This window comes from Streptomyces sp. NPDC017520, from assembly GCF_044329855.1.
GTDB lineage: Bacteria > Actinomycetota > Actinomycetes > Streptomycetales > Streptomycetaceae > Streptomyces.
On record NZ_JBIRKB010000001.1, the window covers coordinates 322389 to 377369 of the forward strand.

The window sequence follows — 54981 nt, forward strand, 5'->3', positions numbered from 1 at the left end:
GCGCTCCAGGCGATTCCCGAGGAGTTCCGCATCGCCGTGTATCTCGCCGATGTCGAGGGCTTTGCCTACAAGGAGATCGCGGACATCATGGGGACTCCCATCGGTACGGTGATGTCCCGGCTGCACCGTGGCCGCCGCCAGCTGCGCGGCATGCTGGAGGACTACGCCCGTGAGCGCGGGCTCGTCGCGGCCGGCGCCGGTGGCTCGGACGATCGGAAGGGCTCGGCCTCATGAGCTGCGGAGAGCCGCACGAGACGGATTGCTCGGAGGTACTCGACCATCTCTACGAGTTCCTCGACCGGGAGATGCCCGAGGGCGACTGCACCAAGTTCGAGGTGCACTTCGAGGAGTGCTCCCCGTGCCTGGAGAAGTACGGCCTCGAACAGGCCGTGAAGAAGCTGGTCAAGCGCTGCTGCGGCCAGGACGACGTCCCGACCGACCTGCGCTCCAAGGTGATGGGCCGGATCGACCTGATCCGGGCCGGCGAGGCCGTGCCCGAGCAGGATGTGACCGTGCGGGACCCCGACCGGTCGGCGTCCGCCGCCGAGTAGTCCACCCGCAGATGCACCGGCGGATCCCTGAGGTCCGGTGGGACGGCCGCTGTGCCCCGATCGCCCGGGCACAGCGGCCCACGCATGTCCGGGGCGGCGCTGGAGCGGCTCGGCCCCGGCGTCGGGCGGGGCCACCGGCAACCGGTGGCCGTGACTCCGGGACGCGCCCTCGCGCGGGCGGTCTGGCTCCGGCCGGAGCTGGGTAACCCATGGGTAATGAGCGGGCGTCCGGCCGGGCATGGTTGGATGCGAAAGCAGAGCGAATGACGAGGGTGTCCAGTCGGGACAGGCGGGAATCGTGAGGATCTTCGGGAAGGTACGGCATCGGCCGTCCGCCTCTTGGCGGCAGGCCACGGACCGCGCGTTCACGCTGATCGGCGACGGCCGGTACGAGGACGCGGGGGCGCTGCTGACGCGCGCGGCGGATCTGGAACCCTGGCTCTCGGAGTCCTGGTTCAATCTGGCGCTGCTGCACAAGTTCCGGCACGACTGGGAGCAGGCGAGGGCGGCGGGCCTGCGGGCCGTCGCGCTGCTCGACCGGGAGTCGGGCGCGCCGGACTGGTGGAACGTGGGGATCGCGGCCACCGCCCTCCAGGACTGGCCGTTGGCGCGGCGGGCCTGGCAGGCGTACGGCCTGAAGGTCCCCGGCGGCGGTCAGCACAGCGCGGCCACCACCGAGCCGACCGGTATGGAGCTCGGCAGTGCCGCCGTTCGGCTCTCGCCGGAGGGCGAGGCCGAGGTGGTCTGGGGCCGCCGGCTCGACCCGGCCCGGATCGAGGTGCTCTCGATCCCGCTGCCGTCCTCCGGGCGGCGCTGGGGCGAGGTCGTCCTGCACGACGGGGTGCCCAACGGCGAGCGGGTCACCGCGGCCGGGCCCTCGTATCCGGTGTTCGACGAGATCGAGCTGTGGGCTCCCTCGCCGGTGCCGACCTGGGTGGTGCTGCTGGAGGCGGCGACCGAGGACGACCGGGACGCGCTGGAGAAGCTGGCCTCGGACGCCGGGTTCGCCGCCGAGGACTGGTCCTCCTCCGTGCGGCTGCTGTGCCGGGCGTGCTCGGAGAGCCGGATGGAGAGCGACGAGGGCGACGGGGAGCACCTGGACCCGCACGATCACAGCGAGCCGGGCCACCCCGGGCCGCTGGGCCACCGCACCGCCGGCGCCGGAGATCTGTGGGTCCCGGAGCGGGAGTGCGGTCTCGCGGCCCCCGCCGGGCTGGTGCGCGGGCTGCTGGACGGCTGGGTCGCCGACAGCCCGGACAGCCGTGAGTGGCGGGATCTCGAAGAAGTCTGCTGACCTCTGCCCGTAGGCTGTACGCGCACCGATCGCGGTGCTGTTCCTCCGAGCGCCCGGGTATCCGGGGCTCTCGGGTCACCGAGTCTGAGGTTTTGCAGGAAGGCGTACGGCGGACATGTCGCAGCAGGAGATGGACGGGCGGATCAACGTGGACGACGAGGGGTTCCTCGTCGACACGGAGGACTGCGAGGAGCGCGAGGCGGCCTACCGCGAGCGCGGCACCTCCCGTCCGATCACGGTCGTGGGCAACCCGGTGCTGCACAAGGAGTGCAAGGACGTCACCGCGTTCGACGACGAGCTGGCGCGGCTGATCGACGACATGTTCGCCAGCCAGAAGACGGCCGAGGGCGTCGGCCTGGCCGCCAACCAGATCGGCGTGGACCTGAAGGTCTTCGTCTACGACTGCCCCGACGACGACGGGGTGCGCCACACCGGCGTCATCTGCAACCCGGTCCTGGAGGAGCTGGCCCCCGAGGCGCGGGTGCTGGACGACTCCAACGAGGGCTGCCTCTCGGTCCCGACCGCGTACGCCTCGCTCGCCCGCCCCGACTACGCGGTGGTACGCGGGCAGGACGCGCAGGGCAATCCGGTCAAGGTGCGCGGCAGCGGCTACTTCGCGCGGTGCCTCCAGCACGAGACGGACCACCTGTACGGCTACCTGTACATCGACCGGCTCTCCAAGCGGGAGCGCAAGGACGCGCTGCGGCAGATGGACGAGGGCACTCCGCGCTACGAGGTCGTCCCGAACGCCTGAGGACGCTCCAGCAGGGGCCCGGTACCGGTTGGCCGGTGCCGGGCCCCTGTCGGTTCCCGCTCCACCCCCTGGCAGATAACTGCATTTTCCCCAGAGGTAGTTGACGCGCGTAGCTGTCTGGGCCAGGCTCGCCTGCATACCGACCGTGACGTTCAGAGGGAGACCCCTGTGCTGAGACGCACCGCACGCGTTCTGCTCGGACTTGTCATGACCATTACTTTCGCTCTGGGGGGTGCGGTCCTGACCGCCGGCACCGCCCAGGCCGACGGCTGCTACACCTGGAACCGCACCCTGAAGGCCGGGGCCACCGGCAACGATGTCACCCAGCTCCAGATCCGGGTGGCCGGCTACCCGGGTTACAACGCGGTGCTCGCCATCGACGGCTCCTACGGCCCCGCCACCACCGCCGCCGTCAAGCGGTTCCAGGCGGCCTACGGCCTGGCGGCCGACGGGATCGCCGGTCCCGCCACCCAGTCCAAGCTCTACGCGCTCCAGGACAACGACTGCACGCCGATCCACTTCACGTACCCCGAGCTCAACAAGTGCAACAGCACCTGGGCCGGCGGGAAGGTCGCGGCGGGCACGGCCAAGGCCAACGCGCTGAGCAGCATGTGGAAGCTGGAGGCACTGCGCCACGCGCTGGGCGACCAGTCCATCCGGGTCACCAGCGGCTTCCGCTCCGTCTCCTGCAACGCGGCCGTGGGCGGAGCCTCCAACAGCCGCCACATGTACGGCGACGCGGTCGACCTCGGCGCCTCCCCGCACTCGCTGTGCACGCTGGCCAAGCAGGCCCGCTACCACGGCTTCCGGGGAATCCTCGGCCCGGGCTACAGCGGCCACAACGACCACGTGCACGTCAACCAGGGCCCCAGCCGCTTCTGGTCGGCGCCCAGCTGCGGTATCTGACACACCTCGGATGACCGGCACTCGGTGATCGTGCCCGGCGCGCTCAGGCGACGTCGGGCACGGAGGTGGTCGCCGGGCCCCGGAAGGTGCGGCGGTAGGCGTTCGGTGTGGTGCCCAGCGACCGGACGAACTGGTGTCGCAGGGTCGCCGCCGTACCGAACCCCGTCTGCCCCGCGATCGTGTCGATCGTCAGCTGGGACGTCTCCAGCAGATGCTGGGCCAGCAGCACCCGCTGCCGCAGCAGCCACCGGTAGGGCGTGGTCCCGGTCTCCTGCTGGAACCGCCGGGCGAAGGTGCGCGGCGACATGTGCGCCAGCGCCGCCAGCTGCTCCACGCTCATCTCCTGGTCGAGGTGCTGCTCCATCCAGGCCAGCGTCGAGCCGACCGTGTCGCAGGAGCTCCGGGGCAGCGGGCGGCTGATGTACTGCGCCTGCCCGCCGTCCCGGTGCGGCGGCACCACCATCCGCCGGGCGAGGGTGTTGGCCGCCTCCTGGCCGTACTCCTGCCGGATCAGGTGCAGGCACGCGTCGATCCCGGCGGCGGTCCCCGCCGAGCTGATCACCGCGCCCTCGTCCACGTACAGCACGTCCGGCTCGACGACGGCCTTCGGGAAGCGCCGTGACAACTCCGCCGCGTGCCGCCAGTGCGTGGTGCAGCGGCGGCCGTCCAGCAGCCCGGCCGCGCCCAGGACGTACGCCCCCGAGCAGACGCTCAGCACCCGTGAGCCGCGCGCGACGGCCCGGCGCAGGGCGTCGAGCACTTCCTCGGGATACTCCCGCCGCATGAAGTGGCTGCCCGCCGGCACGGCGATGAGGTCGGCCTCCTCCAGCCGCTCCAGGCCGTGCGGCGTGGAGATGGTGAAACCCGCGTGGGTGTTCAGGACGGGGCCCTCGGCGGAGACCACCGCGAAATCGTGCACCGGCAGGCCGTCGTCGCTGCGGTCCAGGCCGAACACCTCGCACAGGACGCCGAGTTCGAAAGGGTGGACCTCATCGAGGAGGAGGGCGGCGACATTGGTCAGCATGGGGTGAGTGTGGCAGCTATTTGATGTCCCATGGCAGTCCTGCCACTGATGATTCTCGGTCCGGCGGTCCAGAGTAGAGGCATGAACACATTCCTGAACTACCTGGTCGTAGCAGCACTTTTCGCCCTCGTCCTCGCACCCGTGGCGCTCGGCGTCGCCCGCGAACGCCGTATCGACCGCCAGCTGCGGGAGGCGGAACGGGGGCGGCGGGCCGCCGGGCCCCCGGAAACGCGGAGCGCCGCACAGCCCGTGACGGCTGAGCGGCGCCCCTACCTCAGAAGCTGGGCCAGGGTCTGAGAGCCCCCTCGGTCCCGGAGGGTCTAGAAGTCGTCGTCGAACCCGACCGAGCCCTCCACAGCCACCTGGTACGCGGACGGGCGGCGCTCGAAGAAGTTCGTCAGCTCCTGGACGCCCTGGAGCTCCATGAAGGAGAACGGGTTCTCCGAGCCGTACACCGTCGGGAAGCCGAGGCGGGCGAGCCGCTGGTCGGCGACGCACTCCAGGTACTGGCGCATCGACTCGGTGTTCATGCCCGGCAGGCCCTCGCCGCACAGGTCGCGGCCGAACTGCAGCTCCGCCTCGACCGCTTCCCGCAGCATGTCGGTGACCTGCTGCTCCAGCGCGTCGTCGAAGAGCTCCGGCTCCTCCTTGCGGACGGTGTCCACGACCTCGAACGCGAAGTTCATGTGCATCGTCTCGTCACGGAACACCCAGTTGGTGCCCGTGGCGAGACCGTGCAGCAGACCCCGCGAGCGGAACCAGTACACGTACGCGAACGCGCCGTAGAAGAACAGTCCCTCGATGCAGGCCGCGAAGCAGATCAGGTTCAGCAGGAAACGGCGGCGGTCGGCCTTCGTCTCCAGCCGGTCGATCTTCTCGACCGAATCCATCCACTTGAAGCAGAACTGCGCCTTCTCGCGGATCGAGGGGATCTCCTCGACCGCGTCGAACGCCGCCGCCCGGTCGTCCGGGTCGGGCAGATAGGTGTCCAGCAGCGTCAGATAGAACTGGACGTGCACGGCCTCCTCGAAGAGCTGCCGCGACAGGTACAGCCGCGCCTCGGGGGAGTTGATGTGCTTGTACAGCGTCAGCACGAGGTTGTTGGAGACGATCGAGTCACCGGTCGCGAAGAACGCCACCAGCCGGCCGATCATGTGCTGCTCGCCCGGCGACAGCTTGGCGAGGTCGGAGACGTCCGAGTGGAGGTCGACCTCCTCCACGGTCCAGGTGTTCTTGATCGCGTCCCGGTAGCGCTCGTAGAAGTCCGGGTAGCGCATGGGACGCAGGGTCAGCTCGAAGCCCGGGTCGAGCAGGTTCTTGTCGTCGTTGGTGCTCATTACTGGCAGGCCTCGCAGGACTCGGGGTTTTCCAGGGAGCAGGCGATGGCGTCCGCGTCGGGAGCCGACGCCTGCTGTACGGGGATGGGGGCAGCGGCCGACGCCTGGCCGGACGCGGCACGGGCGATCCGGGTCGCCGGGCGCGAGCGCAGGTAGTACGTCGTCTTCAGCCCCTGCTTCCAGGCGTACGCGTACATCGAGGAGAGCTTGCCGATCGTCGGCGTCTCCAGGAACAGGTTGAGCGACTGGCTCTGGTCGAGGAACGGCGTACGGGCCGCCGCCATGTCGATCAGACCGCGCTGCGGGATCTCCCACGCCGTGCGGTACAGCGCGCGTACGTCGTCGGGGATCCAGGCGAAGCCCTGCACGGAGCCGCTCGCCTCGCGCAGCGCCTCGCGGGTGCGGGCGTCCCACACGCCGAGCTGCTTCAGCTCGTCCACCAGGTAGGCGTTGACCTGGAGGAACTCACCGCTGAGCGTCTCGCGCTTGAACAGGTTGGAGACCTGCGGCTCGATGCACTCGTACACCCCGGCGATCGAGGCGATCGTGGCGGTCGGCGCGATGGCCAGCAGCAGCGAGTTGCGCATGCCGGTCTTCGCGATCCGGGCGCGCAGGGCGTCCCAGCGCTCCGGCCAGTTCAGCTCGGTGTCGTAGTGGTCGGGGTGCAGCACACCGCGCGCGGCCCGGGTCTCCGACCAGGCCGGCAGGGGGCCGGAGCGCTCGGCGAGGTCGCAGGACGCCTCGTACGCGGCCAGCATGATGCGCTCGGAGATCTTCGTGGAGAGCGCGCGGGCCTCGGGGGAGTCGAACGGCAGCCGCAGCTGGAAGAAGACGTCCTGGAGACCCATCGCGCCCAGGCCCACCGGCCGCCAGCGGGAGTTGGAGCGCCCGGCCTGCTCGGTCGGGTAGAAGTTGATGTCGACGACCCGGTCCAGAAAGGTCACCGCGGTACGGACCGTGGCGTCCAGGCGGTCCCAGTCGATCGAGCCGTCCGCCACGAACGCGCCGAGGTTGACCGAACCCAGGTTGCAGACGGCCGTCTCACCGTCGTCGGTGACTTCGAGGATCTCGGTGCACAGGTTCGAGGAGTGGACGACCCGGCCCGGCTCGGCGGTCTGGTTCGCGGTCCGGTTGGAGGCGTCCTTGAACGTCATCCAGCCCTGGCCGGTCTGCGCGAGGGTCCGCATCATCCGGCCGTACAGCTCACGCGCGGGAATCGTCCTGCGGGCCAGGCCCTTGGCCTCGGCCGCCCGGTAGGCCGCGTCGAACGCGTCGCCCCACAGATCGACCAGCTCGGGCACGTCGGCGGGGGAGAACAGCGACCACTCGGTGTCCGCGTCGACCCGGCGCATGAACTCGTCGGGGATCCAGTGCGCCAGGTTCAGGTTGTGCGTACGCCGCTGGTCCTCGCCCGTGTTGTCGCGGAGCTCCAGGAACTCCTCGATGTCCGCGTGCCAGGTCTCCAGGTAGACCGCCGCCGCGCCCTTGCGCCGGCCGCCCTGGTTCACCGCCGCCACGGAGGCGTCCAGCGTCTTCAGGAACGGCACGATGCCGTTGGAGTGCCCGTTGGTGCCCCGGATCAGCGAACCCCGGGCGCGGATGCGGGAGTACGACAGACCGATGCCGCCCGCGTGCTTGGAGAGCCGCGCCACCTGGTGGTAGCGGTCGTAGATCGAGTCCAGCTCGTCCTTGGGCGAGTCCAGCAGGTAGCAGGAGGACATCTGCGGGTGGCGGGTGCCGGAGTTGAAGAGCGTGGGGGAGGAGGGGAGGTAGTCCAGCCGGCTCATCAGCCCGTAGAGCGCGGCGACCTCGTCCAGCGCCCGCACCGACTCGTCCTCGGCGAGGCCCGCGGCCACGCGCAGCATGAAGTGCTGCGGGGTCTCGATGACCTGCCGGGTGATCGGGTGGCGCAGCAGGTAGCGGCTGTGCAGCGTCCGCAGACCGAAGTAGCCGAAGCGGTCGTCGGCGCCGTCCGCCAGGGCCTGCTCGACGAGCTGGTCGAGGGAGGCGGAGTGGAGTGCGACGAACGCGGCGGCGCGGTCGGCGATCAGGCCCTCGCGGTGGCCCACGGCGACCGAGGCGGAGAAGGACGTCGCGCCCTGGCCCGCGGCCTCGTCCGCGATCGTGCGCGTCAGCAACCGGGCGGCGAGCCGGGAGTACGCCGGGTCCTCGGAGATGAGCCCCGCGGCGGCCTCGGTGGCCAGCGAGCGCAGCTCCGCCTCGTCGGAGCGGGCGTTGCGTCCGCGCAGCGCGGCAGCGGCGACCCGTCCGGGGTCGGTGTCGGGAAGATCGACGGTGAGGTCGGTCAGGGTCCGCAGCAGGGCGGTCCCGGGTCCGTCGTTCGTGCCTGCTCCGGACGTGGTGGAGGCAGCGGATTCGGTGGCTGAAACCGGATCGGCGGGCGCGATGGTCACTGGGCTTTCCCTCGCTCGGCAGGGGCCGGCGGCAGGCGGGGAAGCCGGGCAGCGCGAAACCCGGGGCAGGGCAGCACAGCTGACGGCGTCCACCGGCCTATCCGCGAGACCCGGACGTCTGGCGTCCGGTTCGGTCGAGCCGGACGCGCTGTCGACAGGTCCTCGGACTTGCGGGTGCGCAGAAGCACACCGATCACACCGTTGCGGGACAGTTCCGGATTCGCACCGGATTCCCCTGCGGCGACAGCGAGGTCGAGCATACATGTGGGGGCCGCCGGGTGAAGCGGCCCCCACATGTTGTGTCGCGACGATTCAACGAGCCCCTCAGGAGGGCGCCTCCAGCTCCAGCCGGAAGGTCATGAGCCGTAGTCCCGGCACCGGTTCCCAGTCCCGTTCGGAGGTCCGTACGAAGCCGAGCCGGCGGTAGATCCTATGGGCCCCGAGCATGGTCGGCCGCGTCGACAGCACCAGGGCCCGCACGCCGTCCGCGGACCGGGCGCGCTCCACGCACGCCCGCACGAGGGCCTCTCCCACGCCCCGTCCGCGCGCCTCACGGGCCACCGCCAGCATCCGGAACTCCGCCTCGTCCGGACCGGCGATGTCACGCCACGGGGCGCCGGGTGCGGCGTACGTCACGCCGCCGAGCACCGCCCCGTCCACGTCGAGCACGACGAGGACCTCGGCCTCGGCCGCGCGTTGTCCGACCGCTCGCAGTTTGAGCAGGTACGGGTCCTGCGGGCCGTCCAGCAGCCCGTCGCCGAGATACGCCTCGGCGATGATCCCGCCGAGGACGGCGTACTCGCCGGACTCCGCCGCCCTGATCGTCAGATCCATCAGCCACTCGCTCCCACGTCAGTTCCACGTCAGCCGCTCGTTCCCCTGTCAGCCACCCACTCCCACGTCGTTGTTGGGCGCGCCGTCGCCCTCCGGCGGCAGGTCGCCGCGCTCGACCGGCTGCCGCGCGGGAGCCTCCTCGGCCGGCTGCCGTCCCGCGGCCTCGTCGGCCGGCGGCAGCACCTGGTCCAGCTCGTGGTCGTCGGCGCGGTGGGCGGCCTGCGCCGCCGATCGCAGCGTGGCCCGGTCCACCTCTCCGGGCGCCCCGCTCACGGTGACCACGAGTCCGCCCTGCTCCCGCGCGTACGCGTGGCCCGACTCCGTGGACCGGTACCACTGTTCGCCGTCCCGCTCGCACGTCGCCGGCGGCTCCTGGCCGCCGTCGGGCGCGGGTATCTTCGTGCAGTCGGCCCCGGCGTGCGCCCGGCGCTCCACCCGCAGCTGGATCTGCCCGCCGTCGGGCGTGGTGTAGACACTGCCGAACCCGTCGTCGCCGATCACCCCGACCGACTGGCGGGCCAGGGTGTACCCCGGGACCTCGGTCACCCACACGTGCTCCGCGACGGTCTGCACGGCCCTGGCCCGCGCCTCCAGCTCCGCCCGGTCGGGCGCGGGGTTCGCCGATCCGCTCCGCGCCGCCCCCGCGCCGGGCGCCACCTCGGTGCCGCAGCCCGTCGCCGCCAGGCTCAGCGCGAGCGCCAAGGTCGTGAGTACGGGGCGGAGCCGGGGCAGCCAGGGGTGCGATGTCATGGGCACATCCTTTCGTACGGTGAGGGCTCCGCGCACCGGGAAATCGAGCGGCGCCCGAGCCCGTGCGGGGGTGCGAAAAGGGGCCGCCGCGCCCCTGGAAGGGGTGCGGCGGCCCGAGATCCGGCCGGACAGTGCTCAGCAGCAGCGGAAGCCCTCGCGGGGGTCCGCCTCGCGGGCGTCCATGCGGCTGCGTTCGAAGGCGCGACGGCTCATCACCGGCGTGTCCGGATCGTGGGTCCTCGCGTGCGCCGCATAGCGGTCGTACGTGGACTCGCCGGTCAGCTCACGGACGTACCAGCGGATCCTCCCCGCCACCCGTCGTACGTCCGCGACCGTCATGTCCGGCTCCCCGTCTCCGCCGCCTCCTTGCGGATGCCGCCCTCGGGGCCGACTCCGGCGGCGACCAGTTCGGCCTTCTCCTCCTTCGTCGCGAAGAGCGAGGCCGGGGCGACGAGCTTGGACTCGACGTACGGCGTCTCGTGGAGCTTGACGCTCTCCGGATCGCGGATGGCCTTGTAGCAGACCCGCCCGGCGTCCACGAGCACCACGATGATGAGGAGCGCGAAGAGCGCGCTCAGCACCCCGTCGACGGTGGAGTTGGTGACGACGGTCCGCATGTCGTCCATGCTCTTCGCGGGGGCCAGCACCTCGCCCGCGTCGATGCCCGCCTGGTACTTGTCGCGCTGGGCGAAGAAACCGATCTTGACGTCGTCGGAGGAGATCTTCTGCCAGCTCGCGGTGAGGGTGACCGCCACGTCCCAGGCGAGCGGGACCGCGGTGACCCACGCCCACTTCAGGCGACCGGACTTGACGAGCAGAGTGGTGCAGACGGCCAGCGCGACGGCCGCCAGCAACTGGTTGGCGATGCCGAAGAGCGGGAACAGCTGGTTGATGCCGCCCAGCGGGTCGTGCACGCCGACCCAGAGGAAGTAGCCCCAGCCGCCGACCACGACGGCGCTGGCGAACCAGACGCCCGGCTTCCAGCTGACCTCGCGGAACGGCTTGTGGACGTTGCCCAGCATGTCCTGGAGCATGAAGCGCCCGACCCGGGTGCCGGCGTCCACGGTGGTGAGGATGAAGAGCGCCTCGAACATGATGGCGAAGTGGTACCAGAACGCCTTCATCGCGGTCCCGCCGACCACCGCGGAGAAGATCTCCGCCATGCCGAGCGCGAACGTGGGCGCGCCACCGGTCCGGGAGAGCAGGCTCGCCTCCTCGACGTCCTTGGCGGCCTGGGCCAGGGCGTCCGGGGTGATGGTGAAGCCGAAGTTGGCGACGGCCTGGGACGCCGACTGGACGCTGTCGCCGATCACGCCGGCGGGTGCGTTGATGGCGAAGTAGAGGCCGGGGTCGATGATGCAGGCGGCGATCATCGCCATGATCGCCACGAACGACTCGACCAGCATGGCGCCGTAGCCGATCATCCGGATCTGCGTCTCCTTCTGGACCATCTTCGGCGTGGTGCCGGAGGAGACCAGGGAGTGGAAGCCGGAGAGCGCGCCGCAGGCGATGGTGATGAAGACGAACGGGAACATCGAGCCGGCGAAGACCGGGCCCGAGCCGCTGGAGGCGAAGTCGGTGACCGCGGGCATCTTCAGGGTCGGCAGGGCGACGACCACGCCCAGGGCCAGCAGCCCGATCGTGCCGACCTTCATGAAGGTGGAGAGGTAGTCACGCGGGGCCAGCAGCAGCCAGACGGGGAGCACGGAGGCGAAGAACCCGTACACGATCATCCAGATGACCAGTGTGCCCGGCTCCAGCGTGAAGAAGTCCGCCCACGACGACTCGGCGACCCAGCCGCCCGAGACGATCGCGAGGAGCAGCAGCGCGACGCCGATGAAGGAGACCTCGCTGACCTTGCCGGGCCGCAGGGTGCGCAGATAGACGCCCATGAAGAGGGCGATCGGGATCGTCATGCCGATGGAGAAGACGCCCCACGGCGAGTGCGCGAGCGCGTTCACGATGACCAGCGCGAGGACCGCGAGCAGGATGATCATGATGATGAAGACGGCGACCAGGGCGGCGATCCCGCCGACCGGGCCGATCTCGTCGCGCGCCATCTGGCCGAGCGAACGGCCGTTGCGACGGGTGGAGAAGAAGAGCGTCACCATGTCCTGGACGGCGCCGGCGAAGATGACGCCCACGACGAGCCAGATCGTGCCCGGCAGATAGCCCATCTGCGCGGCGAGCACCGGGCCGACCAGGGGCCCCGCCCCGGCGATGGCGGCGAAATGGTGGCCGAACAGGACCCGGCGGTCGGTGGGGTGGAAATCGACGCCGTTGTCCAGCCGTTCGGCGGGGGTCGCGCGGTTCTTGTCGGCCTTCAGGACCCGGTTGGCGATGAACCGGGAGTAGAAGCGGTACGCGATGGCGTACGAGCCGAGGGCCGCTGCCAGCATCCAGGCGGCGGAGACCTCCTCACCCCGCGAGAGCGCGAGGGTGGCCCAGCCGGCGGCGCCGACCAGGGCGACCAGGCTCCAGACCACGATGGACCTGGGGGAGAGGCCCCGTTTCCCCGGCGCCTGTGGTGCCGATGGTGTTGGTGTGGGTGTTTCCGCCATGTGGTGACTCCGTCCCCTCGCTGATCACCGGTGCAATGGGCAGGAAATCTAAGGGACGGGTCCGCCCAGCGTCACCCCCTGTCCGTATTGCGGTCCGGCAACGGTGATGTATCGCACGGGGACACGGATGCCGACGCGTTTCGGTTCACCCGGACCGGGGCGCGGTTCGCCAGCAGGGACAGCGACTCGTCCTCCTGCGGGGTCAGCCCGTTGCCGTCGCGGCCGGGACGGGCACCGGACGGCGCGCGAAGGACCGCGAGTTGACTGGCGGTTGACTGTCACCACCGCATCGCCCAGGCAGCGGGCCGCGGACGGCCGCCCGCGCGGCCGGAGACGAACCTGGGCGCGGCGGACCTGGAGCTCGACCCGGCCGACGCCGCCCTGCTGACCGCCGCGAGCGACCAGGTGCTCCCGTACCCGTACAGCGTCATCGAGACCGACCTCGAACTGCGCTGACGCACCCCGCGTGACCGAAAACGGCCGGTGGCCCGGGGAGTTCGTCCCCGGGCCACCGCCGTGTGCGTACCGCGCCGTGGCGTGGTGGTGCTCAGTCCGTCGGCCGCTTGAGGCGGGCCACGAACTTGTACCGGTCGCCCCGGTACACCGAGCGCACCCATTCCACCGGTTCGCCCTGGCCGTCCACCGAATGGCGGGACAGCATGAGCATCGGCAGCCCCACGTCGGTGCCCAGCAGCCCCGCCTCACGCGGGGTGGCGAGCGAGGTCTCGATGGTCTCCTCCGCCTCGGCGAGGCGCACGTCGTACACCTCGGCGAGCGCAGTGTAGAGCGAGGTGTACTTCACCAGCGAACGGCGCAGCGCCGGGAAGCGTTTGGCCGAAAGATGCGTGGTCTCGATCGCCATCGGCTCCCCGCTGGCGAGCCGCAGCCGCTCGATGCGCAGCACCCGGCCGCCCGTCGAGATGTCCAGCAGACCGGCGAGCGTGTCGTCCGCCGTCACGTAGCCGATGTCCAGCAGTTGGGACGTCGGCTCCAGTCCCTGGGCCCGCATGTCCTCGGTGTACGAGGTGAGCTGGAGGGCCTGGGAGACCTTCGGCTTGGCCACGAAGGTGCCCTTGCCCTGGATACGTTCCAGCCGGCCTTCGACGACCAGTTCCTGGAGCGCCTGGCGCACGGTGGTGCGCGAGGTGTCGAACTCGGCCGCCAGGGTGCGTTCGGGCGGCACGGGGGTGCCGGGCGGCAGGGTGTCCGTCATGTCGAGGAGATGCCGCTTGAGCCGGTAGTACTTCGGTACGCGCGCTGTGCGCGTACCGGCACCGGTCTCGCTCCCCGTACTGCCCCCGTCGGCGCCCATGGCCCGCCTTCCCGACTGCTGCGTTGCTGCCGTCACCGGCTCCTCCGTCTGTCGCGGCTCACATGGTGGCACGGTCCGGTCACGGGTCGTCGCCCTCCCTTAGGTGTCGGTCCTATAACGGACGCGAGTGCACTTCTTATACACCCTTGACACCCCTAAAGGTCTAGGCCAAGCTCCCGGTACTGGTCTAAACCATTAAAGACCAGGTCCAGCCCCAGCAGAACTCGTCGAATGTCTTCGCGGTGGGTGGGGTTGCAGCATCCCTGAGGAGGGTTTGACGTGAAGCGCAAGCTCATCGCGGCTATCGGTGTCGCGGGCATGTTGGTTTCGGTCGCGGCGTGTGGTTCGGACGACAAGAAGTCGTCCGCGGACCCGAAGGACCGCAAGGAGAACCTGACCGTCTGGCTCATGGGCGAGGCCCAGTCCACCTGGCCGGAGCTGGTCAAGGACGTCAACGCCGAGTTCAACAAGAAGTACCCGGGCGTCAAGGTCGACGTTCAGTACCAGCAGTGGGCCGACAAGGTCAAGAAGCTGGACACCGCCCTCGGTGGCGATAAATTCCCGGACGTCGTGGAACTCGGCAATACCGAGACCATGCAGTACATCCTCAATGGTGCGCTCGGAGAAATCGACCCCAAGAAGTACGAGAATTCGGACACCTGGATCAAGGGTCTGAAGGACACGTGCTCCTTCGAGGGCAAGACGTACTGCGTTCCTTACTACGCCAGCGCCCGTCTGGCCGTGTACAACAAGGACATGCTGAAGGCCGGCACCGGCAGCGACGCCCTCCCGCAGACCGAGGCCGAGTTCCTCGCCGCGATGGACAAGGTCTCCGCCGAGCTGGGCAAGAAGGACAAGCGCGCCTCCTCCCTCTACTTCCCGGGCCGCTACTGGTACGCCGCGATGTCCTACGTCGCCGCCTACGGTGGCGAGATAGCCAAGTACGACGAGGGCGGCAAGGAGTGGAAGGCGTCGCTGTCCAGCCCGGAGGCCCAGAAGGGCATCCAGCACTACGTCGACCTGGTCAAGAAGTACAACAAGGCCGACGTGACGAAGGACGAGCAGGACCACGCCAACGTCATGGCCAACGAGAAGGCCGCGGTCATCTACGGCCAGGCCTGGGAGGCCGGCAGCGTCACCACGGGCGAGAACGGCAACCCGAAGCTCGAGGGCAAGATCGCCACGGCCGGTATGCCCGGCCCCGAGGGCAAGGCCCTCCCGTCCTTCATCGGCGGCTCGGACCTCGCGACGATCTCCAAGTCCAAGATCCAGGACCTCGGCGAGGAGTGGATCTCCCTCTTCACCAACGCGAAGTCCATGGAGGTCCTCGCGTCGAAGAACATCCTCCCCAACAACGAGAAGCAGCTTGAGCCGCTGAAGGCGAAGCCGGAGACCGCCGCCATCGCCAACGCGGTGCCGGACGCCTGGTTCACGCCGATCGCGCCGGGCTGGGCCTCCATCGAGAAGGAGGAGATCCTCGAGAACCTGCTTCTCGAGATCGTCAAGGGCTCCTCTGTCGCCGATGCCACCAAGAAGGCCGACGACAAGATCAACGCGCTGATCAACAAGGAAGCCTGACCTTCCGATCGCCAGGCGGGGGCCCGGCGCCAGCGCCGGGCCCCCGTTCCTTTCCCGCAAGTGAACGCCGTGAATTCCGGGGCCCGCCCCGGACCCGCGATGGAAGGTCAGCCACGTGTCTGCCGCTGATACCAAGGCCGCCGGGCCGCCGGTCCCCGTACCACCCGACCCGCAGGCGACCGGGAAGTCGTCCTCCCACGACGACGATGCGCCCCGGGTGCAGAAGAGGAAGCGGAAGAAGGGGGAACTCCTCCCCTATCTCCTGATCCTCCCGGCGATCGTGGCGATCGCCGCCGTCTACCTCTACCCGCTCGGCAAGACGGTCATCATGTCCTTCCAGGACATGGGCCGTCGTGAGCTGTGGTCCGGAGAGCCGGCCCCCTGGGTCGGCTTCGAGCAGTTCACCAACATCCTCGGCGACTCCGAGTTCTGGTGGGTCACCTTCCGCACCGTCGTCTTCATGGTCATCTGCGTGACGCTGACCATGGGGCTCGGGCTGCTGGTCGCCCTTCTGATGCGCAAGCTCTCCACCTGGGTCCGGCTGGTGCTCACCGCCTGCCTCATCGCCGCCTGGTCGATGCCGCTGATGGTCGCCGCCTCGATCTTCCGGTTCATGGCCGACTCCGACTACGGCCTGATCAACACCCTGATCGCCAAGGTCGTCGGCGAGGACTGGCTCGGACACAACTGGTACCTCGACCCGATCCAGGGCTTCGGCATCATCACCCTGCTGGTCGTCTGGGGCGCCATCCCGTTCGTCGTCGTCACCCTGTACGCCGCTCTCACCCAGGTCCCCCAGGAACTGGAGGAGGCCGCCGCCCTCGACGGCGCCAGCGCGTACGGCATCTACAAGTTCGTCACCTGGCCGGTCATCAAGCCGGTCTTCACCATGGTCGCCACTCTCTCGGTGATCTGGGACTTCAACGTCTTCGGCCAGATCTGGCTGCTGCGCGGCAACAAGCCCGAGCCGGAGTACGAGACCCTCGGCCTCTACTCCTACTCCAAGGCGTTCGAGTCCACCTCCTTCAGCCAGGGCACCGCGATCGCCCTGATCACGGTGCTGCTGCTGTCCGGCGTGGCCGTGTACTACCTGCGCCAGCTCATGAAGACGGGAGAGGTCGAATGAGCAGCTCGACCCAGACGACACAGGCGCTGCGGCCCGACCGCAAGAAGAGCCGGCTGCACTTCGACCTGATCGGCCTCGGCATCGCCCTGGTCATGGTCTTCCCGGTCTACTGGCTGGTCATCAGCGCCCTGCGGCCCAACCGGGAGATCCGCAGCTATGACCAGACCCTGTGGCCCACGTCGATCACCTTCGACAACTTCGTCCGGGCCACGGAGCAGCCGAACTTCGGCACCGCCATCCAGTCCAGCCTGATCGTCGCGGTCACCGCGGTGGTCGGCGGCATGATCATCGCGACCCTGGCGGCCCTGGCGATCGGCCGGTTCCGGTTCTTCGGCCGCAAGGCCCTGGTCCTGATCATGATCCTGGTCCAGATGCTGCCGCCGACGGCGATGCTCATCCCGATCTACGCCCAGCTCAACGCGATGGGCGGGATCGACGAGTACTGGGGCCTGATCGTCGTCTACCTGGTCTCCACGCTGCCCTTCGCCACCATCATGATCCGCGGCTTCGTCGTGAACATCCCGGTGGAGCTGGAGGAGTCCGCGATGGTGGACGGGTGCACCCGCTTCCAGGCCTTCCGCCGGGTGATCTTCCCGCTGCTCGCCCCCGGGCTGGCCGCCGCGTCGATCTTCGCCCTGGTGAACGCGTGGAACGAATACCTCTTCGCGTACATCCTGATCAACGACAACTCCAAGTACACGCTCAACGTATGGCTCATGACGTTCACGACCGAGCGCGGAACGGACTACGGCGCCCTCATGGCGGCGTCGACCATGATCGCCATCCCCGTCGTCGTGTTCTTCATGATCATCCAGAAGAAGATGGCCGCAGGCCTCACTTCCGGCGCTGTGAAGGGATAGTGCGGGCCCATGACCACCCTCGTTTCCACCACGGACACCGTGACGCGCGACGCGCTCGCCGTGCTCCAGCCCGGGTTCACCGGCACCACCGCCCCGGACTGGCTGCTGCGCCGCGTCGGTGAAGGCCTCGCCTCGGTCGGCCTGTTCGGCCGCAACATCACCTCGCCCGAGCAGCTCACCGCTCTCACCGAGCGGCTGCGCTCCGAGCGGGAGGACGTCCTCGTCGCCATCGACGAGGAGGGCGGCGACGTGACCCGCCTGGAGGTCACGCACGGCTCCTCCTTCCCCGGCAACTTCGCCCTGGGCTCGGTGGACGACGTCCACCTCACCCGGGCCGTCGCCCAGGAGCTCGGCCGCCGGCTCGCCGAGTGCGGCGTCAACCTCAACTGGGCGCCCTCCGCCGACGTCAACTCCAACCCGGGCAACCCGGTCATCGGCGTGCGCTCCTTCGGCGCCGACACCCGGCTGGCCGCCCGGCACACCGCCGCTTACATCGAGGGGCTCCAGGCCGCCGGCGTCGCCGCCTGCACCAAGCACTTCCCCGGACACGGCGACACCGCGGTCGACTCGCACCTCGCGCTGCCCCGCATCGACGTGGACCTCGACACCCTGCACGCCCGTGAGCTGGTCCCCTTCCGGGCGGCCATCGCCGCGGGTTCCAAATCGGTGATGAGCGCGCATATCCTGCTTCCCGCACTCGACCCGGACCGCCCGGCGACCCTGAGCCCGCAGATCCTCACCGGTCTGCTGCGCCAGGAGCTGGGCTACGACGGCCTGATCGTCACCGACGCCGTGGAGATGGACGCCATCGCCGGTACGTACGGCATCGAGCGCGGGTCCGTCCTCGCCCTCGCGGCGGGTGCCGACGCCATCTGTGTGGGCGGCGGCCTGGCCGACGAGGAGACGGTGCTGCGGCTGCGCGACGCCCTCGTCGCGGCCGTGCGCGACGGGGAACTGACCGAGGAGCGGCTCGCCGACGCGGCCGCCCGTGTACGAGCCCTGGCGTCCTGGACGCAGCGGGTTCGGGGGGACATCCGGGAGTCGGGCGCGGCAGTGCAGGAGGGGACCGCGCCCGGCACCGGAGTCAGCTCCGACATCGGTCTGACCGCCGCCCGCCGCGCGGTCCGGGTGACCGGCTCCGGCGACCGGCTGACCGGTGCGGCGTACGTCGCCTCGTTCAGTGCGGAGGCGAACATCGCGGTCGGCGACGAGACCCCGTGGGGCATCGCCGCCGAGCTGGACAGGATCCTGCCCGGCACCGGCACGGACACCTACACCGACCAGAGCGCCGCCGCGGCGGACGCGGTCCTGGCGGCGGCGGGGGAGCGGCGCATCGTCGCCGTGGTCCGCGACGAGCACCGGCACGCCTGGATGGGCGCCGCGCTCGACGCACTGCTGGCGGCCCGCCCGGACACGATCGTGGTCGAGATGGGCCTGCCCCAGTCGGACCCGCGCGGCTCGCTGCACATAGCGACCCACGGAGCGGCCCGGGTCTGCGGCCTGGCAGCAGCGGAAACGATCACCGGCACGAGGGCCTGACCCACGTGCAAGCCCGTCCCGTCCGGCGTTCGAGGACTAGGCCTCACGCCGGACGGGCCCGCAGGCCAGGCCTCAGGCGGCTACATCGAGCCCGCCCAGGCCCGCAGACAAGGCCTCGGGCCGGCCCGATCAAGCCCGTCCGGCGATTGAGGACAAGACGTCACGCCGGACGAGCGGCACCAGGCACGACACACCACGGCAAAGGGCCGGGACACCGTAAAGGCGTCCCGGCCCTCAGCCGCGTAAAAACGTCCCGGCCCTCAGCCGCGCACGGGGCAGGGCCGAGCCCTACAGCCCCTGCCACCCCGGCTTCGCCGCATACGTGGCGCGGAAGTAGTCCGCCAGCTTCAGCTTCGACGCAGCCGCCTCGTCCACCACCACCGTCGCATGGGGATGCAGCTGGAGCGCCGAGGCCGGCACGATCGAGGCGACGGGCCCCTCCACCGTCTGGGCGACGGCCTCCGCCTTGCCCTCACCGGTGGCCAGCAGGATCGGGTGGCGGGAATCCAGGATCGTCCCGATGCCCTGCGTGATCACGTGGTGCGGCACCTGCTCGATGTCGTCCTCGAAGAAGCGCGCGTTGTCGACCCGGGTCTGCTGCGTCAGCGTCTTGATCCGGGTACGGGAGGCGAGCGAGGAGCACGGCTCGTTGAAGCCGATGTGCCCGTCCGTGCCGATGCCCAGGAGCTGGAGGTCGACGCCGCCGGCCTCGGCCAGCGCCCGGTCGTAGGCCTCGCAGGCCGCCTGGACGTCCTCGGCCGACCCGTCGGGGCCCATGAAGGAGGCCTCCGGGAGCCCGAGCGGCTCGATGACCTCGCGCAGCACCACGGAGCGGTACGACTCCGGGTGGCCCGCGGGCAGCCCGACGTACTCGTCGAGCTGGCAGATCCGGGCGCGCGACGCGTCGACCGCACCGGAGGCGACCTTCGCCGCGAGCGCGCGGTAGATGGGCAGCGGGGTCGAGCCGGTGGCAACGCCGAGCAGGGCGTCGGGCTTGCGGGCGATCAGCGCGGCGATGGCCTCCGCGATCAGTTCGCCGCCTGCCGCGGCGTCCGGGACGATGACAACTTCCACGCTGTGCCTGCCGATCTGACTGAGGGAGCCGGTGGTATAGACCAATCAATCTCCCAATTTAGCAGAATCGGTCAGCCGGACGGTGAACAGTCCACCGATCGGCACGCACACACGCACGCGCACCCACACGCCGGCACACACGCCCGCCCCGGCCCGCTGGCGGCGCACGGCATTGCCTGGTCGACTGGGGAGGCCCGACCGGAACGGCGCGGATCGCGCACCCCCGCGCACGCGCCGTCCCGTACGCCGACAGCGCAGGAGGCCCCCACATGTCCGCCACCCCTCCGGCCGACCAGGGCGGCCAGGGCGACGAACCCGGCCGCATCATGTCCGGTGAGATGGCCGAGCAGCCCGCGATGCTCCGCCGCATCCTCGAACAGGGCGCGCCCCGCATCCGCGAGGTCGCCGCCGAGATCGCGGCCCGGAAGCCCCGGTTCGTACTGCTCACCGCCCGGGGTACGTCGGACAACGCGGCGCTGTACGCCAAGTACCTGCTGGAGATCCGCCTCGGGCTGCCCTGCGGACTGGCCTCGATGTCCACCACGACGGCCTACGGCGCCCGCCCGGACCTGCGGGACGTCCTGGTGGTCACCGTCAGCCAGTCGGGCGGCTCACCGGACCTGGTGGCCTCCACGAGGGCCGCCCGGGAGGCCGGGGCCGTCACCCTCGCCGTCACCAACAACCCGGACTCCGCGCTGGCGGCGGTCTCCGAGTACCACATCGACATCCTGGCGGGCCCGGAGAAGGCGCTCCCGGCCACCAAGACGTACACCGCCTCCCTGCTCTCCCTCTACCTCTTCGTTGAGGGTCTGGGCGGCCGCGACGGCACCGAGGCCGCCGCGGGTCTGCCCGACCTCGCGGGCGCGATCCTGGGCCGCCGGGCCGAGGTCAAGGCCCTGGCCTCCCGTTACCGTTTCGCGGAACGCATGGTGATCACCTCGCGCGGGTACGGCTACCCGACGGCCAAGGAAGCGGCCCTGAAGCTGATGGAGACGAGCTACATCCCCGCTCTCTCCTACTCCGGCGCGGATCTGCTGCACGGGCCGCTGGCGATGGTGGACAACATCTCCCCGGTGATCGCCGTGGTCACCGACGGCCGGGGCGGCGAGGCCCTCCAGCCGGTGCTGGACCGGCTGCGCGGACGCGGCGCGGACCTGTTCGTGGTCGGCCCCAAGGCCCAGGTGGAGGCGGCCTCGGCCGGCTTCTCGCTGCCCACGGCGGGCGTCCCGGAGGAGTTGCAGCCGATCCTGGAGATCCTGCCGCTGCAATTGCTGGCGTACGAGGTGACGATCGCCCGGGGCCAGGATCCGGACGCGCCCCGCGCCCTGGCCAAGGTCACCGAGACCCGCTGAGGTCCTCAAGGCGGCACGCACGGCCCCGGAGACGCCGACGGCCCCCGGAAACACCCGCGGGCCGCGGCGCCGGAGCGGGACCCTCAGCCCGCCCGGCACCGCAGCCCGGAGCTGCGGGCCTGCCTTTCGGAACCGGCCGGGCTCGCGGGGTCCGGCACGCACATCTGCGGCGTTGTCGTCGGTCATCGACTTCCCCAAGCTCTCGAACGAGCTCGAGCGGGGGAGACCCCACTGCGTCGACTCCCTCCTCCGCCTTGCAGCTGCACGCACCGGACCCCGCTCGCTGATCCGGCCTGTTCCAAAAGGCAGGCCCTGCCGACCGACGGTGTGCGGTGCCGTCGGCCACTGGAGGCACCGGCGCAGTCAGGGCAGAGAGTGCCGGAGCCTCGGTCCGCTCTCCTGTGCGGGGAGAGCGGAGATCGTGATGCAGTCATTGTGGACTAGACCAATTGCCTCTGTCCATCCATGTGCACGACATTCTCGATCGGCTCCGCAACCTGTCCGACCGCACCTGTCCATCGTTGTACCCATGGCACGGCCCGGCGGGCCGATCGGTTCGAACGCCTCCGGTAACCCCAGGTACGCTCCACACGTGCCCTCCATGAACGACCTCGTCCGCCAGCACACCGCTCTGAGCGACACCGACCTCGAGTGGCTCCATCTGCTGGTCTCGGAGTGGCAACTGCTCTCCGACCTGTCCTTCGCCGACCTCGTGCTGTGGGTCCCCACCCGCGACGGCACGCGGTACGTCTCCGTCGCCCAGATGCGCCCCAACACCGGGCCCACCTCCTACCAGGACGACATGGTCGGCCACCTGGTGCCGCGGGGCCGCCGCCCGCTGCTGGACGCGGCCCTGGACGAGGGCCGGATCGTGCGCGAGGGCGACCCGGAGTGGCGCGAGGAGGTGCCCGTACGGGTCGAGTCCATCCCCGTACGCCGCGAGGGCCGGGTGCTCGGCGTCATCGCCCGCAACACCAACCTGCTCACCGTGCGCACCCCCTCCCGGCTGGAGCTCACCTACCTCCAGTCCGCCTCCGACCTGGCCCAGATGATCGCCGCCGGGTCGTTCCCCTTCCCCGGCCAGCAGGTCGACATGGACGCCTCCCCGCGCGTGGGCGACGGCCTGATCCGGCTCGACGCCGACGGAATCGTCCAGTACGCCAGCCCCAACGGCCTCTCCGCCTACCACCGCCTCGGTCTCGCATCCGACCTGGTCGGCCATCACCTCGGCACCACCACCGCCGAACTGGCCCCGTCCCGGGGGCCGGTGGACGAGGCCCTGGTCAAGGTGGCCAGCGGTTACGCGCCCCGTGAGTTCGAGGTCGAGTGCGCGGGCGGGGTGATCCAGCTGCGGGCCATCCCGCTCAAGCCCAAGGGCGTCCGCATCGGCTCCCTGGTCCTGCTCCGCGACGTCACCGAACTGCGCCGCCGCGAACGCGAGTTGATCACCAAGGACGCGACCATCCGGGAGATCCACCACCGGGTGAAGAACAACCTCCAGACGGTGGCGGCCCTGTTGCGCCTCCAGGCCCGCCGGATGGATTCCGAGCAGGGCCGCGAGGCGCTCAACGAGGCGGTCCGGCGCGTCGGTTCGATCGCCATCGTCCATGAGACGCTGTCCCAGAACCTGGACGAGCGGGTCGAGTTCGACGAGATCGCCGACCGGGTCATCGCGATGGTCTCGGAGATCTCCCCGGGAAAGGTGACCTGCCGGCGCACCGGACGCTTCGGCATCCTCGACGCCGAGGTCGCCACCCCGCTCTCCATGGTGCTGACCGAGGTTCTGCAGAACGCCCTGGAGCACGCCTTCGCCGTGGCCGACCACGGGACGGTGGAGGTCTCCGCCGTGCGCGGCGGATCGCCCACCGACGGGCGGCTGCTGATCACCGTCACCGACGACGGGCGCGGGCTGCCCGAGGGGTTCGACCCGAAGCGGGCCGGCAACCTCGGGCTCCAGATCGTACGGACGCTGGTGGAGGGAGAGTTGGGCGGCACGTTCGGCATGGTCCCGGCGCCCGAACGCGGCACCCAGGTGGTGCTTGACGTCCCGGTCCGCTCCGACAAGTAGGAAACCCCGCGTCAGCAAGCGGGGAGAAGGCGCACACAGCAGAGCGGGCCCGGACCGTGGTGACGGTCCGGGCCCGCTCCGTGATGCTCACGTTGCGATGCGCTTCGGGGTACTGCGCGCTGCGACTCGAAGGCGGGGCTGTGCGTACGCTCTGTACGCGCCGCCGGGCTGAGGCTTGGTGCGGTTCTCGCTCAGGCGCTTGCGTTGCGCGCCCGGTTGCGAGCGGCGCGGCGCTTCATCGCGCGGCGCTCGTCCTCGCTGAGGCCACCCCAGACGCCGGAGTCCTGGCCGGACTCGAGCGCCCACTGCAGGCACTGCTCCATGACGGGGCAGCGGCGGCAGACAGCCTTGGCTTCCTCGATCTGCAGCAGCGCAGGACCGGTGTTGCCGATGGGGAAGAAAAGCTCAGGGTCTTCCTCACGACAAACGGCGTTGTGACGCCAGTCCATGGCTGCTACCTCTCCTTGGTATTACACGCTGTTGCTTGTGAATGTGAACGCTTTCACGAATCCCCCCGTGGATGACGGGCCGACCCCCAGGAGGACTGGGTGTGGTCTGTGATGGTGAGGAGGGGTTCTGGCTCTCAGTGGAGGCCGGTGTTGCGGGCCGTCTCGATCGCCATGTAGAGATTCGCAAACCTCGGCGGCGGATACAACCCCTTCTGGAAAGTTTTTTTTGATTCCTCGGTGTCGACTAGGTCACAGGCGCACTTCTTAGGGGTGGGACCCAGTCCAAACGTTCGAGTTAAAGGACTTTAGGCCCTTCCACTCACACAATCACACGCAGTGCACGGCGTACGCCTGTGAACGTCACGCTCGTACGCAGTCCCAGGTGGTCGCCGTCCATCTGGAAGGGCAGCGGGACCTTTGAATGCAAGGTGAAGTCCGTGAGGTCATGTCGTGAAACGGCATGCTTGCCGCGCGGCCCCTTCTCGGGGCTCGAAGTGAGCAGCTGGGTGCCGTAGAGGGCCACTGCCGGAGTGGACAGACGCTTCAGTCCGAGGACGTCCAACGCGGTGTCGAAGGAAGCCTTCGGCGAGGCGTAGACCGGGCGATTGCCCAGGTAGGTCCAGGGAGCGGTGTTGCAGATTATGGAGAGCGCGAGGTCGGTCACCGGGTCCTGGCCGGGCACCTCGAGCGTGATCTGCCCGTGTCTGCGGTTGGCCTCGTTGAGGAACTGCCGCACCACCTGGCGCACGTACAGGGCATGGGTCGAACGCTTCCCGTGCTCGCGTTTCTGTTCGACCCGGCCGACGACTCCGGCGTCGAATCCGAGACCGGCGCAGAAAGTGAACCAGCGTTCGGGGGCGGACTCGTCCTCGGTCCCCGGGGTGCCGGCCGCCAGTCCGAGCCCGACCGTGCGTTCGGTCCGGTTCTCCAGAGCGTCCAGGATCGCGCCGGTCGCCTCCACCGCGTCGTTCGGCAGCCCCAGGGCGCGCGCGAAGACATTGGTGGACCCGCCGGGGACCACGGCGAGCTTCGGGAGGCTGTCCACGTCCGGGCCCCGGTGCAGCAGCCCGTTCACCACCTCGTTCACCGTGCCGTCGCCGCCGAGGGCGACCACCAGATCGATGTCGTCGCTGTCCGCGGCCCGCCGTCCCAGATCCCGTGCGTGCCCCCGGTACTCGGTGGTCACCGCCTCCAGCTTCATCTCGCTGGCCAGCGCGTGGATGAGCACGTCACGGGTGCGGGCACTGGTGGTGGTAGCAGCTGGGTTGACCACGAGAAGTGCGCGCATGACGGCCAGCCTACCTACCGGGCGGTTCGGCGTCGTAGTCCCGGTTCGCTGCGCTCCGGCCCGGTGACGGAACGTGACCAGCCGCCCCGCCGTGCGCCCGGACGGGGGAGGCTCCCCCGTACCCCGGCTTCACTTCCGGGCCCCCGGGATGCCAACCTGAAAGGCGTGAGTACTCAAGCGACCCCCTCCACTCCGTCACCCTCCGCGGCGGAGCGCCCGACCAGGATCACCGTCCTCGCCGGGGTCAACGCCCTCGAAGGCCTGGCGCTCGCCCTCGGCGGTGTCTACATGGTGGTCATGGGGGTGCTCGGGAAGCTGGAGAGCACGCAGCAGGCGGAGACGGTCGGGATCACGCTGGTCGCGCTCGGCGCGATCCCGCTGATCGCCGCCCGCGGGCTGCTGCTGCTGCGCAGCTGGAGCCGGGGGCCCGCGCTGATCACCCAGATCATGGCGCTGCCGGTGGCCTGGACGCTGCTGCGCTCGCAGGGCGCGCTGATTCCCACCGGGATCGTCCTGGCGGCGGTTGCCGTCACCGGTCTCGTGCTCGCCCTCAAGCCGGCCACCACCCAGGACCTGGGCATCCGCCGGGGCCCCAGGGCGACCCCCGAGGCCTGAGCCGACGGACCCCGTCCTCCGTGCCCCTACTCCTCGACGAGCAGCCGCTCGCGCAGCTGCGCGAGGGTCCGGGCCAGCAGCCGGGAGACGTGCATCTGCGAGATGCCCACCTCCTGGGCGATCTGCGACTGGGTCATGTTCCCGAAGAAGCGCAGCAGCAGGATGCGCTTCTCGCGCGGCGGCAGGTCCTCCAGGAGCGGCTTGAGCGACTCCCGGTACTCCACGCCCTCCAGCGCCTCGTCCTCCGAGCCCAGCGTGTCCGCGACCGCCGGCGACTCGTCGTCCGTGTCCGGCACGTCCAGCGACAGCGTGCTGTACGCGTTGGCCGACTCCAGACCCTCCAGCACCTCCTCCTCGGAGATGCCCAGCCGCTCGGCCAGCTCGTGCACCGTCGGCGAGCGGCCGTGCTGCTGGGAGAGCTCCGCGGTGGCCGTGGTCAGCGACAGCCGCAGCTCCTGGAGGCGGCGCGGCACCCGCACCGCCCAGCCCTTGTCCCGGAAGTGACGCTTGATCTCGCCGACCACCGTGGGGGTGGCGTACGTCGAGAACTCCACGCCCCGGTCCGGATCGAACCGGTCCACGGACTTGATCAGCCCGATCGTGGCCACCTGGGTCAGGTCGTCCAGCGGCTCCCCGCGGTTGCGGAAGCGGCGGGCCAGGTGCTCCACCAGCGGCAGGTGCATCCGCACCAGTCTGTTGCGCAGCTCGGCCTTCTCGGCCGAACCGTCGGGCAGCTCCCGCAGCTCGAAGAAGAGGGCCCGGGCCCCGCTGCGGTCGTGTGGATCGTGGTGCCCGTGCTCGCTCATCTGGCCCACCCGCTCTGCCTGCGACTGCTGCTCCACCGCGACGTCGATGCTCTCGGGCCCGTCCGCTCCGTCCACCGGATGCGGCCGCGCCTGTTGCTCCGGGACGGCTGCTGGGCGCACCACCCCGGATCGGATCGTCTCGTCCCGCACAGGACCGTCCCCGTTCCCGTCGCTCACGCCGGCCCGGGGCCCGCGCCGCGCTGTTTGTAGAGGCTGATGCTGACCGTACGGTCGTCGGCGACCGTGGAGTCGACCTTGCCGGCCAGTGCGGAGAGCACCGTCCAGGCGAAGGTGTCGCGCTCGGGCGCCCGGCCGTCCGTGGTGGGCGCCGACACCGTCACTTCGAGGGAGTCGTCGACGAGTCGGAAGACGCAGCTGAGGACGGAGCCCGGCACGGCCTGCTGGAGCAGGATCGCGCAGGCCTCGTCGACCGCGATACGAAGATCCTCGATCTCGTCGAGAGTGAAGTCCAAACGCGCTGCGAGACCGGCCGTGGCCGTTCGCAGCACCGACAGGTAGGCACCCGCAGCGGGCAGTCGGACTTCTACGAAGTCCTGGTTCCCGGGCTCGCCTGCGATCTGGGACACCCTCACCTCCAAGGTGGCACAAACTCTTTCGAGGTTCCGGGAAGGGTGGCCCGGAGCCATGCGGTCCGTCGACGGTTCTTCGGCTCGGCGACGTTATCGGATCCATGATGCCGTGTCGTACGGACCCCACACCCCGGCCGTCACTCATGGTAAGCCCATGCGTACACACGGTGGCTAGGGGGCTGCGGCGTCCAATTGCGAAGAACCGGCGCCGCATTGACGTACCCAGGCGTCAGACGATCGAACCGTCCTCGAAGCACCAGCGCCAGCTCTCGCCCGCCTCGAAGCTCCGCATCACCGGATGACCGGTCGCCCGGAAGTGTCCGGTGGCGTGCCGCAGCGGCGACGAATCGCAGCAGCCGACGTGCCCACAGGTCAGGCAGAGCCGCAGCTGCACGGGGTGACTGCCCGCCTCCAGGCACTCGGGACACGTCTCGCCGAGCGGCACGGGCTCGGGGCGTGGCAGATCCGCTACATGCGCACACTGGCTCATGCTGGGCAGGTTACGACGGATCCGAGGACGGTGGGATGGACGCACTGCCGCTGATCGCCCTGGTCGCCGTGAGCGCGGCGGTGGCCGGCGCGGCCCGACGCACCCCGGTGCCGGCCCCGCTCGTCCTGGTCGCCGTGGGGCTCGTGGCCGGCTATCTGCCGGGCGTCCCGACGTACCACCTGGACGCGCACGTGGTGCTCCCGCTGCTGCTTCCGCCGCTGCTGTACACGGCGGCCGTGGACAGCTCCTACCTGGATCTGCGGGCCAACGTCCGGCCGGTCGCCCTGCTCTCCGTGGGGTACACCCTCTTCGCGACCGTCGCCGTGGGCTGGCTGGCCCACCTGATCATCCCCGACCTGCCGCTGACCGCCGCGCTGGTCCTGGGGGCGGTCATCGCCCCGCCGGACGCCGTGACGGCCGCCGCCATCGCCCGCCGCGTCGGGCTGCCCTCCCGGGTGACCACGATCCTCCAGGGCGAGTCCCTGGTGAACGACGCCACGGCGATCACCGCGTTCAAGGTCGCGCTGGCCGCCGCGGTGGGGGAGGGGATGAGCTGGGGCGCCGGGATCGGCGAGTTCCTGCTGGCCGCGGTCGGCGGGGTCGGCGTCGGCCTGCTGCTGATGGTTCCGCTCCACTGGCTGCGCACCCGCCTGAAGGAAGCGCTCCTCCAGAACACCCTCTCCCTCCTGATCCCTTTCGTGGCGTACGCGGCGGCCGAACGGGTGCACGCCTCCGGTGTGCTCGCCGTGGTCGTCGTCGCCCTCTACCTGGGCCACCGCTCCTGGCAGGTCGACTTCGCGACCCGCCTTCAGGAGGCGGCCGTCTGGAAGATGGTGGCGTTCGTCCTGGAGTCCGCGGTGTTCGCACTGATCGGGCTCCAGTTGCCGTTCGTCCTGAAGGGGCTCGGTCCGTTCGGTGTGGGCCAGGCGCTCGGTTACGCGGCCATCGTGTTCCTGGCCGTCGTCGTGGTCCGCTTCGTCTGGGTCTACCCGGCCACCTATCTGCCCCGCCGGCTCTCGCGCCGCGTACGGGAACGCGAGCCGGGCACCGACTGGACCGCCCCGCTGATCGTGGGCTGGGCCGGGATGCGCGGGGTCGTCTCACTCGCCGTCGCCTTCTCCATCCCGCTGGTCACGCACGACGGCGAACCCTTCCCGGCCCGCAGCCTGGTGCTGTTCCTGACCTTCACCACCGTCATCGGGACCCTCGTGATCCAGGGACTGACGCTGCCCGTCCTCGTCCGGGTCCTGAAGCTGCCTCGCCCCGACCCGCAGACCGTCACGCTCATCGAGGCGCAGGCCCAGAGCGAGGCGTCCGAGGCCGCCGAGGCCCGCCTGGACCGGCTGCTCGCCGACCCGCACAGCAGCCTGCCGCCACCGTTGGCCGACCGGCTGCGCAGTGTGCTGGAACGCCGCCGCAACGCCGTGTGGGAGCGGCTGGGCGCCGCCGACCCCGTCACCGGGGAATCGGCGGACGACACCTACCGGCGGCTGTCGAGGGAGATGATCGACGCCGAGCGCGAGGTCTTCGTCCGGCTCCGGGACGAGCGGCGGATCGATGACGAGATGATGCGCACCCTGCTGCGCCGGCTGGACCTGGAGGAGGCGGCGGCCTACCGGGAGACGGACGGTTCCTGAAGGGGTGGCCGCGCGTCGGGGGCGCCGGTGATCACGGCGCTCACCCGCACGCCCGGCGCGAACGCCCCTTCCTCGGCCAGCGTGGTCAGCGCGAACAGCAGCTTGGCGACGTACACCCGTTCCACGGGCAGCCCGTGCCGGTCCTCGAAGTCCGCGGCGAAGCCCTCCAGCTCCGGGGTGGAGCGGGCGTAGCCGCCGAAGGCGAAGCGTTCGTCCAGCGACCAGTTCCCGGACGGGCCGCCGAACGCCTCGTGCTGGAGCCGCTCCACCTCCCGCCCGAGGAAGCCGCCGCGCAGCACCGGGACGCCCAGGACCCGTTGCCCGGCGCCCAGGCCGGCGGCGAGTCCGGCCAGGGTGCCGCCGGTCCCGCACGCCACGGCCGCCACCTCGCACTCCCCGGCCAGCTCGCGCCCCAGCGCCGTACAGCCCTGTGCGGCCAGCGCGTTGCTGCCGCCCTCCGGGATGACCTCCACGTCCCCGAACAGGCTCAGCAGCCCCTCCAGGACCTCGGAGGAGGCCTTCGCCCGGTACGTCGTACGGTCCACGAAGTGCAGGCGCATACCGTCGGCCGCGCACCGGGCGAGCGACGGGTTGAGCGGCCGGTGCGCCAGCTCGTCACCGCGGACGACGCCGATGGTGGGAAAACCCAGCAGCCGCCCGGCGGCCGCGGTGGCCCGGAGGTGGTTGGAGTACGCGCCGCCGAACGTCAGCACGGTGCGCCCGGCGGCGTTCTCCAGGTTGAGGGCGAGCTTGCGCCACTTGTTGCCCGGCAGGTCGGGGTGGATCAGATCGTCCCGCTTCAGGAGCAGCCGCACCCCGTGGCGCGCGAAGCGTTCGTCGCGGACCTCCCGCAGCGGGGAGGGGACCCGGGGCCGCAGGAGGGCGTCGAGGCGGGGCGGGCTGTTCACCCGCTCATTGTCGCCCGCCCGTCGTTCCCCCGTCGTTCTCCCGGCGTTCCCCCGGCGCTTCAGGAGGAGGCCAGCCAGAGGTCCGGGCCGAACACCTCGTAGTGGACGTCGGCGGGCCGGACGCCCGCTTCCAGCAGCTGGGCCCTGACGGCCCGCATGAAGGGGAGCGGGCCGCACAGGTAGGCGTGAGTCCCCGGTCGTACGGTGATGCCGGCCAGGTCGACGAGGCCGGTGCGGTTCGCGGGCTGACCGGCCTCCGGGGCCTCGTACCAGAAGTGCGCCTCGGCGTCGGTGAGCTTCCCCGTCAGCCGGACGTGGTCGGTGCGCAGGGCGTGGTCGGCCGGTGAGCGGTCGCCGTGCACGACGGTGACCGGGCCGCTGTGGCCCTCCTGGGCGAGGTGTTCCAGCATCGACAGCATGGGGGTGCAGCCGATGCCCGCCGAGGCCAGCAGCAGGGGCGCGTCCAGGTGGTCGAGCACCAGGTCCCCGTAGGGGGCGGAGACGCGTAGCAGGTCGCCCGCGCGGACGTGCTCGTGCAGGTGCCGGGAGACCTCGCCGTCGGGCGAGCCCTGACCGCGCACGCGCTTCACGGTGATCGACCGCAGCCGGGAGCCGGGGGCGCCGGTGAGGCTGTACTGGCGTATCTGGTGTGCGCCGTCCGGGAGTTCGACCTGCACGGAGACGTACTGGCCGGGCCGGAAGGCGGGCGGCGGCGTGTCCTCGGCGGAGCGCAGCAGGAAGGTGGCGACCTCGTCGGTCTCCTCGACCCGGTCGGTCACCTCCCAGGTGTGCCACACATCGCCCGCCAGGACGCCCCGCTGCGCGTAGAGGCGCTCCTCGGCGGCGATCAAGGAGCCCGCCATCAGCCAGTAGACCTCGTCCCAGGCGGCGGCGACCTCCGGGGTGACCGCGTCGCCCAGGACGTCGGCGATGGCCGCGAACAGATGGGTGTGCACCACCTCGTACTGCTCCGGGGTCACCCCGAGCGAGGCGTGCTTGTGGGCGATCCGGTCCAGCATCACGTCGGGCCGGGTGCCGGGGTGCTCGACCAGTGCGGTCGCGAACGCGGCGATGGACCCGGCCAGGGCCTTGCGCTGGTCGCCGGAGGCCTGGTTGCCCCGGTTGAACAGGTCCCGCAACAGCTCCGGGTGGGCGGCGAAGAGCTTCTCGTAGAAGAGGTCGGCGATGTCCCCGATGGCCGCGCCGACGGCGGGAAGGGTGGCGCGGACAGTGGCAGTGGACCGGTCGGAGAGCATGACGGAACTCCTTAATGGAATCTTGGATGCATATTCAGAGGCAGAGGGTGGCGTCCCGTCGGCGCGTGGGTTCGTCCGTGCGGCCGGGCGGGGTTCAGTCGGACGGTGGGCCGCTGCCGATGCCCAGCAGCAGGGGGCCGGTGGGGGAGGCGACGAGATCCGTGACGGTGATCGGGTCCAGCGCGGCGTAGAAGGCCTCCTGGGCCCCGCGCAGGGCCCCGCGCAGCCGGCAGGCGGAGCGGAGCGGGCAGGGGGTGTCGCCCTCGCACTCGACCACTTCCTCCGGCCCCTCCAGCTCCCGCACCAGCGAGCCGATCGACGCGGAACGGCCGGCCGAGGTCAGGGTGAGTCCGCCGCCCCGGCCGCGACGGGCGTCGAGGAGGCCGAGGTGCTGGAGCCTGGCGACGACCTTCGCGGTGTGCGTGTACGGGACCCGCATGGCGGCCGCCACCTCGCGGGTGGTCGGCGGCTCCCGGCCCTCGGCGACCGCCAGTCGCATGAGGACGCGGAGCGCCACGTCGGTGAATCTCGTCAGCCGCATGGCGCCACCCTAGATAAGTTGCATGTTTGATGCAAATTAAGCGGTCCGCCGGGCGACAGGGACCAACGTGCCCCGACCGAAGGCGGATTAGTCGCACTCTTTTGTGTAATGGCGACCCGGTCCTCCTGCTGAAAGGCTTTTGCACGCAGGTCAGCCCAAGATCGAAAGGACGTCAGATGTCCGTTGGTGAAGAGGTTCGCGACACGCAGGCGCCGCCGCAGCAGAGTCTGGGGACGGCGGCTGCGCGGAACCTCGCGACGACCACCAAATCCGCGCCGCAGATGCAGGAGATCACCTCACGGTGGCTGCTGAAGATGCTGCCGTGGGTGCAGGTACAGGGCGGTACGTACCGGGTGAACCGTCGGCTCAGCTATTCGGTCGGCGACGGCCGGGTGACCTTCGTCCAGACCGGGGACCGGGTGTCCGTGATCCCCGCGGAGCTGGGGGAGCTGCCCGCCCTGCGGGAGTTCGGGGACGAGGAGGTGCTCGCCGAGCTCGCCCGCAGGTGCGAGCAGCGGGACGTGGCCGCGGGGGAGGTGCTCGCCGCCTCGGGGGACGCGGCGGACCGGATCTTCCTGCTGGCGCACGGCAAGGTGGCGAAGGTCGGATCGGGCCCCTACGGGGACGAGACGGAGCTCGGGGTGCTCGCCGACGGCGCGTACTTCGGCGACCAGAGCCTCATCGACGGTGACGCCGTCTGGGAGTACACCGCTCGCGCGCTCACGCCGTGCACGCTCCTCACCCTGAGCCGTGCCGACGTGTACAACCTCGCGGAGCGCGCGGCACCGCTGCAGGACCATCTCGCGGGTCTGCTCTCCATTCCGCGGCAGCGGACCAACCACTACGGCGAGGCGGCGATCGACCTCTCCGCCGGCCATGTGGGGGAGGCGGTCGTCCCGCACACCTTCGTCGACTACGACGCGGCGCCGCGCGAGTACGAACTGAGCGTCGCCCAGACGGTGCTGAAGGTGCACAGCAGGGTCGCCGATCTCTACAACCAGCCGATGAACCAGACCGAGCAGCAGCTGCGGCTCACGGTCGAGGCGCTGCGTGAGCGCCAGGAGCACGAGCTGATCAACAACAGGGAGTTCGGGCTGCTCAACAACTGCGACTACGGGCAGCGGCTCCAGCCGCACGACGGGGCGCCCAGCCCGGACGACATGGACGAGCTGCTCTCGCGCCGCCGCGGATCCAAGCTCTTCCTCGCCCACCCGAAGGCCATCGCCGCCTTCGGCCGCGAGTGCAACCGGCGCGGACTCGTCCCTGAGAGCGTCGACATCGGCGGCCACCACGTGCCCGCCTGGCGGGGGGTGCCGATCTTCCCGTCCAACAAGATCCCGGTCTCCGACGCCCGCACCACCTCCATCATCTGCATGAGGACCGGCGAGGCCGAGCAGGGCGTCATCGGCCTCCAGCAGACCGGTATCCCCGACGAGATCGAGCCGAGTCTCTCGGTCCGCTTCATGGGGATCGACGAGCAGGCGATCATCTCCTACCTCGTGACGGCGTACTACTCCGCCGCCATCCTGGTACCGGACGCCCTCGGAGTGCTGGAGAACGTCGAGGTCAGCCGCTGGCACTGACCCCGTTCACCCCGAGGGCCCGGGCGGCAGCAGCCGCCGCCCGGGCCCCCGGGCCAGCACCCCATCGCCTCGCCCCAGGGAGTGACCGTGACCATGACCAGTACGGACGCAGCGACGGAAGGGCACGAGGCCGCCGCCCTCCTGGAGCGCACCCGTGCCGTCGTCGACCCGCATCTGCGATCGGCCGTGGAGTCGCTGCCCGGCGGCATACGCCGCATCGCGATGTACCACTTCGGCTGGGAGAACGCCGACGGAACCCCGGCCGCCGGCCAGGCGGGCAAGGCCATCAGGCCGGCCCTGGTGCTGGCCGCCGCCCGCGCGCTGGGCGGCGATCCGGAACGCGCCGTCCGGGCCGCCGTCGCCGTGGAGCTCGCCCACAACTTCACCCTGCTCCACGACGACGTCATCGACGAGGACACCACCCGCAGGCACCGGCCCACCGCCTGGGCGGTCTTCGGCATCCCGGACGCCATCATCACCGGCGACGCCATGCTCGCCCTGGCCCAGCGGCTGCTGGCCGAGGATCCGCACCCGGCCGCCGCCCGCGCCGCCGCCCGCCTCTCCTCCTGCGTCATCGAGCTGTGCGCGGGCCAGCAGGCGGACTGCGCCTTCGAGGAGCGCGGCCCCGACGAGGTCACGCTCGACGAATGCCTCGCCATGGCCACCGCCAAGACCGGCGCGCTGCTCGGCTGCGCCTGTGCGCTCGGAGCCCTCTACGCCGGGGCGGAGGACCGGGCGGTCGGCGCGATGGACGGGTTCGGGCGGGAGGCGGGCCTCTCGTTCCAGCTCATCGACGACCTGATCGGCATCTGGGGCGACCCGGACCGCACCGGCAAGCCCGTCGGGGCAGACCTGTCCGCCCACAAGAAGTCGCTGCCCGTGGTCGCCGCCCTCACCTCGGGCACCCCGGCGGCCGCCGAGCTCGCCACGCTCTACCGGGGTCCCATGACCACCTCCGCCGAGGTGAGCCGGGCGGCGGACGCGGTGGACCGGGCCGGCGGCCGCGACTGGGCCCAGGTCTGCGCCGCCGACCGGATGGCCCGCGCGGTCCACCACCTCTCCCGGGCGGTCCCCGACCCGAGCGCCGCCGGCGACCTGCTGGCACTGGCCGAATTCGTCACCCGCAGGACCAGCTGACCCACCTCGTGTGACCGGCACCGTCCCTTCAACCCTATTATTCCGGAGGCGGGTTGAGCGAAAGCGGTACGGAAGGACGGCAGCCGGTCATGGGCATACGGACCCAGCGGGCCAAGCAGCGCGACCGGGAGCTGGTCGTCTCGGTCATGGAGAAGGCGTTCCACCACGACCCGGTCAGCAGCTGGGTGTTCCCCGACGAGGCGCACCGGCGCGCGGTCCACGGCAGGTTCCTCGGCGTCTTCGTCGACGTCGCCCTCGCCGAGGGCCGTATCGACATCGCCGAGGACGGGGCCGCGGTGGCGCTCTGGCTGCCGGTGCCCGCCGGCGCCCCCGAGGAGGAGGACCCCACGCCCGCCCTGATGCGGCGGACCGCCGACCCCGACAACGAGCGGTGCGAACTGGTGGGCAGACTCACCGGGGCCGTTCACCCGCACGACCGCGCACACGCCTATCTGCTCATGATCGGCGTCTCCCCCGACCGCCAGGGAGAGGGCATCGGCGCGGAGCTGATCGGAGTGGAGCTGGAGCGCTGCGACCGGGAAGGGCTGCCGGCCTATCTGGAGGCGAGCAGCGCCCGGAGCCGGGTGCTGTACGAGCGGCTGGGATTCCGCTTCCTCGGCCGTGCCGTCGACCTGCCGGACGGCCCGCCGATGTACCCCATGTGGCGGGAGCCCCAAGCGGGTTGAACCCGGAGGGTGGTACGGAAGCCGCCCGGGGCAGGGGCTACAGTCCCTGCTCATGACAGATGAGTCGTGGGCCGGCTGGTACCGGGACAACAAGGGTTCCGACGCCGTCGTTCTCACCACGGACGGGCGGCAGCTCCGGATCCGGATCAGAGGGGTCGACTTCGAGGGCGAGAGCTTCGACGACCTGGGGCCGGTCGCCGGCATGCCGCCGGAGAGCGGGATGTTCGCCCTCGCGGACGGCGCGCTCACCGACTGCGTACTGGAGTGGGATCTGCCGCTGCCGGTCCTCGTCGCGGGGACGCTCCGCCACGCCACGCTCAGCTGCCTGCTCTCGCTGCGCCGGGTCGACCCGGACCTCCACCTCGCCCTCCACCTGGACGGTGCGGTGTACGAATCGGCCCGCGCCGAGCGCGACTTCAACGCCGCCCTGGCCGCCGTCCAGCGGATCCTCCCGGAGGGCGTCCGGATCCAGACCTGTATCGCCTGCGCCTTCTCCGACTACTTCCCGGCCCCCGGCCGGGGCCTCTCCGGCGGGCTCGCGTGTTTCCGGGGGGCCAAGGACGCCTATCGGGGCTCGGCGGGCGAGGACGACGTGCTGGATCTGTGGGACCAGCGGTCCGGGTTCGTCCAGGAGGTCTGGAGCTGCCGCGAGTTCGAGGTGCGCCCGGCCGACGGCGCGGGCACCGGCCACCGGGGGGCCTTCCCGCTGGAACTCGCCTGACGGACCGGCCTGCCCCGGCCTGACGGGCAGGCTTGACCGGCCGGCCGCCCCGACCGCCCCGGAGCGACGGGTCTGGCGGGTAGGCTTGGCCGCCGGCCGCCCAGGCCTGACGGGCCTGACGGCGCGACTTGGCCGACTGGCCCGCCCCGACCGGCCCGCCGCCGGAATCGTCCGCGTCCGCCCCGTACCGCGACCGCCCCCGTACTGCGTCCGCCCCCCCCGTACCGCGTCCGCCCCGTACCCACCCCGGTACGGGGCGGACGCGCTTCCCCCCGTTGCTCTCGGCTCATTGTTCTACTAGCATGCGAACAACGGAGGTTTTCCATGACAAGCAAGAACCTTGGCCGCGCAACGCTCGCGGCCCTGCCCTTTGTGCTCGCTCTCCTCGTCGACCTCGTCGTCCACCTCACCGTCAAGGACCGGCTGCCCGCGCGGCTGGCCGTCCACTTCGACGCCGGCGGCTCCGCCGACGGCTACATGGGTGTCACCGCCCATCTCCTCTACACCGCCACATCGCTGCTCGTGCTCGGCGCGCTGTGGGCCTTCATCGCGGTCAACGGCAAGCTCTACGGCCGTGCCCACCGGTGGTTCATCGGCGGGGGCTTCGCCGTCGCCGGATTCCTCGGATACCTGTTGACCGCCGTCCTGTTCGTCAACGTGGATGCCTCCGAGGGCGGACCGGCGGACGGTTTCCCGCTCCGGCATGTCGTCGTGGCCCTCGGGGTGGCCGTCCTCGCCGGAGCCCTCGGCCTGCCGGCGTCCCGGCTCGCCCCCGCACCTGACGACCCCCGCGACCGGGATCCGGCGAGCCGGGAGCGGATCGCGCTCGCCGACGGCGAGGTGGCCGGCTGGGCACGCGGGTTCGGCGCGTGGTGGGTGCCGATCGCCGTGCTGGTGTTCCTGGCGGCCGGTGTCACCGTCGGCCTGGGGCAGAGCTGGTTCTTCGGGGGCCCGCTCCTCCTCCTCGCCCTGGTGACGGTCACCTTCTGCCGCCCCCACGTCACCGTGGACCGGCGGGGCCTCACCGTCTCCGGCCTGCTGCCCCGGCCCCGCGTGCGGGTGCCGCTGGAGCGGATGGCGGGAGCGGACAGTCGCCGCGTCAACGCGATTGCGGAGTACGGTGGTTGGGGCTATCGCATCCGCCCCGAGCGCAGCGGCTTCATCACCCGCTCGGGCGAGGCCATCGTCGTCAGCCTGACGAGCGGCCGTGAGTTCGCCGTGACCGTCGACGACTCGGCCACCGGCGCAGCCCTGCTCAACACCCTGCTCGACCGGCAGCGGACGGGGCGCTGACCATGCTCTTCCGGGTCGATCCGACCTCCACCGCCCCGCTCGGCGACCAGATCGCCGCGTCGGTCCGGCGGGCGGTCGCCGAGGGCGCGGTGGCCCCGGGCGAGCGCCTGCCCGCCGCCCGGGTGCTCGCCGAATCCCTCGGCGTGAACGTCCACACGGTGCTGCGCGGTTACCAACGGCTGCGCGAGGAAGGGCTCATCGAGCTCCGCCGAGGCCGGGGCGCGGCGATCACCGCGGGTGCCTCGCCGCAGCGGGCCCGGCTGCTGGAGCGCGTCCGCGAAGCCGTCGCGGACGCCCGGGACCTCGGCATGACCGAGGGCGAACTGCTGACCCTCGTCCGCGCCGAGTTCGACGCCTGACCGGCACACGGGCGCGCACGGCCCAGCCGGTCCGACCGGCGGGCGCGGACCGCGCAGAGGGCCGTTCCGCGGGCGCGGACCGCGCAGAGGGCCGTTCCGCGGGCGCGGACCATGCAGAGGACCGTTCCGCGGGCGCGGACCATGCAGAGGACCGTTCCGGGCGCGACCACGCAGAGGACCGTTCCGCGCGCGGAACGGCCCTCTGACGTGTGGGGGGGCGCCGGCCGGTCCCGGGGCACAGGACCGGCCGGCCTCCGCCGGACTGCCGGTGCGACCCGGTGTCAGGAGGCGGAGCGGGCGAGCGCGGCCAGGCCGTTCTGCCACAGCTGGTTCACCCGGGCCCGCTCGTTGGCGTCCGGGTTGGCGTTGGTGCAGGACGGGCCGGGGCCGCCGCCGGACATCAACTCGCTGCACGGCCCGGAGTAGTTGTCCGGCAGGCCGAGCACGTGCCCGGTCTCGTGCGTGGTGACCCGGGTCGAGTCGTACTGCTGGTTCTGGGCGTAGTCCAGGAAGATGTACCCGCGACCGTGCCCGTCGGTGCTCGCGTAGGAGCCCCGGGGATCGTTGCCCTCGCGGTAGGTGAAGTCGGCGTTGGAGCCTTCCTGGAGCTGGACGTTGGAGACCGAGCCGTTCCAGATCCGCGTGCTGTTGGCTATCTCGCCACGGAAGGACGGCGCGCTCGACGCGTTGTAGGTGACCGTGACGGCCTGGATGCCCGGGTTGGCGGCGCGCTTCTCGGCGACGGACTGCATGACCGCGTCGAGGAAGGCGCGGTTCGCGGCGGCGTTCTCGCCCGAGCCGTTGTACGCGGCGATAATGGCGGAGGAGGGGGCGGCCGGGGCCGGAGCGGCGGCGACCACGGGGGCGGTGCCCAGCGCGGCGACGAGGCCGAGCCCGGCGGCGGCGGTGGCGACAGCGGTCCTGAGGTGTCTCATGGGGGGATTTCTCCTACCTGTCCGATCGAACCCGCGCCGTGGGGGTGCCCGCTGGGCGGACAAGGCGTGGGGCGGTACGGGGAAGAGTGTGGTGCAGCGCACAGTCGGGGGGATGATGCCGAACGGTGATAGCTCCGACCTATCGCCGCCCGGGCCCGCTCCCGCCGCACGTCAGCCGGTCATGAGCATGCCATGATCACGTCACGGGCACGGCATCGTCACATGTCTCAGGGCCCAACACTCCCTGAATTGCCGCCGTTTGGTGGGGTTGCGACGTCTGGTGCACGGCGTGCGGCGGTCGTAGTCTCCGCTGCATGGAGCTGGAGGTGAGGCACCTCAGGGCGCTCTGCGCCATCGCCGACGCGGGCAGCCTGCATCAGGCGGCCCGGCGCCTCGGTGTGAGCCAGCCCTCCCTGACCACCCAGCTCCGGCGGATCGAGAACGTGCTCGGCGCCGAACTGTTCCGCCGCGAACGGACCGGCTGCCGGCCGACCTCCCTGGGGCGGGCCGTCCTGAGCCGGGCCCGGCCCCTCGTGGACGGCATGAACGACCTGGTCGCCGAGGCGCTGGAGGAGGCCGAGGCCGCCCGGCCGCGTGGCCCCCGGCTGCGCATCGGCTGCACCGCGAGCCGGGTCATCGGCGGCTGGCTGCGCCGGCTGCGGGTCGCCCTGCCCGGCACCGACATCTCGCTGCGGGTCGACGTCTCCGCCCACGCGCTCCTGCGCTCGGTCGAGGCGGGCCGCCTGGACGTCGCCTTCGTGCACGAGGTGGAGGGCTCCCCGCTCGCCGTGCCGGAGGGCCTGGAGCAGCGCGTACTCGTCGAGCGGGAGCCGCAGTTCATCTCGCTCTCCCGGGACCACCCCGCCGCCCGCCGCCGCGTGGTGGAGCTGGGGGACCTGGCGGGCGACCCGTGGATGGTCGATCCGACGGTGGACGGCGAGTGGGACGGGGTGCGCCGGGTGCTCGGCGCCGCCGGGCTCAACCCACCGGTCCTGCACGGCGACTACCTCACCGCCGCCTCCCTCGTCGTGCTCGGCGAGGCCGTCGCGCCCTGCCAGCCGACGTCGGGCCCGCGCGACGACATGGTGATCCGCCCGCTGCTGGGAGACCCGCTCGCGGTGCGGCTGCTCCTGGCCTCCCGGCCCGGGACGGACATCGCGGTGGTGTACGCGCAGTTGGAGGACGCCTACCGCGACGCGGCGCGCCGGGCCGGCGGCTACCACGAGTGGCTGCTGCGCCACCGCTCCCCGCTGGCCCGCACGCCCTGATCCCCGGCCGGTCCGCCCGCGCCGGTGAGTCTGCCCGGCCCGCGCACCGGCCCGCGACGGTGAGTTCCCCGTTCTGCTGACAGCGTGCTCGTGTCCGTCGCCGTCTTCCGGTGGGGCAGAGTCGTCCCATGAGGCTTCTGATGCTGGGCGGTACGGAGTTCGTCGGACGGGCCGTCACCGACGCCGCGCTGGAGCGGGGCTGGGACGTCACGGTGTTCCACCGGGGCCACCACGCGCCCCCGCCCGGCGTGCGCGCGCTGACGGGGGACCGGACCGCGGGTGAGCGCGGACTCGCGGCGCTGGCGGAGGGCGGGCAGGACTGGGACCTGGTCGTCGACACCTGGAGCGGCGCGCCCGCCGCCGTCCGCGACGCCGCCCGTCTGCTGTCCGGCCGGTCCGGGCACTTCAGTTACGTCTCCAGCCGCTCGGTGTACGCCCATCCGGCCGCCCCGGGACTCGGCGAGGACGGCCCGCTGGTGGCCGGCGCCTCGCCCGACGACGGCGCGGACGTGCCGTACGACCGGGCCAAGCGCGGCGGTGAGCTGGCCGCCCTCGACGCCTTCGGGGACCGGGCCCTGCTGGCGCGGGCCGGGCTGATCATCGGCCCCGGGGAGAACATCGGCCGACTGCCCTGGTGGCTGGCGCGGATCGCCCGGGGCGGACCGGTGATCGCCCCCGGCCCGCCCGGGACCGAGCTCCAGTACATCGACGCCCGGGACCTGGCGGACTGGCTCCTGGACGCGGCGGCGGACGGGCTGCACGGCGCGTACAACACCGTCAGCCGCCCCGGCCACACGACCACGGGTGAGCTGCTGGAAGCCTGCCTACGCGTCACCGGGTCCGACGCCGAGCTGCGCTGGACCGATCCGGAGGTCCTGCTGGCCGCCGGGGTCGAGCCCTGGAGCGACCTGCCGATCTGGCTCCCGCCGGGCGAGCTGTACGACACGCTCCACCGGGGCGACCCCACCAGGGCGTACGCCGCGGGACTGCGCTGTCGCCCGGCCGGAGAGACCGTCGCGGACACCTGGGCCTGGCTGCGCACCCTCGGCGGCGTGGCGCCCCAGCGCCCCGACCGCCCGGCCGTCGGCCTCGCCCCCGCGCTGGAGGCGAAGCTGCTGGCTCTCTGACGTACCGCTTCAGTCTGCGTGTCGCGGCGAAGAAACCACCTATAGGCCTACATAAAGGGACGAGAGCGGCGTGTCATACAAAATGACAAAGTGTTAACCATGCATATTGCGCGGCATGGAACAGAAGGCGCGCAGGCGCGGCAACGCAATCCGGGCAGCAGTGACAGTGGCGACGGCCGCGGCGATGGTGGGCGTGCTGGCCCCGGCCGCGGGTGCCGATCCGCTGCCGGGCGGACTGGGACCCTGCCTCGGCAGCTCCTGCCCGCCCAGCTGGAACGACCCCAACAACGGCCCGGTCACCAACTTCGACAGCAACATCAACGTCTACGTCGGCGGGGACTTCCTGGTCCGGGAGGCGGCGGCCGAGGCGGAGGGGAAGGTCGTCACCCTCGGCAGCTTCGACATGGACAAGCGGGACGGGGTCTCGCAGGTCTACAACGTCGGCATCGCGGGCGTCGGTTCGCGGGTGCCGCCGCCGGACGGCTCCGACTACCTCACGGCGGGCGGCGACGTGACCATCGCCGCCGGCGAGCGCCTGCTCGCCGAGGAGGGCACGCACTCCGGCCGCGTCGCGTACGCGGGTGAGCTCACGGGCACGGTGAACCCCACCACCGCCCCGCGCTTCGACGCGGACGCGGCCGCCCCGTACACCGAGCTGCGCCCGCAGCTGACCGAGGCCAGCCAGTGCTACGCGTACGACGGCGACGAGCACCGCGAGGCGACGGGCACGTGGGTGAAGACCGGCGACATCATGACGTTCACCGGTGACGGCTCGTCCGCGATCCAGATCTTCGACGTGGACGCGGACCTGGAGTCGGAGGCGGGCGGCAACACGGGGTTCGTCTTCAACGGCATCCCCGAGGGCGCGACGGTCCTCGTCAACGTCTACGGCTCCACCCGCAGCGTCGCCACGTTCATGGGCTCGTTCCCCAACGAGGGCCTCCGCGAGAACCTGCTCTGGAACTTCCCGGACGCCACCGACCTGTCCTTGACCGGCCCGGCCCAGTTCGAGGGCAGCGTGCTGGTGGGCCAGCCGACGAGCACCACTGTGCTCAGCATGAGCGGCACCAACGGCCGTTTCTACACGGCGGGTTCGCTCACCCACACCTCGGCGGGCGCGTCGGGCGGCCAGGAGATCCACGCGTACCCCTTCGACGGCGACCTGCCGAGTTGCTCGCCCGACCCGACGCCGACGCCGACGGATCCCACGCCGACCCCGACGGACCCGACGCCGACGCCGACGGATCCCACGCCGACCCCGACGGACCCGACGCCGACTCCCACGGACCCGACGCCGACGCCGACGGACCCGACGCCGACTCCCACGGATCCCACGCCGACGCCGACGGACCCGACGCCCACCCCGACGGACCCGACGCCGACCCCGACGGACCCGACTCCGACTCCCACGGACCCGACGCCGACCCCGACGGACCCGACTCCGACTCCCACGGACCCGACGCCGACCCCGACGGACCCGACTCCGACTCCCACGGACCCCACGCCCACCCCGACGGACCCCACGCCCACCCCGACGGACCCCACGCCGACGCCGACGGACCCGACGCCCACGCCGACCGACCCCACGCCCACCCCCACCGACCCCACGCCCACCCCCACCCGCACCGGCCACCCGCCGCACCCCACGCACTCGCCGAGCCACCCGGGTAAGCTGCCCGACACCGGCTCCCGGGGCGGCGAATGGATCATCGGGTCCATCGCGGCCGCGCTGGTCGCCGCCGGCGGCACGGTTCTCGTGGCCACGCGCAGGGCTCGTCGCCGCACCTTCTAGCAGGGGCCAAGCACCGCCCGCTAGCGTGGTTCGATGACCGAACCGCTGCTCCACCTCGCCGAAGCACCTCTCTGGGAGGCGGCCCGCGGGACAGGGACGTACGAGATGTCCACCCGCGGCCGCACTCTCCAGGAGGAGGGCTTCATCCATCTCTCGCTGCCCCACCAGCTCCCCGGTGTGGCCCGGATGCTGTACGGGGACGACGACCGGGACCTCGTGGTCCTGGTCGTCGACCCCGCCCGCCTCGCCGACCCCGTCCGGTACGAGGCGATGAAGCCCGGCGGCGAGGAGTTCCCGCACCTGTACGGACCGCTCCCGGTGGGCGCGGTCGTGGAGGCGCGGCCCTGGGACGGAGGACGACGAGAGGAAGACGAACCCCAGTGACCAGCCCCCTCATCGCGGTGACCGGAGCGACCGGAGCCGTCGGCGGCCGGGTCGCCCGACGGCTGGCCCGGACCGGCGTACCCGTACGGCTCCTCGGCCGCGACCCCGCCCGGCTGCCCGACCTGCCCGGTGCCGACCACGCGCCCGCCGCCCGCTACGGCGACGCGGAGGCCATGCGCCGGGCTCTCGACGGGGCCCACACGCTGTTCCTGGTCTCCGCCCACGAAAGCCCCTACCGGGTCCGCGAGCACACCACGGCGATCGACGCCGCCGTGGCGGTGGGCGTGGAGCGGATCGTGTACGTGTCCTTCCAGGGGGCCGCGCCCGACGCCACGTTCACCTTCGCCCGCGACCACTGGGACACCGAGGCCCACATCCGTACGGCGGAGATCCGCCACACCTTCCTGCGGGACAACTGGTATCTGGCGGGGCTGCCCGCGATGACCGGGACCGACGGGGTGCTGCGAGGGCCCGGCGGCGACGGACGGGTGGCGGCCGTGGCCCACGAGGACATCGCCGACGCGGCGGCGGCCGTGCTGCTGGACGAGGGCACGGACCACGACGACCGGGTCTACGACCTCACCGGACCCGAGGCGTTCACCCTCGCCGAGGCGGCCGACGAACTGACCCGGGCCACCGGGCGACCCGTCGTCTACGTCCCCGAGACCCGCGAGGAGGCCTACGCCTCCCGGGCCGGCCACGGGGCCGAGGACTGGGAGGTGGCCGGCTGGGTCACCTCGTACGAGGCCATCGCCAACGGAGAGCTGGCCGCCGTCTCCGACGCGGTGCCCACGCTCACCGGGCACCCGGCCAAGAGCTTCGCGCAGTTCCTGGTGGAGAACCCGGACAGCTATCGGCACCTGCTGGCGGGCGGCTGACCTAGGGCGTTTCGGCAACGCCGCGAGGTGCCGTGCCAGGCGCCGCGGACCCGGTCAAGATCCGCCGGACACGCCCTAGGCCCCGCCTCACCGCCACGGGATGTGACGCCACGGACTGCCCTCGCTCTCCGCCAGCAGACGGTGGGCGAGGACGTTCTGTTCGTAGAACGGCCCGTACTCCTCCTCGTCGAACCGCAGGACCCGCCCCAGCGCGTACCCCGCCGAGAAGTCCTCCCAGGAACGGTAGGCCGACTTGCCGAGCGCCCCGGCGTAGACGATCGCCTGCTCCGCGTCCGCCGGTGTGCAGTAGCGCGCCGACAGCCCCCAGCGCGCCAGGTTCACCGCCCGCCCGTAGTCGTACGCGACCGTCGTGCGCACCCGGCCGTCCGGCGGCAGCAGCCCGTCCGCGCGGAACCGGGCCTCGTAGCGCATGATCCGGCGTACGAGGTCCTCGATGCCCTTCACCGTGCCCGCGTCGGCCCCGAGGTCCTGGGCGTGACCGGCGGCGGTCTCGCGCCACAGATCGGCCGAGGGCAGCTCGCCGAGCCCGGCCGCCAACTGCTCGCGGGCGCGCAGCACGAAGTCCGGCTCCGGCGGGCTGTTGCGGGCCTCCAGCAGCACGTCCAGCTGCTTGCGCCACTCCGCGTGGTCGGTGATGCCCCAGGAGTCGCGCAGCTGATCGCGCTCGGTGGTGTAGTCGCGGCAGACCGTCCCGATCTCGTTCCACGGCACCGCGTTCCCGATCGCCAGGTGCGCCCCGCAGGCCAGTCCGTACGCCAGCGGCCCGCGCAGCGCTCCGTGGCGCAGCGCGAGCAGCCGGTTCTCCGGGAGACGGTCCATCTCCGCGTACGCGCGCTGCCACAGTGCCAGGTCCGTCGGGCCCGTCGGCAGCAGCAGTTGGCCGGGCGTTCCCACGTTCACCCCGAGGAACACGTGCGGGTCGGACCAGCCGAACTCGGCGGCCCAGCGCAGCGAGACCCCGTGGAAGACCCAGTCCGGATGCCAGGCCGGCAGCATGCCCCGGGTGAGCACCGGCCGGCAGACGAAGCCGGCCGGGTCGTGGTGCGCGCGCCAGGTGATGGTGTCCGGCTTCGCGTCCACCTCGGCACGCGGGGCCGGGATGTACAGCTGGGTCCCCGCGAGCGCCGCCAGTTGGGCCCGGGCGTCGCCGCGCAGCGCCGCCTCGTGGAGGAGCTGCTCGGTCTCGGACGGCGGGACCCAGGGGGCCGGGGAAGCCGGGAGGTGGTGCGGGTGGATCGGGTTCATGACCACGCGATGTTCCGGTAGGGGCTGGTGGGGTCCTGGACGAGGACGCGGTGCTCGGCGAGCGACTGCCGGTACGTGGGCTCCGCTGCCTCCGGTCCGTCGTCCTCGGCCCGGTGGACCACCCGGGCCATGAGGTAGCCGAGGGAGAAGTCCGCCCACGAGGAGTAGGCCGCCCGGGCGAGTCCGCCGATGCGCAGCACGTCCTGCTCGGCCTCGTGCGGTTCGCCGTACCGGGCGCCGAGCGCGAGCCGTACGACGTTGACCGCCCGGCCGAGGTCGAAGGCGGCCAGTGTGTCGACGCGGCCGTCCGGGGCGAGCGCGCCGTCGGTCCGGAACTTCCCTTCGTACAGGGCGATGTGACGCAGCGCCCGGTCGGCCATCGCCCGGTCGTCGGCGTCGCGCGCGGCGAAGGCGCGGGCCACCGCTTCGGACCACTCCTGGTGCGTCGGCGTCCGCCCCAGCCGGTGCGCCAGGGTGTGCCGGGTCCGCAGGACGGCTTCCTGTACGCGTCCGACCAGCTGGTTCTTCATCAGGGAGGCGAGGCGATCGCGGTACTCGGCGCGGTGCGGGATGCCCCACGGGCTGCGCAACCGGGCCCGGTCGGTCGCGTAGTCCTCGTAGACGGCGCCGAGCCGGTTCCAGATGAGGCCGTTGGTGACGGCCAGATGGGCGCCGAGCGCCAGCCCGTGGGCGAGCGGCCCGTGCAGCGGCCCGCCGTCGTCGGTGAGCAGGACGCCCCGCTCGGCCCCGCCGGAGTGCTCGCCGGCCCTCGCCCAGGCCTTCAGCCGCCTGGGCCGGGCGTCGACCATCGCCGCGTACGGGGTGCCGTGGTTCACCGCGAGCCCGCGCACGTCGTACGGCCAGATCCGGGCTAGCTCGCCGAGGCTCACCTCGCGGAAGACCCACTCCGGGTGCCAGGGCGGCAGCATGCCCTGGGTCAGGACCGGGACGCAGGTCCGCCCGGAGGCCTCGTCGCGGATCGCGGGCAGGGGGGCCGTCCAGCCGGGGATGTCCGCGTGCAGCCGGGCGACGAGCACGTACAGCCGGGTCCGCGCGAGCAGCTCCACGACCGCGTCGGCGCTGCCGCCCGCGACGGCCGCGGACAGTGCGCGCTCGATCCCGGTGGGCGCCACCGCTGCGCCGCCCGCTGTTCCTGCCCCGTTCCCCGTCGTCACGGAGCCGATCCTACGAAACGGGCCCCGCGCCGGGCGCGGGAGGTCAGAGCCCGGCCGGGCGCACCAGCCCCGACTCGTACGCGAACACCGCCGCCTGGGTCCGGTCGCGGACGCCCAACTTGACCAGGATCCGGCCCACATGGGTCTTCACCGTCTGCTCCGCCACGATGAGCTGCCGGGAGATCTCCGCGTTCGACAGGCCGCCCGCGATCAGCGTCAGCACCTCCGTCTCGCGCTCCGTCAGGTCCCCGATGCGTGCCTTGAGCGGCGGGCGCGGGGCCCCGGCCGTCCGCGAGAACTCCACGATGAGCCGCTTGGTGATGTTCGGGGAGAGCAGTGCGTCACCCGCCGCCACCACCCGTACCGCGTGGGCCAGTTCGTCGGCCGAGGCGTCCTTCAGGAGGAAGCCCGAAGCGCCCGCGCGCAGCGCCTCGTAGACGTACTCGTCGAGATCGAAGGTGGTCAGCACGAGCACCTTCACCGTGGAGCCCTCGGGGGCGGTGATCCGCCGGGTCGCCTCGATACCGCCCAGCTCCGGCATCCGGATGTCCATCAGGACGACGTCCGGCGCGAGTTCGGCGACCTTGTCGACCGCGTCGAGCCCGTTGACGGCCTGCCCGACGACCTCGATGTCCGGCTCGGCGTTCAGCAGGACCGTGAAGCCCTGGCGGACCATCATCTGGTCGTCGGCGATCACGGCGCGGATGGGCGGTGTCATGGGGCGTCCTCGGTCGTCTCGGTACGGGTGGGCAGGATCGCGGTGACTTCCCAGCCGCCGTCGGGCGTGGGACCGGTGGCCAGCTCACCGCCGAGCATCGCCGCGCGTTCGCGCATCCCGAGCAGGCCGTGGCGTACGCCGGGGGAGGGGGCTGCCGGGCGGTCCGGCGGCGAGTTGACGACCCGGACGGTCAGCCCGGCGGGCCGGTGGCCGATCACCACCTCGGCGCTCGCGCTGGGCGCGTGGCGCATCACGTTGCTCAGCGCCTCCTGCACGATGCGGTACGCGGACAGCTCGACGCCGGGCGGGAGGGGCCGGGGGTCACCGGTCGTGGAGCGGGTGACGGCGAGACCGGCCGAGCGCACGGTGGCGAGCAGGCCGTCGAGGCCGTCGAGGCCCGGCTGCGGGGCGTGCCGCGCACTCTGCGAGGGGGCCTCCTCCGAGCGCAGGACGCCCAGCACCCGGCGCAGCTCGGTGAGGGCCTGCAGGGCGTTCTCACGGATGCCGGTCAGATTCTCCCGCAGCTCCTCGGTGGGGTGCTCCACCAGATGCGGGGCGACCTGCGCCTGGATGGAGATCACGGACATGTGGTGCGCGACCACGTCGTGCAGCTCGCGGGCGATCCGGTTGCGCTCCTCCACCAGGGTGCGCCGGGCCCGCTCCTCGGCGGTCAACTCCACCTGCACGACGAGGTCCTTGCGGGCGAGACGCGCGCTACGCAGTGCCGCGCCGAGGACCAGGGCGACGACGAACACCGGTGCGGAGCGGTCGAGGTCGAGGTTGTGTCGCTGCGTCTGGTGCAACGTGAGGGCCATGCCCGCCAGAAGGGTGAGGGTCAGCGCGCCCACCGAGCGGCGCAGCGGGACGCGCAGCGCCAGCAGGAACAGCGCCCCGCCCTGGAACACCATCCCCATGACGCTCCAGGGGAACAACCGGTCCGGGCTCATGATCGGCTCGGTGACCAGGACCGTGGTCGCCGACAGTGCGGTCGCCGCCCACCATGCCCCGACCGGCCGGACCATCCCGGCCACCAGCACCACGGACTGGGCCAGGGCAGCCAGCACGGCCCACCCGCTGACGCCGTCGCTCGGCTCCGTGACCAGTTCGTTGGTACGGGGCACCGCGAAGCAGGCGGCCACGATGATCAGCAGCACCAGCAACGACGGCCGCCACGCTGGCGCGTCCGGCTCGCCCATGCGCGGCACCCGGTCGGCGGGCGCCGCCCACAGCTCCTGGTACAGGGCACGCGGCGCCCGGCGCACCGCCGCCCGCAGGCGCACCGCCTTCGATGACGTCACCGCCCCCACCGCCCCCTCGGCTCCGTTCGCCCTCAGACTAGGCACGACGTGCGTGTCCCTTCCGTTCGGGGGCGGACTCCCGTACGACGAGGGAGCCCCCGCCACCGTGCCGCCGGCCTTGTTCGTAACCCCGGAACGCCGCCCAGCACACCAACAGCGCCAGCGCGAACACCGGCAGCCAGAGCAACCGGGCGAGCACCCAGCCGGGACCGTCGGGCACGGTGTGCAGCCCCGGCAGCGGCCCGTCCGCGATCAGCGCCGCACTCGTCGTGACGATGATCATCGCGGTCTGGTGCCACAGGAAGACGGTCATCGCCGACAGGTTCACCACCGCCACCACCGCCCAGACCGCGGGCCTCCGCAGCGCCCGGCGCAGCGGCCCGAGCAGCAGGAGCGCCGCTCCGCACTGCGCCAGGCCGAACGCCACGGCGGCCAGGCTCGGCGGATCCAGATTGGACATCCGGCCGCCCGGAACGCCGACCATGGCGGCCGGATACCCGGCCCACAGGACGAGCACGACGGCTGCCGCGGCCCCGCCGAGCAGCAGTGCCCAGCGGCTCGACCGGCTCCGCGCCCCGCCCCGGGCCACCAGCGCCCCCAGGCAGTAGGGCACCAGCCAGCCCGCGACCACGTTGATCCACCCCAGCTCGCGAGGACCGCCGAGGCCCAGGCGTACGAGGTCGACGTGGAGCACCACCACGAGCGGCCACAGCGGGTGTAGCCGCGCCACGAGCGGGGTCAGCGCGGTCAGCGCGGCGAAGACCAGCAGGAACCACAGCGGGGACCAGACCAGCTTGACGAGCGCTCGGACCGTCGACTCGCCCACCCCGGCCACCAGCATCGCGGCCGCCGCGATCGCCCACACCACGAGCACCGCCGCCACCGGCCGGAACAGGCGCCCCAGCCGGCCGCGCACCCACCGCCCGTACGGCACGCCGCGCTGCCGGGCCGAGGCCCAACTCCCCGCCGCCACCTGCCCGCCCACCAGGAAGAAAACGGCGAGGGTCTGGAACACCCAGGAGACCGGTGCGAGTTGGGTCAGATACGTCAGCGGGCTCGCCCCGCGCACCGTGCCGCTGTCGGTGACCAGCGCGGTCACCAGCCAGTGCCCGCCCACCACGCCGAGGATCGCCAGGGCCCGCAGGGCGTCGACGGCCCGGTCCCGGCCGGGCGGGGTGGCCGCCTCGATCCGTGCGACGAGACCGGTCATCGGGAGGCCTCCAGCGGTTCGACGCCCGCCGTGATCCGGCCCAGATTCGTCAACGAGCGCGAACCGGGCAGCAGATAGTCGCTGTGGCCGCCGTCGCCCGCGTCGAACACCTCGGCCCCGAACCGGTCCGCCACCGGGTCGGTCCCGAAGCCGACCGTCGCGACGAACGGCACCCGCACCCGGACATGGGGCACCCGGGCGATCCAGTCCCCGCCGCTCCGGCCCGCCCACACCCGGGCCCCGGTGCGCAGCGACGCGGCGTCCGGGGCTCCGACCCCGGGGCTGCCGTAGAGGACGAGGGCGTCGGCCGCCGTCCCCGGCGCGGACCGGGCGCAGATCACCGAACCGTAGGAGTGGCAGAGCAGACTGATCCGGGCTGCGGGCCGCATCGCGCGCACCCCGTCCACCAGCGCGCGCAGTCCCGGCGCGGCCTCGTCGGCCCGCCCGGTGGTCAGCGCGGCCGGGCTGACGGTGGCGGGCGAGCGAAAGCCGAGCCAGACGACGACGGCCGCGCCCTCCCCCAACTCCCGGTGCAACGCCCGGGCATCGCGCCGCAGCCGCCAGTACGCGTCCAGCCCGACGCCCGCCCCGGGCACCAGCACCGCGATCCGCCGGGCCGTGGCCAACTCCCCGACGACCTCGGTGGTCCGGCCGCCGTCCCGCCCGTCGAAGGCCAGGAACTGCCGCCCCGGCGCGGCCATCGCCCGCAGCGAGGCCGCCCGCCGGAGATCCCCGTGACCCTCCGCCGCCCGCCCGGCCGCCCGGATGTCCTGCCGGCTCACCGCGTACCGCTGGGCGAGCGCCGTCGGCCCCGCGTCCCGCAGCGGCCCGTGAGCGGACGGCGCGGGGGCGGGCACGGCGGCGGGCCGGGCTGCTCCGGACACCGGCACGGCCACCGCGAGGGTGATGAGCGCGGCTAGCAGGGCGCGGCGCAGACGAGGTCTGCGCGGGCGGTCGGGCATGGGGTGGGGTCCTTCCGTACCAGGGGCGTTGCGTGCTTCCGGTACAGAAGTTATGGACGGGGGCCGGTAGTCGGCGTCCCGCTGGAGGGGGCACCTGCGGGGTGGCTCTCAGGTATGACGCGGGGGAGGCGGCAGGGTGGCCGACGGACGGGTGGGGGACGCGTCGGGCGGCCGGCTCCGGCCGGTGGGGTACGCGTTCTTGTCGCGTCCGGTCCTGCTCGGCTTCACCCCTCGGCCGACCGGTGGGGCACGCGTTCCTGTCGCGTCCGGTCCTGCTCGGAGTCAGCCCCGGCCGGTGTGCTCCAGGATCGCGGCGGCGAGCGGGGCGTGCACCTCGCGGGGGAGCGCGTGGCCCATGCCCGGGATCTCGACGAGCCGCGCGCCATGGATCGCCTGGGCGAGGTGTTCGGCGTGCGGGGGCGGGAAGACGGGCTCGGCGAGGGCCGAGACGACCAGAGCGGGCACGCGGGTCCCGGCGAGCTGCTCGGTGCGGTCCATCCCGGAGTAGTCGGCACGGGCGTGCGCGGAACCGGCGCGGTGATGCCCGGTGTGCTCGATGATCCGGCGCTCCAGGGCACGGGCACGGTCCGCGTCGAAGGGGATCAGGCCGCCGCCGAGCGCCCGCCAGTGCTCCACGCGCCGCTCCAACTCGGCCTCGGGCCCGCGGTCCTCCACGGGCCGGGCCCACATCTCCAGCAGAGCGGGCGCGACGCCGGGCAGCTGCTCGGGCGGGACGTGGGTGCCGTCCGGGGCGGTGTAGGGGACGGAGCTGAGCGCCCGCGTCCCGAACACCGTGGCGCTCAGCAGCCGCTCGGGGTGGTCGGCGATCAGCAACTGGGCGAGCATGCCGCCCAGCGACATTCCCACGATGTGCGCCCGCTCCACACCGAACGCGTCGAGCACGGCCACGGCGTCCTCCGCCAGCGCGGTGAGCGGATAGGGCCGCTCGTCGAAGGCCCAGGTGGACCGGCCGGTGTCCCGGTGGTCGTAACGGATCACGCGATGCCGGGCGACGAGCAACTCCACCAACTCGTCGGGCCAGCCGAGCCCGGACGCCTGCGCGCCCATGACCAGCAGCAGGGCGGGGGCGTCGGGAGCGCCGTGTTCCTGGGCCCAGAGGCGTACGCCGGGGGCGACTTCGACGAAGCGTTCCATGGTGCCCTCGCTGTCCTGGTGAGTCGGCAGATAAGACGAGACGTTCCGTCTCGCTTTGAGGGTAGCGCATCGCCGGGCACGGGACCAGTGGGTACGAGAACGGCCCCGGCCCGCACGCGAAGACGCGCGGGCCGGGGCCGCCGAAGCGTTGATCCGGAGATCAGGCCTTCTTGGTCTCCCAGAAGATCCGGTCGATCTCGGCGATCAGGTCCAGAGCCTTCTGGCCCGTCTTCGGGTCGTTCGAGCCCTTGGCCGCGGAGAGCGCCTTCAGGGTGTCGTTGACCAGCTGGTGCAGCTCCGGGTACTTCTCGAAGTGCGGGGGCTTGAAGTAGTCGCTCCAGAGCACCGAGACGTGGTGCTTCGCGAGCTCGGCGCGCTGCTCCTTGATCAGGACGGCGCGGGTGCGGAAGTCCGCGTCCTCGTTGGCCTGGTACTTCTCCTGGACGGCCTTGACCGACTCGGCCTCGATGCGGGCCTGGGCCGGGTCGTACACGCCGCAGGGCAGGTCGCAGTGGGCGCTGACCTTCACCTTGGGGGCAAACAGGCGGGAAAGCATGGAGCTGTCCTCCTCGTGATCGTCTTCTCAGGTGGGACATTACTCCGTGGAGCGCCGCTTTCCGTGGCTGCCCCAGGGGCTTAGGTCAAAAGTCCGGTGTGAGAATCGGGCCGTCGGCCGAATGTACGGAGTGACACTCGGGGTGACGTGCCGACGATGTGCTGGAGGAGGAACCGGGAGGTGCCGGAGATGCCGGAGCGGCGACAGGTGTCCGGAGGCGGGCGGGTGACGCGGCGTCCGTTGCGGGTGGTGGAGGTGACGGGCCCCTCGATGGTGCCCACGCTCTACCACGGCGACCTGCTGCTCGTGCAGTACGGGGCGTCCGTGAGCCCCGGTGACGTGGTGATCCTGCGGCACCCCTTCCAGCAGGACCTGCTGGTGGTCAAGCGGGCCACCGAGCGGCGGCCCGGCGGCTGGTGGGTGCGGGGCGACAACACCTTCGCGGGCGGGGACAGCACCGACTACGGGACCGTGCCGGAGGAACTGGTGCTGGCCCGGGTGCGGGCCCGCTACCGGCCCCTGGCCAAGGGTCAGCGGTCGGTGACGGCGGTGCTGGGCTGGGCGGTCTCCGCGCTGCGGCCGGTGCGCTCGGCCTCCTCGCGCTTGCGGGCCCGGTAGGCGGCCACGTTCGCGCGGGTCGCGCAGCGGTCCGAGCAGTAGCGCCTGGAGCGGTTGGTGGAGGTGTCCAGGTAGGCGTTGCGGCACGGCGCCGCCTCGCACAGGCCGAGGCGGTCCACGCCGTGCTCGGTGAGGTGGAAGGCCAGGCCCATCGCCGCGATGGCCGCGTAGCCGGCGGTCGCGTTCGACGGGTGGTCGGCCAGATGCATGTGCCAGTCCGGCCTGCCGTCCTCGTCGCGTACGTCGTGCCCCGAGATCTGCGGGCTCACCGGGAACTCCAGCAGCAGCGAGTTCAGCAGGTCGACCGCGAGCGTCTCGTCGTCGCCGTCCGCCGCGTCGAAGACCGCGCGCAGCCGCGCCCGTACGGAACGGAACCGGGTCACGTCCGCGTCCGTCGTCCGCCGTGCTGCCTGCTGATTGGCTCCGAACAGCTCCCGGACCGCCTCGACGGAGGTGAGGGCGTCCTTGTTGCGGGCCGGCTCCTCGGTGTTGACCAGGCGTACGGCGTAGTCCGAGTAATAGGCCAGTTCCACTTGTAGTCCTTACGGTGTCGGTCTAGAGTCGGGGCGTCGGCCAGTGTAATGGTCGATTGACGTAAACGGGCATTACGTAAACGGGTATGACGTGGAGGTTGGCGTGACGGAGACGGCTACGGGCACCGACTGGCAGTCCTGGCAGGAGAGCTGGGACCGGCAGCAGGAGTGGTACATGCCCGACCGCGAGGTGCGGTTCCGGGTGATGCTGGACATGGTCGAGGCGATCGTCGGACCGGAACCGCGGGTGCTCGACCTCGCGTGCGGTACGGGAAGTATTACGGACCGGCTCCTCAAGCGGTTCCCGAACGCCACGAGCACCGGAGTCGATCTCGACCCCGCGCTCCTGGCCATCGCCCGCGGCACCTTCGACGGCGACGACCGGGTCGCCTTCGTCACCGCCGATCTCAAGGACCCCGACTGGACGGCCCGGCTGCCCCACGCCTCGTACGACGCCGTCCTCACCGCCACCGCCCTGCACTGGCTGCACAGGGACCCGCTCACCACGCTCTACGGGCAGCTCGGCGGCCTCGTCCGGGACGGCGGGGTGTTCATGAACGCCGACCGCGCGATCGACACGGCCACCCCCCGCATCAACGCCGCCGAACGCGCCCACCGGCACGCCGCGATGGACCGCGCCAAGGCCGCCGGGGCGCTGGACTGGGCCGAGTGGTGGGCCGTCGCCGCGAAGGACCCGGTCCTGGCCGCCCCCACCGCCGAGCGGTTCGCGATCTACGGCGAGCACGCGGACGGCGACATGCCCTCCGCCGACTGGCACGCCCGCACCCTGCTGGCCTCCGGCTTCGGTGAGGCCCGCGCGGTCTGGGCGTCCCCCTCGGACACCCTGGTCCTCGCCGTGAAGTAGTCGAAGTACCCGCCCGCGAACGGCGGCAGCCGCACGGCGGTGAGAGGGGGCGGTACGGGCTTCGGGCCCGTACCGCCCCCTTTTTTCGTTCGTCGCCGCCCGCAACCTCCGCCGGGCCCCGGCGCACTGGAAGGGTGAGACGGTCCGCCTCCGCGGGCCGGGGAGCGGGGAGAGAAGGGGCGGGGAATTGCGGATTCCGGAGAGGGGCCCGTATGCGGGCCGATGACGACGCGGCGCTGCACGACTTCGTGGAGGGCCGACGCACCGCGCTGTTCCGCAGCGCCTATCTGCTCTGCGGAGACCGGCACGAGGCCGAGGACCTCGTCCAGAGCGCCCTGGTCAAGGTCGTCCTCGGCGGCCGGCGGCACGGACGGCTCGACAACATCGAGGCGTACGCCCGTAAGACGCTGGTCAACACGTTCATCGCGAGCCGTCGCCGCTTCTGGCGGCGGGAGCGGGCGTACGGCGAACTGCCCGACCGCCCGGGGAACACGGCCGACACGGACACCGGTCTGGTCGTCAGGGAGGCACTCGCCCGGCTCACGGCC

Annotated in this window: 55 protein-coding genes and 1 riboswitch (2 of these 56 running past the window's edge); of the genes, 28 read left to right on the top strand and 27 right to left on the bottom strand. The window is 71.7% G+C overall.

The genetic code is table 11. The features are described from left to right. The 5 genes from ACH4KB_RS01470 to ACH4KB_RS01490 all read left to right on the top strand — a co-directional run. Positions 1-234 carry the 3' end of a sigma-70 family RNA polymerase sigma factor gene (locus ACH4KB_RS01470; protein WP_274033149.1) on the top strand. The gene continues 423 nt to the left of window position 1, outside the view, so only the last 234 of its 657 coding nucleotides appear in the window; its start codon lies beyond the left edge, outside the window; it ends in the stop codon at positions 232-234. Continuing rightward, positions 231-551, top strand: coding sequence for a mycothiol system anti-sigma-R factor (gene rsrA, locus ACH4KB_RS01475; protein ID WP_398062499.1), 321 nt, complete (start codon positions 231-233; stop codon positions 549-551). The genes ACH4KB_RS01470 and rsrA overlap by 4 nt, the downstream gene beginning before the upstream one ends. Positions 552-849: 298 nt before the next feature. Further along, entirely contained in the window at positions 850-1845 is a 996-nt protein-coding gene (locus tag ACH4KB_RS01480; protein ID WP_018959149.1) for a hypothetical protein, read from the top strand. 115 nt (positions 1846-1960) lie between these two features. Then, a complete protein-coding gene (gene def / locus ACH4KB_RS01485; protein ID WP_398062501.1) occupies positions 1961-2599 on the top strand; it encodes a peptide deformylase in 639 nt (212 codons plus the stop codon). 168 nt (positions 2600-2767) lie between these two features. Continuing rightward, complete coding sequence (locus tag ACH4KB_RS01490; RefSeq protein ID WP_018959147.1) at positions 2768-3505, top strand: D-Ala-D-Ala carboxypeptidase family metallohydrolase; 738 nt, start codon at positions 2768-2770, stop codon at positions 3503-3505. 43 nt (positions 3506-3548) lie between these two features. Here the strand turns inward: ACH4KB_RS01490 and ACH4KB_RS01495 are convergent, their stop codons facing one another. Then, on the bottom strand, positions 3549-4529 hold the full coding sequence (locus ACH4KB_RS01495; protein ID WP_398062503.1) for a helix-turn-helix domain-containing protein: 981 nt from the start codon (positions 4527-4529) through the stop codon (positions 3549-3551). Positions 4530-4610: 81 nt separating this feature from the next. On the opposite strand from ACH4KB_RS01495, the gene ACH4KB_RS01500 reads away from it, so the two are divergent. Next, a complete protein-coding gene (locus ACH4KB_RS01500; RefSeq protein ID WP_398062505.1) occupies positions 4611-4826 on the top strand; it encodes a hypothetical protein in 216 nt (71 codons plus the stop codon). 23 nt (positions 4827-4849) lie between these two features. On the opposite strand, the gene ACH4KB_RS01505 is transcribed toward ACH4KB_RS01500, so the two are convergent. The 7 genes from ACH4KB_RS01505 to ACH4KB_RS01535 form a co-directional block, all read right to left on the bottom strand. Beyond that, positions 4850-5866: a ribonucleotide-diphosphate reductase subunit beta gene (locus ACH4KB_RS01505; protein ID WP_056700676.1), complete on the bottom strand. Its 1017-nt coding sequence runs from the start codon at positions 5864-5866 to the stop codon at positions 4850-4852. Next, complete coding sequence (locus ACH4KB_RS01510; protein ID WP_398062507.1) at positions 5866-8280, bottom strand: ribonucleoside-diphosphate reductase subunit alpha; 2415 nt, start codon at positions 8278-8280, stop codon at positions 5866-5868. The genes ACH4KB_RS01505 and ACH4KB_RS01510 overlap by 1 nt, the downstream gene beginning before the upstream one ends. Positions 8281-8415: 135 nt before the next feature. Continuing rightward, positions 8416-8552, bottom strand: a riboswitch (cobalamin riboswitch). A gap of 52 nt (positions 8553-8604) precedes the next feature. Then, positions 8605-9114: a GNAT family N-acetyltransferase gene (locus ACH4KB_RS01515; protein WP_398062509.1), complete on the bottom strand. Its 510-nt coding sequence runs from the start codon at positions 9112-9114 to the stop codon at positions 8605-8607. A gap of 48 nt (positions 9115-9162) precedes the next feature. Then, on the bottom strand, positions 9163-9864 hold the full coding sequence (locus ACH4KB_RS01520; RefSeq protein ID WP_398062511.1) for a hypothetical protein: 702 nt from the start codon (positions 9862-9864) through the stop codon (positions 9163-9165). A gap of 135 nt (positions 9865-9999) precedes the next feature. Continuing rightward, positions 10000-10203 carry a YbdD/YjiX family protein gene (locus ACH4KB_RS01525; RefSeq protein WP_398062513.1) on the bottom strand — a complete coding sequence of 68 codons (204 nt, stop codon included), beginning with the start codon at positions 10201-10203 and terminating at the stop codon, positions 10000-10002. Further along, positions 10200-12425, bottom strand: coding sequence for a carbon starvation CstA family protein (locus ACH4KB_RS01530; protein WP_398062515.1), 2226 nt, complete (start codon positions 12423-12425; stop codon positions 10200-10202). The genes ACH4KB_RS01525 and ACH4KB_RS01530 overlap by 4 nt, the downstream gene beginning before the upstream one ends. Before the next feature lie 547 nt (positions 12426-12972). Next, positions 12973-13737 (bottom strand): GntR family transcriptional regulator, encoded by a 765-nt coding sequence (locus ACH4KB_RS01535; RefSeq protein ID WP_007458216.1) that lies wholly within the window; start codon positions 13735-13737, stop codon positions 12973-12975. Positions 13738-14016: 279 nt separating this feature from the next. Here ACH4KB_RS01535 and ACH4KB_RS01540 point away from each other — a divergent pair, with 279 nt between their 5' ends. From ACH4KB_RS01540 to ACH4KB_RS01555, 4 genes are all read left to right on the top strand, one after another. Beyond that, complete coding sequence (locus tag ACH4KB_RS01540) at positions 14017-15315, top strand: sugar ABC transporter substrate-binding protein (protein WP_398062517.1); 1299 nt, start codon at positions 14017-14019, stop codon at positions 15313-15315. Between the two features lie 115 nt (positions 15316-15430). Beyond that, on the top strand, positions 15431-16441 hold the full coding sequence (locus ACH4KB_RS01545; protein ID WP_398062519.1) for a carbohydrate ABC transporter permease: 1011 nt from the start codon (positions 15431-15433) through the stop codon (positions 16439-16441). Beyond that, a complete protein-coding gene (locus ACH4KB_RS01550; protein ID WP_073866308.1) occupies positions 16438-17301 on the top strand; it encodes a carbohydrate ABC transporter permease in 864 nt (287 codons plus the stop codon). Before ACH4KB_RS01545 ends, ACH4KB_RS01550 begins: the two co-directional genes overlap by 4 nt. 9 nt (positions 17302-17310) lie before the next feature. Beyond that, a complete protein-coding gene (locus ACH4KB_RS01555) occupies positions 17311-18840 on the top strand; it encodes a glycoside hydrolase family 3 protein (RefSeq protein ID WP_398062522.1) in 1530 nt (509 codons plus the stop codon). Positions 18841-19128: 288 nt separating this feature from the next. On the opposite strand, the gene nagB is transcribed toward ACH4KB_RS01555, so the two are convergent. Then, a complete protein-coding gene (nagB, locus tag ACH4KB_RS01560; RefSeq protein ID WP_398062524.1) occupies positions 19129-19914 on the bottom strand; it encodes a glucosamine-6-phosphate deaminase in 786 nt (261 codons plus the stop codon). 269 nt (positions 19915-20183) lie between these two features. Between nagB and ACH4KB_RS01565 the strand changes: the two genes are divergently transcribed. Then, entirely contained in the window at positions 20184-21266 is a 1083-nt protein-coding gene (locus ACH4KB_RS01565) for an SIS domain-containing protein (RefSeq protein WP_398062526.1), read from the top strand. A 601-nt stretch (positions 21267-21867) separates the two neighbouring features. Continuing rightward, entirely contained in the window at positions 21868-23334 is a 1467-nt protein-coding gene (locus tag ACH4KB_RS01570) for a sensor histidine kinase (protein WP_398063317.1), read from the top strand. A 191-nt stretch (positions 23335-23525) separates the two neighbouring features. Here ACH4KB_RS01570 and ACH4KB_RS01575 read toward each other — a convergent pair whose 3' ends face one another. Then, positions 23526-23783, bottom strand: coding sequence for a WhiB family transcriptional regulator (locus ACH4KB_RS01575; protein ID WP_003953983.1), 258 nt, complete (start codon positions 23781-23783; stop codon positions 23526-23528). 319 nt (positions 23784-24102) lie between these two features. Beyond that, complete coding sequence (locus ACH4KB_RS01580; RefSeq protein ID WP_398062528.1) at positions 24103-25071, bottom strand: diacylglycerol/lipid kinase family protein; 969 nt, start codon at positions 25069-25071, stop codon at positions 24103-24105. A gap of 165 nt (positions 25072-25236) precedes the next feature. On the opposite strand from ACH4KB_RS01580, the gene ACH4KB_RS01585 reads away from it, so the two are divergent. Next, the gene (locus ACH4KB_RS01585) at positions 25237-25686 is read left to right on the top strand and encodes a hypothetical protein (RefSeq protein ID WP_398062530.1); all 450 of its coding nucleotides are present in this window, start codon (positions 25237-25239) and stop codon (positions 25684-25686) included. A 26-nt stretch (positions 25687-25712) separates the two neighbouring features. Here ACH4KB_RS01585 and ACH4KB_RS01590 read toward each other — a convergent pair whose 3' ends face one another. The 3 genes from ACH4KB_RS01590 to ACH4KB_RS01600 all read right to left on the bottom strand — a co-directional run bounded on the left by ACH4KB_RS01590 (position 25713) and on the right by ACH4KB_RS01600 (position 27572). Continuing rightward, positions 25713-26642 carry an RNA polymerase sigma factor SigF gene (locus ACH4KB_RS01590; protein WP_398062532.1) on the bottom strand — a complete coding sequence of 310 codons (930 nt, stop codon included), beginning with the start codon at positions 26640-26642 and terminating at the stop codon, positions 25713-25715. 23 nt (positions 26643-26665) lie between these two features. Continuing rightward, a complete protein-coding gene (locus ACH4KB_RS01595) occupies positions 26666-27079 on the bottom strand; it encodes an anti-sigma regulatory factor (RefSeq protein WP_003966375.1) in 414 nt (137 codons plus the stop codon). Positions 27080-27311: 232 nt separating this feature from the next. Next, positions 27312-27572, bottom strand: a complete 261-nt coding sequence (locus tag ACH4KB_RS01600; RefSeq protein ID WP_398062534.1) for a UBP-type zinc finger domain-containing protein — start codon at positions 27570-27572, stop codon at positions 27312-27314. Between the two features lie 35 nt (positions 27573-27607). Between ACH4KB_RS01600 and ACH4KB_RS01605 the strand changes: the two genes are divergently transcribed. After that, positions 27608-29209 (top strand): Na+/H+ antiporter, encoded by a 1602-nt coding sequence (locus tag ACH4KB_RS01605; RefSeq protein ID WP_398062536.1) that lies wholly within the window; start codon positions 27608-27610, stop codon positions 29207-29209. On the opposite strand, the gene ACH4KB_RS01610 is transcribed toward ACH4KB_RS01605, so the two are convergent. From ACH4KB_RS01610 to ACH4KB_RS01620, 3 genes are all read right to left on the bottom strand, one after another. Beyond that, positions 29185-30117, bottom strand: a complete 933-nt coding sequence (locus ACH4KB_RS01610) for a 1-aminocyclopropane-1-carboxylate deaminase/D-cysteine desulfhydrase (RefSeq protein WP_398062537.1) — start codon at positions 30115-30117, stop codon at positions 29185-29187. The genes ACH4KB_RS01605 and ACH4KB_RS01610 overlap by 25 nt on opposite strands. Positions 30118-30176: 59 nt before the next feature. Then, positions 30177-31373, bottom strand: coding sequence for a globin domain-containing protein (locus ACH4KB_RS01615; RefSeq protein ID WP_398062539.1), 1197 nt, complete (start codon positions 31371-31373; stop codon positions 30177-30179). A 94-nt stretch (positions 31374-31467) separates the two neighbouring features. Next, positions 31468-31914, bottom strand: a complete 447-nt coding sequence (locus ACH4KB_RS01620) for an RrF2 family transcriptional regulator (protein ID WP_398062541.1) — start codon at positions 31912-31914, stop codon at positions 31468-31470. 176 nt (positions 31915-32090) lie between these two features. Here ACH4KB_RS01620 and ACH4KB_RS01625 point away from each other — a divergent pair, with 176 nt between their 5' ends. From ACH4KB_RS01625 to ACH4KB_RS01650, 6 genes are all read left to right on the top strand, one after another. After that, positions 32091-33497 (top strand): family 2B encapsulin nanocompartment shell protein, encoded by a 1407-nt coding sequence (locus ACH4KB_RS01625; RefSeq protein WP_398062543.1) that lies wholly within the window; start codon positions 32091-32093, stop codon positions 33495-33497. Between the two features lie 93 nt (positions 33498-33590). Then, positions 33591-34634, top strand: coding sequence for a family 2 encapsulin nanocompartment cargo protein polyprenyl transferase (locus tag ACH4KB_RS01630; RefSeq protein WP_398062545.1), 1044 nt, complete (start codon positions 33591-33593; stop codon positions 34632-34634). Between the two features lie 89 nt (positions 34635-34723). Beyond that, positions 34724-35320 carry a GNAT family N-acetyltransferase gene (locus ACH4KB_RS01635; protein WP_398062547.1) on the top strand — a complete coding sequence of 199 codons (597 nt, stop codon included), beginning with the start codon at positions 34724-34726 and terminating at the stop codon, positions 35318-35320. Between the two features lie 52 nt (positions 35321-35372). Next, positions 35373-36041 carry a DUF6304 family protein gene (locus ACH4KB_RS01640; RefSeq protein WP_398062549.1) on the top strand — a complete coding sequence of 223 codons (669 nt, stop codon included), beginning with the start codon at positions 35373-35375 and terminating at the stop codon, positions 36039-36041. Positions 36042-36365: 324 nt separating this feature from the next. After that, a complete protein-coding gene (locus ACH4KB_RS01645) occupies positions 36366-37334 on the top strand; it encodes a DUF1648 domain-containing protein (RefSeq protein ID WP_398062551.1) in 969 nt (322 codons plus the stop codon). 2 nt (positions 37335-37336) lie between these two features. Beyond that, entirely contained in the window at positions 37337-37693 is a 357-nt protein-coding gene (locus ACH4KB_RS01650; protein ID WP_398062553.1) for a GntR family transcriptional regulator, read from the top strand. A 281-nt stretch (positions 37694-37974) separates the two neighbouring features. Here the strand turns inward: ACH4KB_RS01650 and snpA are convergent, their stop codons facing one another. Continuing rightward, positions 37975-38628 (bottom strand): snapalysin, encoded by a 654-nt coding sequence (snpA, locus tag ACH4KB_RS01655; protein WP_398062555.1) that lies wholly within the window; start codon positions 38626-38628, stop codon positions 37975-37977. A 314-nt stretch (positions 38629-38942) separates the two neighbouring features. On the opposite strand from snpA, the gene ACH4KB_RS01660 reads away from it, so the two are divergent. From ACH4KB_RS01660 to ACH4KB_RS01680, 5 genes are all read left to right on the top strand, one after another. Continuing rightward, positions 38943-39896, top strand: a complete 954-nt coding sequence (locus ACH4KB_RS01660) for a LysR family transcriptional regulator (protein WP_398062557.1) — start codon at positions 38943-38945, stop codon at positions 39894-39896. 128 nt (positions 39897-40024) lie between these two features. Beyond that, a complete protein-coding gene (locus ACH4KB_RS01665) occupies positions 40025-41023 on the top strand; it encodes an NAD-dependent epimerase/dehydratase family protein (RefSeq protein WP_398062559.1) in 999 nt (332 codons plus the stop codon). 115 nt (positions 41024-41138) lie between these two features. Beyond that, a complete protein-coding gene (locus ACH4KB_RS01670) occupies positions 41139-42815 on the top strand; it encodes a choice-of-anchor A family protein (RefSeq protein WP_398062561.1) in 1677 nt (558 codons plus the stop codon). A gap of 33 nt (positions 42816-42848) precedes the next feature. Then, on the top strand, positions 42849-43199 hold the full coding sequence (locus ACH4KB_RS01675; protein WP_398062563.1) for a DUF952 domain-containing protein: 351 nt from the start codon (positions 42849-42851) through the stop codon (positions 43197-43199). Next, positions 43196-44077, top strand: a complete 882-nt coding sequence (locus ACH4KB_RS01680; protein WP_398062565.1) for an SDR family oxidoreductase — start codon at positions 43196-43198, stop codon at positions 44075-44077. The genes ACH4KB_RS01675 and ACH4KB_RS01680 overlap by 4 nt, the downstream gene beginning before the upstream one ends. Before the next feature lie 87 nt (positions 44078-44164). Here the strand turns inward: ACH4KB_RS01680 and ACH4KB_RS01685 are convergent, their stop codons facing one another. The 8 genes from ACH4KB_RS01685 to sodN form a co-directional block, all read right to left on the bottom strand. Continuing rightward, the gene (locus tag ACH4KB_RS01685) at positions 44165-45343 is read right to left on the bottom strand and encodes a DUF1266 domain-containing protein (protein WP_398062566.1); all 1179 of its coding nucleotides are present in this window, start codon (positions 45341-45343) and stop codon (positions 44165-44167) included. Continuing rightward, positions 45340-46518 (bottom strand): DUF1266 domain-containing protein, encoded by a 1179-nt coding sequence (locus ACH4KB_RS01690; RefSeq protein ID WP_398062568.1) that lies wholly within the window; start codon positions 46516-46518, stop codon positions 45340-45342. Before ACH4KB_RS01690 ends, ACH4KB_RS01685 begins: the two co-directional genes overlap by 4 nt. 43 nt (positions 46519-46561) lie before the next feature. After that, positions 46562-47236: a response regulator gene (locus ACH4KB_RS01695; protein WP_398062570.1), complete on the bottom strand. Its 675-nt coding sequence runs from the start codon at positions 47234-47236 to the stop codon at positions 46562-46564. Further along, positions 47233-48543 carry a sensor histidine kinase gene (locus ACH4KB_RS01700; RefSeq protein ID WP_398063319.1) on the bottom strand — a complete coding sequence of 437 codons (1311 nt, stop codon included), beginning with the start codon at positions 48541-48543 and terminating at the stop codon, positions 47233-47235. The genes ACH4KB_RS01695 and ACH4KB_RS01700 overlap by 4 nt, the downstream gene beginning before the upstream one ends. Before the next feature lie 28 nt (positions 48544-48571). Further along, positions 48572-49744 (bottom strand): acyltransferase, encoded by a 1173-nt coding sequence (locus ACH4KB_RS01705; protein ID WP_398062572.1) that lies wholly within the window; start codon positions 49742-49744, stop codon positions 48572-48574. Further along, positions 49741-50706 carry an alpha/beta hydrolase gene (locus ACH4KB_RS01710; RefSeq protein WP_398062574.1) on the bottom strand — a complete coding sequence of 322 codons (966 nt, stop codon included), beginning with the start codon at positions 50704-50706 and terminating at the stop codon, positions 49741-49743. The genes ACH4KB_RS01705 and ACH4KB_RS01710 overlap by 4 nt, the downstream gene beginning before the upstream one ends. A 282-nt stretch (positions 50707-50988) precedes the next feature. Next, on the bottom strand, positions 50989-51861 hold the full coding sequence (locus ACH4KB_RS01715; RefSeq protein ID WP_398062576.1) for an alpha/beta fold hydrolase: 873 nt from the start codon (positions 51859-51861) through the stop codon (positions 50989-50991). Between the two features lie 160 nt (positions 51862-52021). Beyond that, the gene (gene sodN, locus ACH4KB_RS01720; protein ID WP_018959076.1) at positions 52022-52417 is read right to left on the bottom strand and encodes a superoxide dismutase, Ni; all 396 of its coding nucleotides are present in this window, start codon (positions 52415-52417) and stop codon (positions 52022-52024) included. Positions 52418-52606: 189 nt separating this feature from the next. Here sodN and sodX point away from each other — a divergent pair, with 189 nt between their 5' ends. Continuing rightward, positions 52607-53035: a nickel-type superoxide dismutase maturation protease gene (gene sodX / locus ACH4KB_RS01725; protein WP_382286312.1), complete on the top strand. Its 429-nt coding sequence runs from the start codon at positions 52607-52609 to the stop codon at positions 53033-53035. Here sodX and ACH4KB_RS01730 read toward each other — a convergent pair. Beyond that, positions 52948-53568, bottom strand: coding sequence for an ABATE domain-containing protein (locus ACH4KB_RS01730; RefSeq protein ID WP_217229855.1), 621 nt, complete (start codon positions 53566-53568; stop codon positions 52948-52950). The two genes, sodX and ACH4KB_RS01730, sit on opposite strands and share 88 nt — an antisense overlap. 103 nt (positions 53569-53671) lie before the next feature. Here ACH4KB_RS01730 and ACH4KB_RS01735 point away from each other — a divergent pair, with 103 nt between their 5' ends. Together ACH4KB_RS01735 and ACH4KB_RS01740 are read left to right on the top strand one after the other, a co-directional pair. Further along, a complete protein-coding gene (locus tag ACH4KB_RS01735) occupies positions 53672-54433 on the top strand; it encodes a class I SAM-dependent methyltransferase (RefSeq protein WP_398062578.1) in 762 nt (253 codons plus the stop codon). A 212-nt stretch (positions 54434-54645) separates the two neighbouring features. After that, a protein-coding gene (locus ACH4KB_RS01740; protein ID WP_274343698.1) for a SigE family RNA polymerase sigma factor crosses the window boundary here: on the top strand, positions 54646-54981 show its 5' portion. It continues 153 nt past the right edge of the window; 336 of the gene's 489 nt are visible here — the first part of the coding sequence; it begins with the start codon at positions 54646-54648; its stop codon lies off the right edge, out of view.

Excerpts from the sequence above, each read along its gene's own strand:
- ACH4KB_RS01650 (WP_398062553.1), top strand. The coding sequence starts at position 37,337 with ATGCTCTTCCGGGTCGATCCGACCTCCACCGCCCCGCTCGGCGACCAG.
- ACH4KB_RS01570 (WP_398063317.1), top strand. The coding sequence starts at position 21,868 with ATGAACGACCTCGTCCGCCAGCACACCGCTCTGAGCGACACCGACCTC.
- ACH4KB_RS01705 (WP_398062572.1), bottom strand. The coding sequence starts at position 49,744 with ATGACCGGTCTCGTCGCACGGATCGAGGCGGCCACCCCGCCCGGCCGG.
- snpA (WP_398062555.1), bottom strand. The coding sequence starts at position 38,628 with ATGAGACACCTCAGGACCGCTGTCGCCACCGCCGCCGCCGGGCTCGGC.
- ACH4KB_RS01600 (WP_398062534.1), bottom strand. The coding sequence starts at position 27,572 with ATGAGCCAGTGTGCGCATGTAGCGGATCTGCCACGCCCCGAGCCCGTG.
- ACH4KB_RS01715 (WP_398062576.1), bottom strand. The coding sequence starts at position 51,861 with ATGGAACGCTTCGTCGAAGTCGCCCCCGGCGTACGCCTCTGGGCCCAG.
- ACH4KB_RS01495 (WP_398062503.1), bottom strand. The coding sequence starts at position 4,529 with ATGCTGACCAATGTCGCCGCCCTCCTCCTCGATGAGGTCCACCCTTTC.
- ACH4KB_RS01620 (WP_398062541.1), bottom strand. The coding sequence starts at position 31,914 with ATGCGGCTGACGAGATTCACCGACGTGGCGCTCCGCGTCCTCATGCGA.
- ACH4KB_RS01515 (WP_398062509.1), bottom strand. The coding sequence starts at position 9,114 with ATGGATCTGACGATCAGGGCGGCGGAGTCCGGCGAGTACGCCGTCCTC.
- ACH4KB_RS01675 (WP_398062563.1), top strand. The coding sequence starts at position 42,849 with ATGACCGAACCGCTGCTCCACCTCGCCGAAGCACCTCTCTGGGAGGCG.
- ACH4KB_RS01625 (WP_398062543.1), top strand. The coding sequence starts at position 32,091 with ATGTCCGTTGGTGAAGAGGTTCGCGACACGCAGGCGCCGCCGCAGCAG.
- def (WP_398062501.1), top strand. The coding sequence starts at position 1,961 with ATGTCGCAGCAGGAGATGGACGGGCGGATCAACGTGGACGACGAGGGG.
- ACH4KB_RS01615 (WP_398062539.1), bottom strand. The coding sequence starts at position 31,373 with ATGCTCTCCGACCGGTCCACTGCCACTGTCCGCGCCACCCTTCCCGCC.
- ACH4KB_RS01710 (WP_398062574.1), bottom strand. The coding sequence starts at position 50,706 with ATGCCCGACCGCCCGCGCAGACCTCGTCTGCGCCGCGCCCTGCTAGCC.
- ACH4KB_RS01695 (WP_398062570.1), bottom strand. The coding sequence starts at position 47,236 with ATGACACCGCCCATCCGCGCCGTGATCGCCGACGACCAGATGATGGTC.
- rsrA (WP_398062499.1), top strand. The coding sequence starts at position 231 with ATGAGCTGCGGAGAGCCGCACGAGACGGATTGCTCGGAGGTACTCGAC.
- ACH4KB_RS01640 (WP_398062549.1), top strand. The coding sequence starts at position 35,373 with ATGACAGATGAGTCGTGGGCCGGCTGGTACCGGGACAACAAGGGTTCC.
- ACH4KB_RS01635 (WP_398062547.1), top strand. The coding sequence starts at position 34,724 with ATGGGCATACGGACCCAGCGGGCCAAGCAGCGCGACCGGGAGCTGGTC.
- ACH4KB_RS01520 (WP_398062511.1), bottom strand. The coding sequence starts at position 9,864 with ATGACATCGCACCCCTGGCTGCCCCGGCTCCGCCCCGTACTCACGACC.
- ACH4KB_RS01580 (WP_398062528.1), bottom strand. The coding sequence starts at position 25,071 with ATGCGCGCACTTCTCGTGGTCAACCCAGCTGCTACCACCACCAGTGCC.
- ACH4KB_RS01630 (WP_398062545.1), top strand. The coding sequence starts at position 33,591 with ATGACCAGTACGGACGCAGCGACGGAAGGGCACGAGGCCGCCGCCCTC.
- ACH4KB_RS01500 (WP_398062505.1), top strand. The coding sequence starts at position 4,611 with ATGAACACATTCCTGAACTACCTGGTCGTAGCAGCACTTTTCGCCCTC.
- ACH4KB_RS01605 (WP_398062536.1), top strand. The coding sequence starts at position 27,608 with ATGGACGCACTGCCGCTGATCGCCCTGGTCGCCGTGAGCGCGGCGGTG.
- ACH4KB_RS01670 (WP_398062561.1), top strand. The coding sequence starts at position 41,139 with ATGGAACAGAAGGCGCGCAGGCGCGGCAACGCAATCCGGGCAGCAGTG.
- ACH4KB_RS01665 (WP_398062559.1), top strand. The coding sequence starts at position 40,025 with ATGAGGCTTCTGATGCTGGGCGGTACGGAGTTCGTCGGACGGGCCGTC.
- ACH4KB_RS01530 (WP_398062515.1), bottom strand. The coding sequence starts at position 12,425 with ATGGCGGAAACACCCACACCAACACCATCGGCACCACAGGCGCCGGGG.
- ACH4KB_RS01685 (WP_398062566.1), bottom strand. The coding sequence starts at position 45,343 with ATGAACCCGATCCACCCGCACCACCTCCCGGCTTCCCCGGCCCCCTGG.
- ACH4KB_RS01645 (WP_398062551.1), top strand. The coding sequence starts at position 36,366 with ATGACAAGCAAGAACCTTGGCCGCGCAACGCTCGCGGCCCTGCCCTTT.
- ACH4KB_RS01525 (WP_398062513.1), bottom strand. The coding sequence starts at position 10,203 with ATGACGGTCGCGGACGTACGACGGGTGGCGGGGAGGATCCGCTGGTAC.
- ACH4KB_RS01550 (WP_073866308.1), top strand. The coding sequence starts at position 16,438 with ATGAGCAGCTCGACCCAGACGACACAGGCGCTGCGGCCCGACCGCAAG.
- ACH4KB_RS01660 (WP_398062557.1), top strand. The coding sequence starts at position 38,943 with ATGGAGCTGGAGGTGAGGCACCTCAGGGCGCTCTGCGCCATCGCCGAC.
- ACH4KB_RS01575 (WP_003953983.1), bottom strand. The coding sequence starts at position 23,783 with ATGGACTGGCGTCACAACGCCGTTTGTCGTGAGGAAGACCCTGAGCTT.
- sodX (WP_382286312.1), top strand. The coding sequence starts at position 52,607 with ATGCCGGAGCGGCGACAGGTGTCCGGAGGCGGGCGGGTGACGCGGCGT.
- ACH4KB_RS01555 (WP_398062522.1), top strand. The coding sequence starts at position 17,311 with ATGACCACCCTCGTTTCCACCACGGACACCGTGACGCGCGACGCGCTC.
- ACH4KB_RS01535 (WP_007458216.1), bottom strand. The coding sequence starts at position 13,737 with ATGGGCGCCGACGGGGGCAGTACGGGGAGCGAGACCGGTGCCGGTACG.
- ACH4KB_RS01565 (WP_398062526.1), top strand. The coding sequence starts at position 20,184 with ATGTCCGCCACCCCTCCGGCCGACCAGGGCGGCCAGGGCGACGAACCC.
- sodN (WP_018959076.1), bottom strand. The coding sequence starts at position 52,417 with ATGCTTTCCCGCCTGTTTGCCCCCAAGGTGAAGGTCAGCGCCCACTGC.
- ACH4KB_RS01505 (WP_056700676.1), bottom strand. The coding sequence starts at position 5,866 with ATGAGCACCAACGACGACAAGAACCTGCTCGACCCGGGCTTCGAGCTG.